Consider the following 40,418-nt stretch of genomic DNA (forward strand, 5'->3'; position numbering starts at 1 on the left):
TAACTTGAAAGATTTAAAGCATAAACTTTATGTATCGATTAAAGATTTTGATGATCGTATATTGTGGAAGGATAAAAGAGATATTATAGTTAAAGCTAATTCTAGTGAGATACATTACCAATTACCATTGTCTGACATTAAGTTTCAAAAAGATGCCATTTATTTTGATGCACGATTTGATGTTTACGACGAGCATTTTTTCTTCGTAAAGCCAAAGGATTTAAAACTTAAGCAAGGAAAGTTTGAAACCCAATTTGTAAAAATGGATAACGGAATAAAAGTTGTTATTTCTTCAGACACGTATCAGAAAGATGTGTGTTTAACTACCAAATACAAAGGCTGGTTTCATAATAATTTTTTCGATTTATATCCTGGACAAAGGCGATGGGTTTATTTCTTGTCTGATGATCCACGACTAAAAGCGCTTCAAACTATTGATGATCTTGAGATAAAAAGCTTTAACACTTTCATAAGATAAGCCCTTTTTTCATATTAGTATCTTTGAAAATTAAATTTCATATATGTTTCGTTTATTAATCTTTATTGTAATTATAGGGCTTTTAGAATACTATACGTTTCAATCTGTAAAAACGGTAATAAAAGGTAATATTTGGTATGTTTTATATTGGGTATTATCAGTAGGTATTTTAGTAAATTTTATAGTTCAGATACTTATTTTAGATCGTAATAATGGTGTTACTTTTAGGTTTTCTTTAGCTCTGATATTATTAATACTCTTTTGTGTGCCGAAACTAGTTGTAGGAATCACACTATTAGGTGAAGATATTTATAGAGGTTTGGTTTATGTTTATGATAACGTTATTAAATCAAGCACCAATAATGGTTCCTCAAGCTTTCAATCACGAAGAAAATTTGTGTCTCAAATCGCATTAGGTTTAGCTGCGATTCCTTTTGCTTCAATTTTATATGGAGTTATTAAAGGAAAATACAATTTTAAAGTTTTAAAATACACGCTTCACTTTGAGGACTTGCCAGATGCTTTTGATGGTTATAGGTTAACGCAGATCAGCGATGTACATTCCGGTAGTTTTGATAATATCAATAAAGTTGAATATGCTATTGATTTAATTAATGAACAACAAAGTGATATAATAGTCTTTACAGGTGATATGGTGAATAATAAGGCAGAAGAAATGAAGCCTTATATGGATGTTTTTAAGAAATTAAAGGCTAAAGATGGATTGTATTCTGTATTAGGAAACCATGATTATGGTGATTATGTAAGTTGGGATTCTAAAGAAGCTAAAAAACAAAATCTTGAAGATTTAAAAACCATACAAAAAGAGATAGGTTTTGATTTGTTACTGAATGAAAATAGATTCATTGAAAAGGAAGGTGAACGAATAGCTATTGTTGGAGTTGAAAATTGGGGAAAAGGTGGTTTTAAAAAGGCTGGTGATTTAAAGAAAGCTTCAAGCCTTATTGATAAAGATGATTTTAAAATATTGCTAAGCCACGATCCAAGTCATTGGGATGAAGAAGTTGTGAATGATAAATATCATTATCATTTAACTTTGAGTGGTCATACCCACGGTATGCAGTTTGGTATAGAAATTCCGGGTTGGTTTAAATGGAGTCCTGTAAAATGGAGGTACAAACAATGGGCTGGAATTTATGAAACTCTAGGACAATATATTAATGTAAATAGAGGGTTTGGGTATTTAGCTTTTCCTGGTAGAGTAGGGATATGGCCAGAAATTACGGTTATAGAACTTAAAAAAGGGTTAAAAGAAGCATAATTGCCAACAATTGTTTATTTTTATATAACTCGTTACGAACTTACTAGATTTTCAGGAGAAGTTTTAAGTAGGTTTAATTCGTTTGACTAAAACAATAGCGTATGTCAAAATTTGGTGAATTAATAGATGTCGATATTCCGGTGCTATTAGACTTCTATACAGAATGGAACCAACAATCTGTAGCTATGCATTCTGTGCTAAGAGATGTTGCTGCCGCTCTAGGCGATAAAGCTAAAGTCATTAAAATTGATGTAGATAAGAATAAAGAATTAGCTGAAGCACTCAGAGTTAAAGGCTTACCAACATTAATTATTTATAAAAATGGCGAAATGAAATGGAGGCATAGTGGAGAGAAAGATGTTAATACCTTAATTGGTGTTATTCAAGAGTATGTTTAGCTTCATTTCAGCGAAAGCAGGAATCTTTTTGATTTTTAATTAAGATCTTTTTTATTGAGAGACTTAAAGATAAACCCTTTTTTGCTATAGTAATCCAATACTTTTGGAAGAGAGTATTTTAGATTCTGAGAAGCTTTAACGCTATCATGAAATACAATGATACTTCCTTCTTTTGCAGCAGAAATAATGTTTTTTAAGCAAGCTTCTTCGTTAGTAGATTTATCCCAATCATAAGAAAGTACATCCCAAAGAACAATGTTATAGCCTAATTTTCGTATTTTTTTACTTTGCTTAGATTTAAACTTACCATAAGGAGGACGGAATAATTTTAAATCCCAATCCTTAAGTTCCAAATCCCAATGTAACAATTCAACAGTTTTGTTGCTTTTCGCTTGATGTTTGGAATGTATAAGCTGTTGGGTTTTTTCTATGTCTTCGATATATTGAGCAGTTTTGGTTTTCCATCCTTTAAGGTGATTATAGGTGTGATTTCCAATACTGTGCCCAGCTTTTATAATACTCTGAAAAATTTCTGGATGAGATTCTATATTCTTCCCAATACAAAAGAAGGTTGCTTTGGCATTGTACTCTTTTAAAGTATTGAGAACCCAATCTGTTATTTCTGGTGTAGGGCCATCATCAAAAGTGAGATATAATACTTTATGAGTAGTGTCTATGTTCCAGGCAAAACTTGGAAATAATGCTTTTACAAATCCTGGTGTTTTGGCAGGAATAATCTTCATTATGCTTTATGATAAAACTATAGATTTTAAATCATAGTGGTTTATTCTTCAGGTGCTATAGAATCTTGAATACTATCATTTAAAATTGAATTAATATCTATGTCTTCTCTTGTCTCTAAATCCTCTTCGGAGGAAGGTCCCATAAATTTGTCTAGTAAACTCAAATAACTATTAAATTTCTTGGTTTCTTCCATGGCAAAGTCTTTATCATTATAAATAACCAATAAGTCAACTAAAGCTCTATAGCGTTGAATGTCTAAGTAAATATCTTCGAATAAACTGATTTGATCGTCTTCATCTAAGCTACCAAAATATACAAGTTTTTCTTGATAGACTTTTGCTACATCTTTATAAAGTGCTCTACCTTTTTCAATATTACCTACTTCATAATAGGCACTTATATAAGGTTCTAAAAGCGAATGATAGCCAAATTTACCTACAGGCATTTTATCCATAGCAATGTCTGCAATTTCCTCTGCTTTATCTAATTTATTTTCATTGATAAGGGCTTCTATTAAACGTGCTAAATTACCTCTGTAAGTAATACCGTTTCTTCTAGTTTCAATATCGTGATAGATGTTTTCACCGCTTCCTCCCCAATTCCATTCCTTAACCATATCGTACATTAAATCTGGATCAACTCTACCCATGTCATAAGGATTAGCTCTATCTATTGGTGTTTTAATAGGTACAAGCTTGTAGCACATGCCGTCTAATTGTAAATAATCCTTAAGCCATACATAATCATCTGCACCAAAGGCACCTCCTGTAAAATATATTGGACGTTCCCAGTTATTGTTAGCAATAATATCTAGCATTAATAGTCTGTTTTTATAGATATAACTACCTTCTATTTCTGCAAAGAGTTCATCTTCTATTTTGTCAGCATCTTTTGGTTTTACAATACCGTTCTTTAGAACAATATCTTTATTGACAGGAATACTTACGTGTCTTGTTGGGAAATAATTTGTGTTAAGAATATGCTTAGGATATTGCCTTGGGTCTTCTCCTTGACGTTCAATGACGTATTTAAATTTAGTACTCTCTTTATCACTAGAGATGAAGTCCATGAATTCTTTTATGTCTAAAGTGTCATTGGCTATTTTTCTTGTAATTTCTCTATATATGATTACATCTCTGTTGCTACCTCTATAATCGTTATGAGTTAGTTGCGAAGGAATAGGGTCGCTTTCATAAGCTTTTCGTTTCATTTGGTCGATATACCAATCGGTTTGGAATAAACTTGTGTTAACCACACGAACATCTGTTCTTACTCCTTCAATTTCTTGTAAGTACCATAAAGGGAAAGAATCATTATCACCAATGGTAAATAAAATAGCATTAGGTGCACAAGATTCTAAATATTTGCGTGCCATAGCATTGGCTGTATATTTACCAGAACGATCATGGTCGTCCCAATTGTTGGCAGCTAAAACTCCAGGTACAATAATGAGGCAAGCTAATGTAATTACAGGAGCTAATATTTTTGATTTTACACTCGATTTTAAAAGATCATATATTGCATATACACCAAAACCAATCCAGATAGCAAACACATAAAATGAGCCTACTACAGAATAATCGCGCTCACGAGGCTCAAAAGGTCTAATGTTAGTGTAAAATTGAATTGCTAATCCTGTCATTAAAAAGAACACCAATAAAACCCAAAAACGTTTTGCATCGGTGTACATTAAAAAGAAAAAGCCTACTAAACCTAATAATAATGGTAAGAAATAGTAGGTGTTTCTTGCTTTGTTTTCTAATACTTCGGTTGGTAAATTATCTTGAGATAAACCTAAATGTATCTCATCAATAAATTGTATTCCAGAAATCCAATTACCATTAAAGTTATCGTATTTTCCTTGTATGTCGTTTTGTCTTCCCGCAAAATTCCACATAAAATAACGCCAATACATATAACCAAACTGGTACTGAATCATATAGGTAAGGTTGTCAGCAAATGAAGGTTGTTCAACAATTAAATACTGCTGTCCGTAGCGTCTTAAAAATTTGTCGTAGTCTTCATAATCTACTTCACCATTTCTTATACGCATTCTAAAATCATTAACAATTTTATCAAAGCGTTTTGCTTCTTGTAGTGCATAAGCACTAGCTTGTTCTGTAGCATACTGGTCAGCTTCAGCTTCGTTTAAACCTTGGCCTAAAGCATTTTCCATAAAGACATTGTATGCTTCATTAAAGGCATTTCTTTGTAGGTTTGGGTTAACTTTAAAGTCTATTAACCCAGTAAACATCATGTAGTTGTCAGCATGTTCGCTACTCCACATTCTTGGTAGCACAGAAGCATGTTCATGATTGTAGTTTTGTTTTGTACCTTCCCATTGGTTTATAATTTCATATTTACCATTACTATCATTACGCTCGTAATTTTTCTTATCATCTACAAATGGTTCGTTTTTATCGGCTCCAGAATATATTTCAGTAAACTGTGGGCCATAAAACAAATGCGTTTCTGGGTACTGTTCTAAGTTGTAGTATGCTAATAATTCTCGTGCATCTGAAGGATCATTTTCATTGATGATGACGTTTGCATTTGCACGAATTGGTAACATCATCCAAGATGAGAAACCAATAAAAATAAACATAAGACAAAGCACTAAAGTATTGATGTGAATCATTCCTTTTTTTCGTGTGTAATTCAAACCAAAATAGAATAATGCAATAACCATTAAGCCGGTAATAATTGTACCAGAGTTAAAAGGTAAACCTACAGAGTTTACAAAGAATACTTCAAGGTTTCCAAATAGTTTTAAGGTAGAAGGTAATAGTAGCTTAAAAATGAACAAAAGTATAGCTGCCGAAACTACATTAGCAATAATGAAGTTTTTTACAGTAATAGTTTTGTAATTTTTAAAATAATAGATAAGACCAATTGCAGGTATGGTTAATAGACCCATAAAGTGTACGCCAAATGATAGTCCAATAACAAAAGCAATTAATATTAGCCAACGGTTACCTCTAGGTTTGTGCATATCTTGCTCCCAACGTAAAGCTAAGTAAAACATAATTGCCATAATTAATGTTGCCATGGCATAAACTTCTGTTTCTACGGCATTAAACCAAAACGAATCTGTAAATGTAAATGCTAAACTTCCTACAAAAGCACTGCCTATAATAGCTATGCCTTTTCCAGAATTAGAATCTTTATTGTATTTAACAAGTTTTACTAAAAGTAAGCTAATAGTCCAGAACATAAACAAAATAGTGAATGCACTTGCTGTGGCACTCATCATATTCATAATCATACCAATTTGTGATGGCTCTAGAGCAAAAATAGAAAAGAATGCACCCATCATTTGAAATAAAGGTGCTCCAGGTGGATGGCCAACTTGTAATTTCGATGAGGTTAAGATATATTCTCCTGCATCCCAGAAGCTTACTGTAGGTTCTATAGTTAATGCATAAGTTACAAATGCTATAGCAAAAGCAAACCATGCTAATATGTTATTCCATTTTTTAAAGTTAAAGTCTATCATGAAAAAAAGCGCTCTAATTGATGCTGGCGAATTTACTAATTATTATAGTAAAGCCTACATTTTTAAGTTAACGTTAAGTAATTTATATTATTTTTCTATTTTTTTTTGCCTAAAAGAAACTTTGTATTAAATTTGCACCCTCAAATCGTAAGATTGGCCTATGGTGTAACTGGCAACACGTCTGGTTTTGGTCCAGAAGAGTCTAGGTTCGAGCCCTAGTAGGCCAACAGAAATTAAAGTCTTAATTACAAAAGTAGTTAAGACTTTTTCTTTTTGTAGGATTTTATGAGGGTGAGAGAAGTTAGTGTCAAAGGAAGTTTTAGAAAAATTAAATAGAGTAATCATAAAAAAATCCTAATCAAACGATTAGGATTTTTTTATGATTAAAAAGTTCTGTTTTATATTTTAAACGTTATCACAGGTCGTTTAGCATGATTCACTAAATCTTCGCTAATACTACTATTAAAGAAATGTGCAATACCTTGTCTACCATGCGTACTTATACCAATAAGATCTGCGTCTATTTCTTGCGAAAAATTTAATATGCCTTGTTCAACACTAGTGTCGTTATGTACATTAATGGTGTAGTTTTCAAATGTTTGTCCAGAGATGAAATCATTAATTCGCACTCTAGAGTCGTAAGTGGTAATAAAATTATTGGCTGTATTTACAAGAAGTAAGTGAATTTTAGCGCCAAATAGTTCAGCAAATCTAACAGCTTGTTTGTAAGTCTCTTTATTATCATTCTTAAAGTCTGATGCAAAAACAAAGTTTTTGATATCAAAACTACTATGCCCGTTTTTAATTACAAGTACAGGGACAATTGAGGTGCGAACCACTTTTTCAGCATTAGAGCCAATAAACATCTCTTTAAGTCCAGAGGCTCCATGAGAACCCATAACAATTAAATCTATATCAAACTCTTTACAAGCATCTTTAATTTCGTTAAAGGTAATGTCTGCTTTTACAGTTTCATGAACAGTTATGCCTTCTAAAAAATCACTTGCTTTAAGGTCTTCAAATTTTTTGTGAGCTAGCTTCATAAAAAACAAAGCTTCAGGAACATCACTATGAGCATTTATAGGATCTATTTGTTGCATAGGTATTTCCATCATATGCAATAAATAAATGTCAGCGCCATGTTTTCTTGCTAACATTGCTGCAACTTTTAATGCATTATCTGCTTGTTCAGAGAAATCTGTAGGGACTAGGATTCTGTTCATCATGTTTTTAATTAAGATTAGTCTTATAAAGCTACAAAATAATTCCATAAACGATAACTTTGAAAAGTTGATATTATATTGTATATTTGCACAGTTGTTTACGGAATGAAAACGAGAGAGGACAAAAAGTCCTCTCTTTTTATATCAAGACATGTTTAAAGATACAGTAAAAGATTTATTAGATAGTGCATTAGATGAACGTAAGGATTTGTTTCTTATAGATTTTGAGATTTTATCTGATAATACAATTAGAATAATAATAGATGGTGATAATGGTGTGCTTGTAGAAGATTGTATTTTTGTAAGCAGAGCTATTGAACACAACCTAGATAGAGAAGAACAAGATTTTTCTTTAGAAGTAGCATCTTGTGGTGCTGCTTCGCCTTTACAGCTTCCTAGACAATATACTAAGCATGTAGGGAGGCATTTAGAAGTAAAGACTGTTGAGGGTGAAACATTAGAAGGTCAATTAGTAGAAGCTAATGAAGAATCTGTGATGTTAAAATGGAAAGCTAGAGAACCAAAACCTGTTGGTAAAGGAAAAGTAACTGTCACAAAAGAGGCAACAATAGCCTATAGTGATATTAAAGAAGCAAAAGTTAAAATAAAATTTTAATTCATATCAATTATGGAAAATGTAGCATTAATTGAATCATTTTCAGAATTTAAGGACGATAAGTTAATAGATAGAGTTACGCTAATGGCAATTCTTGAAGATGTATTGCGTAATGCATTGAAGAAAAAATTTGGAGATGACGATAACTTTGACATTATTATAAATCCAGATAAAGGAGATTTAGAAATATGGAGAAATCGTATTGTTGTTGCAGATGGTGAAGTAGAAGAGCCAAATCAAGAAATTGCATTGTCTGAAGCTCAAAAAATTGAGCCAGATTTTGAAGTAGGTGAAGATGTAGCAGAAGAAGTTAAACTTGTAGATTTAGGAAGACGTTCAATATTAGCATTAAGACAAAACCTTATTTCTAAAATTCACGAGCACGACAACACTAACATATATAAGCAATTTAAAGAACTTGAAGGTGAAATATACACTGCAGAAGTTCACCATATTCGTCACAGAGCTATCATTTTACTAGATGATGATGGTAATGAAATTATACTTCCGAAGGATAGACAAATTCCTTCAGATTTCTTTAGAAAAGGAGAAAATGTAAGAGGTGTTATAGAAAGTGTAGAATTAAAAGGAAGTAAGCCAGCAATAATTATGTCTAGAACATCACCAGTGTTCTTAGAAAAATTATTTGAGCAGGAAATCCCTGAAGTTTTTGATGGATTAATTACTGTTAAAAAAGTTGTACGTATTCCAGGCGAAAAGGCTAAAGTAGCGGTAGATTCTTACGATGATAGAATAGATCCTGTAGGAGCATGTGTTGGTATGAAAGGTTCTCGTATTCATGGTATTGTTCGTGAGTTAGGAAACGAAAATATAGATGTTATCAATTACACTAACAATCTTCAGTTATTTGTAACAAGAGCGTTAAGTCCAGCTCGTGTTACATCCTTAAAGCTAGATGAAGAGAATATGCGTGCTGAAGTATTGTTAAAGCCAGAGGAAGTATCAAAAGCTATTGGTAGAGGAGGGCACAACATACGTTTAGCAGGTCAATTAACAGGTTTTGAAATAGATGTATTTAGAGAAGGTGCAGAAGAAGATGTAGAATTAAAAGAGTTCTCTGATGAGATTGACGGATGGATTATCGACGAGTTTAGTAAAGCTGGTTTAGATACAGCAAAAAGTATTCTAGAACAAGATGTTGATGATTTAGTAAAACGTACTGATTTAGAAGAAGAAACAATATTAGAAGTCATTAGAATTCTTAAAGAAGAATTTGAAGACTAATGCAATTTAACCATAAAAACTATTAAGGTTAGATTGATATAAAACAGATTTAAGTATATTACAGCAATTTATGGCTCAAATTAGAATTAATAAAGTATTAAGAGAACTGAACATCTCGTTAGATCGTGCGGTAGACTTCTTAGAGTCTAAAGGTATTGAGATCGAGAAAAGTCCTAATACAAAAATTTCGCAAGAGGTTTATAACACGTTGTCTAATGAATTTCAGACAGATGCATCAAAACGTGAAAAAGCTCAAGAGGTTAGTGAAGCAAAGCTTAAAGAAAAAGAAGAGCTTCGCGAACAGCGCGAACGCGAAATTGAGGAAAAAGAAAGAAAAGAAGCCGCAAAAGAAACTGTTGTAAAAGCTAAAGCAGAATTAAGTGGTCCTAAACAAATAGGTAAAATAGATTTAGATAAAAAGCCTAAGCCTAAAACAGAGCAAAAGGAGGAAGAAAAACCTAAAGAGGTTAAAGCTGAGCCTGTTGTGGCAAAAGAAAAACCAAAAGTAGAAAAGATCGAAAGGCCTGCTAAGGTTGAAAAAATCAAAGTGGTTGATAAGATTGATTTGGTTGAAAAGCCTAAAAAGGCTAAAAAGGTTGTGGAGGAAAAACCTAAAGCTAAACCTGAACCAGTTCAAAAAGCTAAGCCTAAGAAGACTGAAAAACCTACAGAACCTGTAGCGCCAAGAACAGATGAAAAGTTAAAGACAAAGTATCAAAAACTAACAGGTCCAGTAGCTACTGGTGAAAAAATTGATCTTTCACAATTTAATAAGCCAAAAAAGAAAAAAGAAGATAAGCCTACGGCTGCTTCAAACGATCGTAATAAACGAAAAAGACGTCGAATCAGTAAAGGCGGAAATGATAATGGTAAGTCTAATTTTGATAACAGAAGAGGTCAAAAAGGTAGAGGAACTCGACCAAAAGTGGTTAAGGAAGAGCCAAGTGAAGAAGAAGTACAAAAACAAGTAAGAGAAACCCTTGAAAAGCTTCAAGGTAAATCTAATAAAGGTAGAGGTGCTAAAAACCGTCGTGAAAAGAGAGATCGACATAGAGAGCAGTCTCAAAAAGAACTTCAAGCAGAAGCAGCAGAAAGTAAAATACTTAAGGTAACTGAGTTTGTTACTGTAAGTGAAGTTGCTACAATGATGGATGTTGGTGTAACTCAGATTATTTCGGCATGTATGTCTTTAGGTATGATGGTAACCATGAACCAGAGGTTAGATGCAGAGACCTTATCTATTGTAGCAGATGAATTTGGTTATGAAGTAGAATTTGTAACTGCCGATATTGAAGAATCTATCGAAACTGTAGAAGATGATCCTAAAGATTTAAAATCGCGTGCACCAATTGTTACGGTAATGGGGCACGTAGATCATGGTAAAACATCTCTGTTAGATTACATTAGAGAAGAAAATGTAATAGCGGGAGAATCTGGTGGAATTACACAGCATATAGGTGCATATGGTGTTCAGTTAAAAGACGGTCAAAAAATAGCATTTTTAGATACACCTGGTCACGAAGCCTTTACGGCAATGCGTGCTCGTGGTGCTCAAGTTACAGATATTGCAATAATTGTTGTTGCTGCCGATGATGCTATAATGCCTCAAACCAAAGAGGCAATTTCACATGCGCAAGCAGCAGGTGTTCCTATTGTTTTTGCAATTAATAAAATTGATAAGCCAGATGCTAATCCAGATAAGGTTAAAGAAGGCTTGGCTGCTATGAATTTATTAGTTGAAGATTGGGGAGGAAAAATTCAATCTCACGATATATCTGCTAAGTTTGGAACTGGAGTAAAAGAATTACTAGAAAAAGTATTATTAGAAGCTGAATTACTAGAGCTTAAAGCTAATCCAAATAAAGCGGCTAATGGTACTGTTGTTGAAGCTTATTTAGATAAAGGTAGAGGTTATGTGTCTACTATTTTAGTACAAGCAGGTACTTTAAAAGTAGGAGATTACGTTTTAGCTGGTAAAAATAGTGGTAAGGTTAAAGCGATGCACGATGAGCGTGGTAATGATGTTGCTGAAGCTGGTCCATCAACTCCAGTATCAATTCTTGGGTTAGATGGTGCGCCACAAGCTGGTGATAAGTTCAATGTATTTGAAGATGAACGCGAAGCAAAACAAATTGCAGCTAAACGTACGCAATTACAACGTGAGCAATCTGTAAGAACGCAACGTCATATTACACTAGATGAGATCGGAAGACGTATTGCGCTTGGTGATTTCCAAGAGTTGAATATCATCTTAAAAGGTGACGTAGATGGTTCGGTTGAAGCATTAACAGATTCCTTCCAAAAATTATCTACCGAAGAGATTCAGGTAAATATCATTCATAAAGGTGTTGGTGCAATTACAGAAAGTGATGTGTTGCTGGCTTCTGCATCAGATGCTATCATTGTAGGATTTAATGTACGTCCTGTTGGTAATGCTAGAACAATAGCTGATAAAGAAGAAATAGATATCAGAACATATTCTATTATTTACGATGCTATTAATGATCTTAAAGATGCTATGGAAGGTATGTTATCTCCAGAGGTTAAAGAAGAAGTTAGCGGTACTGCTGAAATTAGAGAAACATTTAAGATTTCTAAAATCGGTACAATTGCTGGTTGTATGGTAACTAACGGTAAAATCTACAGAAGCTCAGGTGTAAGACTTATTAGAGATGGAGTTGTAGTTTATACAGGTGAATTAACATCATTAAAACGCTTTAAGGATGATGTTAAAGAAGTATCTAAAGGTTATGATTGCGGTATGCAAGTAAAAGGCTATAACGATATTAAAGAAGGTGATATTATAGAAGCTTTCCAGGAGGTTGAAGTAAAAAAGAAATTGAAATAAAAATAGATTTCAATAAAAAAATCCGACTCAAACGAGTCGGATTTTTTGTTTTTGATTATACTTTTTAAGTTATTTTTTTTCTAATTTAGGTTGAAATATTATAGCGTACATATATTCTTTCTTGATTTTGGCTAAAGCTCTGTCTGCTTCTAATCGTGTAGTGAAATTACCAACCCATACTTTGTAATTAGGTGTATTCCAAACAATTTCTACTGGCCACTCTTCATAAAGGTTTAAAAAATTAGATTTCTCACGTTCCGCTTTATCTGGGTCAACGCTCTGAAACACTTGTATTTTGTAGACTTTGTTGGTCTTTGTGTCCTTTTTGTATTCTAGTAATTTGTCGATGTCACTATCTTGTTCTACATTAACTTCCGCTTGTTGCGCGTTAAGTGTAAATGATAAGATCATAGTTAAAATTGTTGTGCTGATATGTTTAAGTTTCTTATTCATAATTATTTGTTAAGATGCAAAGGTATGTTATTCAACGTTAAAGCCCGAAAAATCTTATTTAGAATTGGTATAAATTATATATTAACAGTTCTCTAAGATTTCTAAAATCGACTTTATATCTTACTTTTGCCAGAGTTTCAGAAACATGATTTTTGTCATGATTTAACTGAAAAAATCGTACCAAAGTTGAGAAGATAATTCAACTAACAATATGAAATGAGTGATAGAATGAATTTAAAAGCTAATAATAAGCTAGTTAAGTAAATTCATCTAACCTTAAAAACAATAAAAATCAACAGATGAAACAAGTGATTTACCGTAATTTAACCTCTAGGATACTTAGCCTCGGTTTTGTTTTATTACTTACGTTATCAACTTCACTTATTGCTCAAGAGGGCGATCCAGCAAATGGGAAATCTTTATTTAACACCAATTGTGCAGCGTGTCATAAATTAGATAAGGATATGACAGGGCCAAAGCTTCGTAATATAGAAGCAAGGTTAGCTGATGAGCAAGGTTTAGATAGAGAGTGGTTGAGTGCTTGGATACGTAATAGCTCGGCTTTAATAAAGTCTGGTGATGCGTATGCGAATAAGGTTTTTAAAGAGTGGAATAATGTTCCAATGACTCCTTTTGCAACATTAACCGACCAAGATATTTCAGATATTTTAGCTTATACAGCTGTAGATCCATGTGAGTTAAATCCTCAATCGTCTCCTGATTGTCCAGGTTATATTGCTCCGCCAACTGAAGGTGGTGGTAGTGAAGGTGGTATTTCAGATGATTTAATTCTTGGTGCTTTAGCATTGTTGTTTGCGTTATTGGCTATGGCGTTAATATTAGTGAAGCGCACATTAGATCGTTTTGCTGAAGCGAAAGGGATTGAAATTTCTGAAGATGAGCAAAGAAAACCGCTATGGAAAGCCTTTGTTGAAAACCAATTCTTGGTGTTGGTTACTGCGATATTCTTCTTGTTAACAAGTGGTTATTTTGCATACGGTTATTTTATGCAGGTTGGTGTAGATCAAGGTTATGAGCCAGTGCAGCCAATACATTATTCGCATAGAATACATGCTGGAGATAATGGAATAGATTGTAAGTACTGTCACTCTTCTGCAAGAGTTAGTAAAACTTCTGGTATTCCATCATTAAATGTTTGTATGAACTGTCATAAGTCAATTTCTGAGGTAGCGCCATCAACTTTAGCTGAAGGTAAAGAGTTTGGTGTAGATTATAATGCAGAGATTCAAAAGCTGTATGAAGCTGTAGGATGGGATGGAAAAACATTTACAGGAAATGCTAAGCCAGTAAAATGGATACGAGTACATAATTTACCAGACTTTGCTTACTTTAATCACTCGCAACACGTTTCTGTTGCTGGTATTGAGTGTCAAACGTGTCATGGGCCAGTTGAGGAAATGGAGATAATGTATCAACATGCGCCATTAACAATGGGTTGGTGTATTAACTGTCATAGAGAAACAGATGTAAAAGTTAAGGATAATGGCTACTATACCAAAATTCATGAAGAATTATCTAAAAAGTATGGTGTTGAGAAATTAACTGCGGCACAAATGGGTGGATTAGAATGTGGTAAGTGCCACTATTAAAAAAAATTGGAATGACGATTTGCGAATTACGGAAAGTTAGAAATCGTAAGTCGTAAATCAAAAATCATAAATAACAATATGTCATCAAACAAGAAATACTGGAAAAGTGTTGAAGAGCTAAACGAAAATAGTTCTATTGTTGAGACGCTACAGCAAAATGAATTTTTGGAAGAAATTCCAACAGATGAGTTTTTAGGTGATAAAGATTCTTTAGAGTCTTCATCTACTTCGCGTCGTGATTTCTTAAAGTACGTTGGATTTAGTACAGCAGCGGCTTCTTTAGCTGCTTGTGAGGGTCCGGTTATTAAATCTATTCCTTATGTAGTGCAACCAACGGAGATTACTCCTGGTGTTGCTAACTATTATGCAACAACTATTGCAGATGGATATGATTTTGCTAGTATTTTAGTGAAGACAAGAGAGGGTAGACCTATATTTATAGGAAATAATGCAGCTGCGGCTACTCATGGGGCAGCAAACTCAAGAGTTGTGGCTTCTGTTTTAGGGCTTTATGATAGTCTTAGAGTGAAGTTGCCTATGAAAGGTGATTCAGAAATTTCTTGGAATGCTTTTGTTTCTGAAACGACTTCAAAATTAAATGGGTTAGGTGATGATAAGGAGATTGTGTTTTTAACTCAAACTTTACCTAGTCCATCTACTAATAAATTAATAGCCGAGTTTTCTGAGAAATACGGAAATGTACGCCACGTAGTATACGATGCAGTATCAGAGTCTGCTGCATTAGATGCGTATCAATCTAAATATGGCAGAAGAGGAATGGCTAATTATGATTTCTCTAAAGCTAAGACTATTGTGTCTGTTGGTGCCGATTTTATTGGCGATTGGCAAGGTGGTGGATTTGAGTCTGATTATGCAAAGCAGCGTATACCAGAAAATGGAAAAATGTCTCGCCATATTCAGTTTGAATCTAATATGTCACTAACTGGAGCTAATGCAGATAAGCGCGTGCCTGTAAAACCTAGCCAACAAAAGCAAGTGTTAGCAAAACTATATAGTTTAGTTGTTGGTGGTTCAGTAAATGTAGATTTGCCTCAGAATATTATGGATGCTGTTCAAAAAGCAGCTAATGAAATAAAGGAGGCTGGAAGTAATGCTGTTGTGCTTACAGGGATACAAGATGTAAATGCACAAACCGTAGTTTTAGAGATTAATGAGTTTTTAAATAGTAAAGCTTTTGATCCAAAAACAGCAATACTTGTAAGACAAGGAAATGATAAGAAAGTAGCACAGTTAGTGGCTGATATGAAAGCTGGTAAAGTTGGTGCGCTTATTATGAATGGGGTTAATCCAATATATACTTTGCCGAACTCTAGCGATTTTGCTGAAGGTTTAAAGAAGACGGAATTGTCAATTGCGTTTTCTATGAAGAAAGATGAGACATCTGTTCATTGTGATTATATAGCGGCTGCACCTCATTATTTAGAATCTTGGGGAGATGTTGAGATTAAATCTGGATATTTTTCTATGATGCAGCCAACAATTCGCCCTTTATTTGATACAAAACAATTTCAGGATGTGCTTTTAGCATGGAATGGTAATAGTACATCATACAGAGATTATTTAAAATCAGTTTGGACTGCGGATGTTTTAAACGGAGCATCGTTTAATAAAGCAGTACATGACGGGTTTTTTGTTGCAACACCATCTTTTGAAACAGTAGAAGGTGAGTTGTCTAATACTTCTGATGAAGAAGCCATAGAAACACCAAGCGGCAATGCAGCAAGAGCACTTGCGGCATCAGCTAAAGATAGTGCAATGGAGTTGGTGTTATATTCTAAGACAGGTATGGGGGATGGTCAGCAGGCTAATAACCCATGGTTGCAAGAGTTTCCAGATCCAATTACACGTACAACATGGGATAACTATGTTACGGTATCTAGGGTAGATGCTGAAAAGTTGGAGCTTGAAAACTGGAATGTAGCTGATGGCGGTTTAAATGGAAGTAGAGCTAATGTAACAGTTAATGGAGTTACTTTAGAAAATGTACCTGTTATTATTCAGCCAGGACAAGCCGAAGGTTCTATAGGATTGTCATTTGGTTTTGGTAGAACTGCCGAAGGTATAAAAGAAGAAATGAAGACTGGTGTAAATGCTTACCCATTATATCAAAACTTTAATAATGTTCAAGAAGTGACAATTAGCAAAGCTTCAGGTGAGCATGAGTTTGCATGTGTGCAGTTGCATAACACTTTAATGGGGCGTGGAGATATTATTAAAGAAACTACCTTAGAAGTTTTTAATACTAAAAATAAAGAGCATTGGAATGCTGTGCCTGTTGTTTCGTTAGATCACGAACCAGTTAAAGTAACAAACTCTGAAGTAGATTTATGGGATGAATTTGACCGTACGGTTGGGCATCACTTTAACTTATCAATTGATTTAAATGCCTGTACAGGTTGTGGTGCATGTGTTATTGCTTGTCACGCAGAAAATAATGTACCTGTAGTAGGTAAGTCTGAAATGCGTCGTAGTAGAGATATGCACTGGTTGCGTATTGATAGATATTACTCGTCACAAGATTCATTTGAAGGAGATAACAAGAAGAAAGAGAATATTTCTGGTTTAGGCAGCTCATTAAGTGAGTTTGGAGAAATGGAAAACCCTGCAGATAATCCTCAAGTAGCTTTCCAACCAGTAATGTGTCAGCATTGTAATCATGCTCCTTGTGAAACAGTTTGTCCTGTTGCGGCAACATCACACGGTAGACAAGGTCAAAACCATATGGCGTATAACCGTTGTGTTGGTACAAGATATTGTGCAAATAACTGCCCATATAAAGTGCGTCGTTTTAATTGGTTCTTATACAGTCAAAATGATGAGTTTGATTATTATATGAACGATGATTTAGGACGTATGGTGTTAAATCCAGATGTTACAGTAAGATCTCGTGGTGTAATGGAGAAATGTTCAATGTGTATACAAATGACACAAAAAACAATACTTGATGCAAAACGAGAAGGACGTCCGGTTAAAAAAGACGAGTTCCAAACAGCATGTTCTGCTGCTTGTGAAAGTGGAGCTATGATGTTTGGTGATGTTAATGATGAAGGTAGTGTTATTTCAGAATTAGTAAAAGATGATAGAGCGTATCACTTATTAGAGCATGTAGGTGTTAAACCAAATGTGGTATACCAAACGAAAATACGTAACACATCAGAAGCATAAATTTAAATTAAAGAATTAATAATATAATTATGGCGTCTCATTACGAAGCACCTATTAGAAGACCTTTAGTTACCGGAGAAAAATCGTATCACGATGTTACTTTAGATGTAGTAAAACCGGTTGAAGGCAAAGCCAACAAAGCGTGGTGGATTGTTTTTAGTATTTCTTTGGTTACATTCCTTTGGGGATTAGGCTGTATACTTTACACTGTAGGAACAGGAATTGGAGTTTGGGGTCTTAATAAGACGGTAAACTGGGCATGGGATATTACTAACTTCGTTTGGTGGGTAGGAATTGGTCATGCAGGTACACTTATTTCTGCAGTACTTTTACTTTTCCGTCAAAAATGGAGAATGGCAATTAACCGATCTGCAGAGGCGATGACAATTTTTGCCGTAGTTCAAGCAGGTTTATTCCCAATTATACATATGGGTCGTCCATGGTTAGCATATTGGGTATTACCTATACCAAACCAATTTGGTTCGTTATGGGTTAACTTTAACTCACCATTACTTTGGGATGTATTTGCAATTTCTACTTATTTATCTGTGTCGTTAGTATTTTGGTGGACAGGTTTATTACCAGATTTTGCAATGATTAGAGATAGAGCTGTAAAGCCTTTCCAAAAGAAAATTTATTCGTTAGTTAGTTTTGGTTGGTCTGGTAGAGCAAAAGATTGGCAACGTTTTGAAGAAGTATCTTTAGTACTTGCAGGTTTAGCAACACCACTTGTACTTTCTGTACACACTATTGTATCCTTTGACTTCGCAACGTCGGTAATTCCAGGATGGCATACTACGATTTTCCCTCCTTACTTCGTTGCAGGTGCAATTTTCTCAGGATTTGCAATGGTAAACACACTTCTTATTATTATGAGAAAAGTGTGTAACATGGAAGATTATATTACACTACAGCATATTGAGTTAATGAACATAGTCATTATGATTACAGGTTCTATTGTAGGTGTGGCTTATATAACAGAGCTTTTTATAGCATGGTACTCTGGTGTAGAGTATGAGCAATATGCATTCTTAAATAGAGCAACAGGTCCTTATGCTTGGGCATATTGGGCAATGATGACTTGTAACGTATTCTCACCACAATTTATGTGGTTCAAGAGATTAAGAACAAGTATTATGTTCTCTTTCTTTATCTCAATTGTTGTAAATATTGGTATGTGGTTTGAGCGTTTTGTAATTATCGTAACATCGCTTCATAGAGATTACTTACCATCATCTTGGACAATGTTCTCACCAACATTTGTAGATATTGGAATATTCATAGGAACGATTGGATTCTTTTTTGTACTGTTCTTATTATACGCGCGTACATTCCCTGTAATTGCACAAGCCGAAGTGAAGACAATCTTAAAATCATCTGGTGAGCGTTACAAGAAGCTTAGAGAAAGAGGTGAGAGTTTAGTTGGTACAGGTGTAGATTCTAGAACATCTAACGGTGTTTTAACAGGTGTAACTTCTTCTGCTAAAGAAGTTGTTTCAGATAACAATAACTCAGAGAAAGTAAATAATCTTTTAAGTACAATAGGATCTTTTGATGCAGCAACAGATACTGCAGATGATTTAAAAAAGATTAATGGTGTAGGTCCTAAAATGGAAGAAGTACTTAACAGTATAGGAATTTATACATTTTTACAGGTGAGTAAGATGACCAAAACAGAATATGACTTGTTAGATGCAATCACAGGTTCTTTCCCAGGAAGAGCAGAACGAGATGATTGGGCAGGACAAGCAAAAAACTTATTAAATAACTAATATAGTATATGGAAGCTTCAAAAGTAATTCATGCTATTTATACAGATGATGATGTTTTAATGTCAGCCGTTAAAAAGGTAAAGGCAGAAAAGCACCACATAGAAGAGATTTATACACCTTTTCCTGTTCACGGACTAGATAAGGCAATGGGCTTAGCACCAACACGATTAGCAATAACAGCATTTATATATGGATGTATTGGTATAACGGTTGCTACAGTTATGATGAACTATATAATGATAGAAGATTGGCCACAAGACATTGGTGGTAAACCTAGCTTTAGTTATTTAGAAAATCTACCAGCTTTTGTGCCTATTATGTTTGAGCTGACGGTGTTTTTTGCAGCCCACCTTATGGTAATTACATTTTACATGAGAAGTAGAATGTGGCCATTTAAAAAAGCTGAAAACCCAGACCCTAGAACAACAGATGACCATTTCTTAATGGAAATTGCAATTCATGATAATGAAAGTGAATTAACTTCATTATTACAACAAACAGGAGCTGTTGAAATTAATATAGTTGATAAAGACGAAGATGCACATTAATATGAAGACATCATTGAAATATATCGTAGTACTAGTTTTATTGATTGGTTTTGTTTCTTGTCAGAATAATTCAAGACCAAACTACCAATACATGCCAAACATGTACGAATCTGTAGGGTATGAAACCTACCAAGAATCAGATGCTTTTGCAAATGGAGTAGAAGCACAATTACCTGCAGAAGGTACTATTCCTAGAGGAGATTTTATGCCTTATGAAATAGATGACACCACAGAAGGTTATGACTTTGCGAAGGCTAACCTTACAAGTCCTTTAGATTCTACACAAATAGATTATGCTGAAGGTAAAGTGTTATATGATATTTACTGTGGTATTTGTCATGGTACAAAAGGAAATGGAAAAGGAAAATTGGTTGAACGCGAAAAGATATTAGGTGTACCTAGTTATGATGCAAGACCTATTACAACAGGTAGTATATATCATGTTATATATTATGGTATAAACAGTATGGGTTCTTATGCTAACCAATTGAATGAGAACGAACGTTGGCAAGTAGTTGCTTATGTTGAAAAACTTAAAGCGGATTTAGAAAAATAAGATTTAGATAAAGATCATATAATGGAATATAAAATTTCAAATCGATTAAAAATAGGTGCAATAATTATGATGGTTGTAGGAGCATTAGGTGTTTTCTATGGCTTCATGGATTCGCATAATGTTACCGAAGACAATATTTCTGAAATTTTAGCAGCAGAACACCATGGTCATGGAGATGCACATGCTACAGACTCTCACAGCGAAGAAGCACACGAGAATTCTCATGGAGAATCAAATACTCATGGTGGTATGACAGCGCACGAAGAGCATGCATTACACCAAATACATAATAGACCTTATGCTGCGGTATATGTAGGGGCTTTCTTTTTCTTTATGATAGCACTAGGTGTTTTAGCATTTTATGCAATACAATACGCTTCGCAAGCAGGTTGGTCACCAGTATTATTTAGAGTTATGGAGGGTATTACTTCATACGTTTTACCAGGAGGTTTAATTGTATTAGCTATTGCTTTTGTAGCAGATAGCCACATATTTGTATGGTTAAAAGAAGGTGTTACCGAAGTAGGTCATGAAAATTATGATAAACTAGTAGCTGGAAAATCAGGATGGTTAAATAAAACTGGATTTTTTATTAGAGGTTTAATCTTCTTAGGAGGATGGTCTCTATATAGATATTTTTCTAGAAAATTCTCAATTGCTCAAGATAATGCAGAAGACAATAGAAACTTTAAAAAGAACTTTAGAATTTCTGCAGCTTTCCTAGTATTCTATATTTATACAGAATCTATGATGTCTTGGGACTGGATAATGAGTGTAGATCCTCACTGGTTTAGTACATTATTTGGATGGTATGTTTTTGCAAGTATGTTTGTAAGTGGTATTACAGTTATTGCAATGATTACAATATACTTAAAATCTAAAGGTTTATTAGAGTTTGTAAACAATAGCCATATACACGACTTAGCTAAATTTATGTTTGGTATAAGTATATTTTGGACGTATTTATGGTTCTCTCAATTTATGTTAATATGGTATTCAAATATTCCAGAAGAAGTAACATATTTTGTAACTCGTATTGAACATTATAAATTGCCATTCTTTGGTATGTTAGCTATGAATTTTATTTTCCCATTATTACTGCTTATGAATAGTGATTACAAGCGTATTAATTGGTTTGTGATTTTAACAGGAATAGTTATTCTTGGCGGACATTATTTAGATGTATTTAACTGGATTATGCCTGCAACTGTAGTAGACAGATGGTTTATTGGAGCACCAGAAATTGGAGCTGTATTATTATTTGGTGGCCTTTTCTTATTTATAGTTTTTACCGCTTTAGGAAAAGCACCATTGCTAGCAAAACGAAATCCATTTACTGAAGAAAGTAAACACTTCCATTATTAATATTTTAAAAACAGAACAAAAACGATAATGACTGCTTTATTAACGATTATAATTGTACTCTTTGTAGCTGTTGCTATTTGGCAACTGATAAAGATTTTTGATTTAGCTCAAGTTGGCGCAAATAACACGCAAATAGCTGATGATAAAGACAATAAGATTAATGGGTACTTAATGATAGGTTTCCTTATCTTTATTTACCTTATCACAATAATTAGTATTTGGAATTGGGGTGATTTACCTCTTTTGTCTAATTCTGCATCAGAGCATGGGCCACAAATAGATAACTTAATGATAATATCTTTGGTTATCATCTTTATTGTTCAAACAGTTACACAATATTTATTACATTATTTTGCTTTTAAATATAGAGGCGAAAAAGGTAGAAAGGCATTATTTTATGCAGATAATAACACGCTAGAAGCAATATGGACAGGTATACCTGTTATCGTTTTAGCAGGATTAATTATCTATGGCTTGTTTACATGGAATGATATTACAAACGTAGATGATTTAGAAGACCCATTAGTTGTAGAGTTATATGCACAGCAGTTTAACTGGAAAGCTAGATATAGTGGTAAGGATAATGTCTTAGGAAAAGCTAATGTAAGATTAATTGATTTAGATAAAGCTAACATCTTAGGTGTTGCAGAAGATGATCCTAATGCACAAGACGATGTTATTGTAACAGAATTGCACTTGCCTGTAAATAGGCCAGTTTTATTTAAGATGCGTTCACAAGACGTATTACACTCAGCGTATATGCCACACTTTAGAGCACAAATGAACTGTGTGCCTGGTATGGTAACTCAGTTTGGTTTTACACCAACGATTACAACAGAAGATATGCGCCAAAATCCGGATATTATTGATAAAGTAAAAAACATTAATAAGATAAGGACTGAAAAAAGTAAAGAATTAACCGATAAAGGTGAAGAAGCATTAGATCCTTATGAGTTTGATTTTCTAGTAATTTGTAATAAAATATGTGGTAAATCGCACTACAATATGCAGATGAAGATTATTGTAGAAACTGAAGAAGAATATAATGCCTGGATGGCAGAGCAAAAAACGTTTGCTAATTCTTTAAATTAATAATAAAATCATTTTAAGAAAGAGATAAAGAGATTATGTCAGCAGCAGTAGATACACACGGTCACGACGACCACGACGTACATCACCATAAAGAGACATTCATGACAAAGTATATTTTTAGCATGGATCATAAAATGATCGCTAAACAATATCTTATTACAGGTACCATAATGGGTGTTATAGGTATTTTAATGTCTATAATGTTTCGTATACAAATTGCATGGCCAGAAGAACCTAATGTTTTATTTGAAGCTTTATTAGGTAAGTGGGCGCCAGATGGTGTTATGGACGCAGATGTTTATTTAGCATTAGTTACAATCCACGGAACAATAATGGTCTTTTTTGTACTTACAGCTGGTTTAAGTGGTACATTTAGTAACCTTTTAATTCCGTTACAAATAGGTGCAAGAGATATGGCTTCAGGATTCCTTAATATGGTATCTTATTGGTTGTTCTTTTTATCTAGTGTAATTATGATAATTTCATTGTTTGTTGAAGCAGGACCTGCAGCAGCTGGTTGGACAATATATCCACCGCTTTCAGCATTACCAATGGCGCAAGGTGGTTCTGGTATGGGTATGACTTTATGGTTAGTATCTATGGCTATATTTATAGCATCTTCATTATTAGGATCATTAAATTATATTGTTACTGTATTAAACTTAAGAACTAAAGGAATGTCAATGACGAGATTGCCGTTAACAATCTGGGCGTTCTTTGTTACTGCTATAATTGGTGTGGTTTCATTTCCAGTTCTTTTATCAGCAGCATTATTATTAATAATGGATAGAAGTTTTGGTACATCATTCTTCTTATCAGATATTTTTATTCAAGGGGAAGTATTACATTACCAAGGTGGTTCCCCTGTATTGTTTGAGCACTTATTCTGGTTCTTAGGTCACCCAGAAGTATACATCGTTATACTTCCTGCTATGGGTCTAGTTTCTGAAATTATGGCTTCAAACTCACGTAAGCCTATTTTTGGTTACCGTGCAATGATCCTATCTATTTTAGCAATTGCATTTTTATCTACAATAGTTTGGGGACACCATATGTTTGTGTCTGGTATGAATCCATTCCTTGGATCTGTATTTACATTTACAACTTTATTGATTGCGATACCATCTGCGGTAAAAGCCTTTAACTGGATTACTACCATTTGGAAAGGAAACCTTCAGATGAATCCAGCAATGTTGTTCTCAATCGGATTTGTTTCAACATTTATTACAGGTGGTTTAACAGGTATCATTTTAGGAGATAGCGCTTTAGATATTAATGTACATGATACTTATTTTGTTGTAGCTCACTTTCACCTAGTAATGGGTATCTCAGCATTGTATGGTATGTTTGCTGGTATTTATCATTGGTTCCCAAAAATGTTTGGACGCATGTTAAATAAGAACTTAGGATATTTACATTTCTGGGTAACAGCTATATGTGCTTATGGTGTATTTTTCCCTATGCACTTTATTGGTATGGCAGGTCTTCCTAGACGTTATTATACCAATTCAAATTTCCCATTATTTGATGATACCACTAATGTTAATGTTATTATTACCATTTTTGCTATTATTGGTAGTGTTTTCCAGATTGTTTATTTATGGAATTTCTTCTACTCTATTTTCTATGGAAAGAAAGCAGAGCAAAATCCTTGGAAATCTACAACGTTAGAATGGACAACTCCTGTAGAGCATATTCATGGAAACTGGCCTGGAGCTATACCAGAAGTTCACCGCTGGGCATATGACTATAGCAAACCAGGACATGATGTGGATTTTGTGCCTCAAAATGTACCTATGAAGGAAGGTGAGGAAGAATTGCATCATTAAACCCCTTTGAAAAAGGAATCTCAACAAAAAGAGATTTACAATATCTAAGCCTTTCTATTTTTAGAAAGGCTTTTTGGTTATATTTGTTTAAGCTGAATTTTTGTATGCCAATAGGCAAGTATTTCAGTTTCTTTTCTATGTATTGGAATTATTAATAAGATTCCTGCGTTCGCAGGAAGTAAACATGAACGAAAACCTAAACCCATCTAACGAAAATTTTAGTCCAGAGGAACTAGATGTAGAAAAAAAGTTGAGACCTTTAACTTTTCAGGATTTTACTGGGCAAGATCAGGTATTAGAAAATCTCTTGGTTTTTGTTCAGGCAGCAAATCTTAGAGAAGAAGCCTTAGATCACACTTTATTTCATGGGCCACCAGGATTAGGGAAAACAACATTGGCACATATTTTAGCCAATGAATTAGATGTAGGTATAAAGGTAACCTCTGGACCTGTACTAGATAAACCAGGCGATCTTGCAGGCTTGCTGACAAACCTTGACGATAGAGATGTCCTTTTTATAGATGAAATACATCGTTTAAGCCCTATTGTAGAAGAGTATTTGTATTCTGCAATGGAAGATTACAAGATTGATATAATGATAGAGTCTGGCCCTAATGCCAGAACGGTTCAAATTAATTTAAATCCTTTTACTTTAGTTGGTGCTACAACTCGATCTGGTTTGTTAACTGCACCTATGCGAGCAAGATTTGGTATTAGCAGCAGATTGCAATACTATAAGACAGATTTGCTATCTACTATAGTAGAGCGAAGTGCTTCAATATTAAATGTTCCAATATCTATGGAAGCAGCAATAGAAATTGCTGGTCGAAGTCGTGGAACACCTCGTATAGCAAATGCGCTTTTAAGACGTGTTAGAGATTTTGCCCAAATAAAAGGCAATGGAAAAATAGATATTAAAATAGCTAAGTTTGCTCTTGAAGCGCTTAATGTAGATGCATATGGTTTAGATGAAATGGATAATAAAATCCTCACTACGATTATTGATAAGTTTAAAGGCGGACCAGTAGGTATAACTACTTTAGCAACTGCAGTTAGTGAAAGTGCAGAAACTATAGAGGAAGTTTATGAACCCTTTTTAATACAACAAGGTTTTATTATGCGTACGCCAAGAGGAAGAGAAGTAACAGAGAAAGCCTATAAACACCTCGGTAAAATTAAAGGATCAACGCAAGGAGGTTTGTTTTAATTTTCTGAACAAAATGTTTCAGCATCTCATCACCATGCTAAACAACAAATCTAAATACACAGCACTTATAAAAGCCGAAGCCAAACGTCTTGGTTTTATGTCTTGTGGTATAAGTAAAGCAGAATTTTTAGAAGAAGAAGCACCAAGACTAGAGAATTGGTTAAACAAAAACATGTATGGTGAAATGCGTTATATGGAAAACCATTTTGATAAGCGTTTAGACCCAACGCTTCTTGTAGAAGGTTCTAAAAGTGTAGTTTCTTTATTATTGAATTACTATCCAAGCCAAAAGCAAACAGAAAATAGCTATAAACTATCTAAATATGCTTATGGAACCGATTATCACTTTGTAATTAAAGATAAATTAAAATTACTCTTAGCATATATTAAAGAAGAGATAGGGGATGTTACGGGACGTGCATTTGTAGATTCAGCACCTGTATTAGATAAAGCATGGGCAGCAAAATCTGGATTGGGCTGGGTTGGAAAACATTCTAATTTATTAACTCAACAAGTAGGATCTTATTATTTTATAGCAGAGCTTATTATAGATTTAGAATTAGATTATGATACACCAGTTACAAGCCATTGTGGTACTTGTACAGCATGTATAGATGCTTGTCCAACAGAAGCTATAGTAGAGCCTTATGTTGTGGATGGTAGTAAGTGTATTTCGTATTTTACGATTGAGCTTAAAGATAATATCTCAACTGAGTTTAAAGATAAGTTTAATGATTGGATGTTTGGTTGTGATATTTGCCAAGATGTTTGTCCGTGGAATCGATTTAGCAAGTCGCATAATGAACCTTTATTTAATCCACATCCAGAACTTTTATCAATGACTAAAAAAGATTGGGAAGAAATTACTGAAGATACTTTTAGAAAGGTCTTTAAAAAGTCTGCTGTAAAACGAACCAAATATTCAGGATTGAAAAGAAATATTGAGTTCCTAAAAAAATAAAATTTACTTAAAGCTAAATCCCATAGACATTTTAAAAGCAAAGTTATCATCAAACTTTTCTAAATTATGATAACCATATCTATAAAAGCCGCCAACTCCAAAACCTAAATATCCAACATCTAATAAAGGCATTTTTACAAGGTTTTGAAGTTCTAAGCCAGTTTCTAAAAATATTTCTTCTTTTGTAGAAAAGTCAATTAGTTGATGATGCTCAGGATTTGATAAATTTCCAATACCTAAGTTGTTATGTAATAAAATATCTGGTTGTAGATAACCTTTGTTATTAAACAATCTTCCAAAATTATGTGTTGAAAATAAGTGAATGTATTTATCAGATAAAAACTCATAAGGAGCAACCGTTTGAAAATAGTTTTTTATAACAAAAGGAATTCTTTTATCAAAGCTACCTTCACCTGTAAACATAAGACCATAAGGAAGCGAGCTGTCAACATATCCCATATCTAATCTGTATGTAGTTTTGCCTAGTCCTTTAGTTATAAAACTATGATCTAATGTAAACCTGAATTTATTATAACTAAAATCACCATCTAAGCTGCCTTTTAGTCCTCTAGAATATAAAAAATTAAGCACAGGTGCATCGTTTGGAATTCTTGTAGAAACTCCAAAAACATTCATCAATTCTTCATCAACATGATATCCAATACCAATGCTTACTTCGGTATTATTATAATTAGTGATAATTTCAGCATTGTTTAAATATGCATAATCATAAAGTGGTGAAACTTCTGAAGTACTAAGACCTAGTTTCCAATTAACATTTCTAAAAATCTTCATATTAGAGGTAATGCTATAAGATTCTATGGCATCCATTTGATTTGCAATCCATCGACGTTGCGATAAAATGGAATTGAATCTATTGTCTGAAAAACTACCAGTTTCTCTTAAATCGTTAATGTACTTTAAGCTAAAGGTAATGTCTTTCTTTCCTGGAACTTCTACCAAAAGCTCACCTCCATATTTCCAGGTATGATCTTTAAAACCATAACCAGCATAAGCACCTATTGAAATATTTTTAATAATATCATCATTGGTGTAAAGCCCTAAGCCTAGTCTTGTACTTTCATATTTATTGTAATGCGCTATTTTGCTTAGGTCAATATCAACATATTTTAAAGGAAACCTACCTCCTAATAAACTTGGGACTAGATTAAATATCTTATCGAGTTTTATCTTTTCCCCAATACTATCAATAAAAGTATAAGTGCGTTTTTCATTAAAATTAAGAGAATCTTTCCGGTTTAAATTCCAAAAGGAATCCTCTCTTTTCAATCCTGCATTTTTTGGTAATGTTATAGAAACAAAAGGGAAGTCTTTTTTACTTAAAGGTGCATTTGTAATTATTTTTGAAAGATAACTTTTACCTATATACGTAACACTACCAAAACCTTCACCAACATTAATTTCAAAGTTTAATTGCTCAGGAAACCAATGCTGAGTATTAATGTAAGTGTATTTCTGTTGAATGGTAACATCTAATTTGCCAGAGTTATAGGTAGATGCGTCTACACTTTGTACAGCATATTTATTAGAATTTATTTTGAGCAGTCCTTTTAATCCTTCAAAATTCCTATTTGCTTTAGGCTCAAAGGAAATAACAAAGATGGTATCCTTACCTTGTAGATACTCGTCTTTAAGTCTAAACTTATATTTACGAGTACTTCCTTTAGAAATTGGATTTAGATAATTGACTTCAAAAAGCTCAATAAAGTCATTATAAAAAGAAAACGGTTGAAAGCTATTGGCCAGCAAAGCAAATTTTGGGTTTTTAAAACCAGAGGAACGTGTTGCAATTACACTATCTTCAGAAAATCTAGGTTTTAGATATTTATGTTTGGCAACGGTTTCGGTTATAAAAAAATACGAGCCCTTCATTATGCTATCTAATTTAGCATTAACACTATCTAATCTTGTGCTAATGCTATCATTATTTTTCTTGTCTCTTTTGCCAGATGTTATAATAATCTTGTCATAAGATTGATAGGTAAATGAATGTAAACTCTCCGGATTATTAAGCGCTTTATTTGCTACTGCTTTTTTAATAATTCTATGCGCAGGATTTTCGCCATTAATAACCACTTCGTTTAATTTACTTACTTGAGGTTTTAATCTTATGATATTCGATTTAAGATTATTTAATAACAACACTTTAGTTTCATAGCCAACATAACTTATGGTTATGCTTTCAATAGAATTGGGTACATAAAATACTCCATCAATATCTGTAGAAGTACCTTTGTTTTTTTTTGTACTAAACAATACATTGGAAAACGGAATAACATTTTCAGTAGTATCGTCAATAAGAATTAGTTTTTTTGAAGACTGTGCATTTATATTAAAACAAGAAAAGATGAGTACTATAAAAAAGTAGTTTTTCATATATGGATGGTTATAGCAATGACTAATTAACGTAGAACTTTTGAATAAAATTGTTAAGAGAATTAGAATTGAATATTAATATACTACAAAGCTTATTCATTTCTATTGAAAAAGGAGATGTTTAGATTTTGTTGTAAGCAAATTAAGTCAATAATAATACAAAAATTAGTGTGTACTAAAAGGTCCTAAAAAACTATGTGTTCTTAGCAAATAACTTGCTCTATAAATGAAAATAATTTTAGTACATTTGGTCTTTTAACCTTTAGTAATAAATGATTACACACTTAGAGGGAAAACTAGTAGAAAAAAATCCTACAGATGTTGTAATAGATTGCAATGGTGTAGGGTATTTTATAAATATATCGCTTCATACGTTTTCTCAAATTCCAGATAAAGAAAATCTAAGATTGTACACCTATCTTCAAGTTAGAGAAGATTCTCATAGCCTTTATGGGTTTTCTTCAAAGACAGAGCGCGAAATATTTAAACTCTTGATTTCGGTTAGTGGCATAGGAGCTAATACAGCACGTACCATGTTGTCTTCATTAACACCTGAGCAAGTAAAAGAAGGTATAGCGAGTGGAGATGTAGCATTAATACAGAGTGTTAAAGGTATTGGAGCTAAAACTGCACAACGTGTTATCATAGATTTAAAGGATAAAGTGTTAAAAGTTTACGGTATAGACGAACTTTCTATACTACCAAACAATACGAATAAAGATGAAGCGTTATCTGCTTTAGATGTTTTAGGATTTAATAAAAAACAATCAGAAAAAGTAGTTGACAAAATATTACAAACTCAACCAGATGCCCTTGTAGAGCAAATTATTAAAGAAGCTCTTAAAAACTTATAATACAATTGAATACAGCTAACTATACTCAATTAAAATCGATCAGTTTTTATACGTCATTAGTGTTAATGATGTTATTGAGTGTGTCTGTTTTTGCTCAAGAAACTGAAACAGAACAAGACTCTACTAAAACGACTTATGCATTAGGAAAACTAAAAATGCCCAATCCTAATAGCATTGTTTCTAAATATACTTACGATCCTATTTTAGACCGATACATCTACACAGAAAAAATAGGCAATTTTAATATTAATTATCCTTTAATACTAACACCAGAAGAATTTCAGAAGTTAGTGCTCGAAGAAAAATTAAAAGCCTATTACAAGCAAATGGCAGATGCTGTATCTGGTCAAAAAGATGGTACAGAAGAAGATCGGAAAAATTTATTGCCAGAATTCTATGTTAATTCTGGGCTTTTTGAAACCATTTTTGGAGGTAATACCATAAATGTTATTCCAAGTGGTTATGCAGAAGTAGATTTGGGTGTGCTATTTTCAAAACAAGATAATCCTTCCTTTTCACCAAGAAACAGAACCAATTTTACGTTCGATTTTGATCAAAGAATAGGTTTAAGTTTACTTGGTAAAGTCGGTACAAGATTACAAGTAACAGCAAATTATGATACTGAGGCAACTTTCGATTTTCAACAACTTGTAAAATTAGAATATACACCTACCGAAGATGATATTATTAGAAAGATTGAAGTCGGTAATGTTAACATGCCTTTAAATAGCTCTTTAATTACAGGAGCACAAAGTCTATTTGGTGTAAAAACAGAACTGCAATTTGGTAAAACTAGAGTTACTGCTGTGTTTTCTGAGCAACAATCGCAATCTAAGTCTGTTGTTGCCCAAGGTGGCGGAACTGTAGAAGAATTTGAATTTTTTGCAAGAGATTATGATGAGAATAGACATTATTTCTTGTCACACTATTTTAGAGATAATTACGATAATGCTTTACAGCAATATCCTTTTATAAACAATCAAGGGCTACAAATTACCAGAGTAGAAGTTTGGGTAACGAATAGAAACAATCAAACAGATAATGTTAGAAATATTGTTGCATTTCAAGATTTAGGTGAGTCTGAAGCAGATAATATTGGATTAAACCCTTTAGGAGCTTTTGTTCTTAATCCAGGAGCACTTCCAGATAATGGGAATAATGCATTTGATCCTACTAACATTGATGGCCCTGGATCATTTTTAACAGAAGCTGTACGAGATATTACCAATGTAGAATCTGGTGTTACAGTAGGTGTGAATGAAGGGTTTGATTATGGAAAACTAGAATCCGCAAGAAAACTTATTGAAGGTCAGGATTATGTGTTACATACAGAGTTAGGATATATTTCTTTAAACCAAAGGTTGTTAAATGATGAAGTATTAGCAGTTGCTTTTCAATATACCAGAGGAGGTGAAGTTTATCAAGTCGGTGAATTTGCAAATGATGGAGTTAATGCCACAGAAGTAAGTGACGGTACAAGTGGAAATCAAGTGATTAACAACCAGAGCTTGGTTTTAAAAATGTTAAAGAGTGCTGTAACTTCAGTAGAACAACCTATTTGGGATTTAATGATGAAAAACGTTTATGATACAGGCGCTTTTCAGCTAAGCCAAGAAGATTTTAAATTAAACATTTTCTACACTGAAGCTTCAGCATTAAATTATATCACACCTGTAGAAGGCACAAACTTTCCTTTATACGATAATAACACGCCTAACTACCCTAATGATGATACAGAAATACAAGAAACACCATTAATTAGGTTATTTCATTTAGATAGATTGAATAGTAATAATGATCCACAAGAAGGTGGTGATGGGTTTTTTGATTATGTTCCAAATCCTCAAATAACGGTAATTCCACAAAACGGTAAAATTATTTTTACCAAAGTAGAGCCTTTTGGGCGTTATTTATTTGATGTGCTAGATGATGATGGAAACCCAAGTAACAATAATATAGACTACGAGCAAGATATATATACTAACGAAAACCAAGAGAAATACGTTTATGACTTGCTTTATAAGTCTACAAAGACAGAAGCCTTAGATGAAGCTAATAAAAATAAATTCCAAATTAAAGGACGATTTAAAAGTAGTAGTGGTGGTGGAGGTATTCCTTTAGGAGCGTTTAATGTACCTAGAGGTTCGGTAAGAGTTACAGCTGGTGGACGTGTGCTTGTAGAAGGTATAGATTATACAGTAAATTATTCTACAAGTCGAGTGGAAATTTTAGATGAAGCTCTAAAAGCATCAAATACACCAATTAATGTTTCTGTAGAAAATAATGCAGTTTTTGGTCAGCAAACAAGACGATTTACAGGTGTTAATGTAGAACATCAATTCAACGAAAACTTTGTTTTAGGAGCGACACTATTAAATTTAAATGAACGACCAATAACTCAAAAAGCTAATTTTAATTCAGAGCCAATAAATAATACCATCTTTGGTTTTAATGGTAATTATTCTACTGAAGTGCCATTCTTAACCAGAATGGTAAATAAATTACCTAATGTAGATACAGATGTACCATCTAACCTTTCGGTAAGAGGTGAATTCGCATATTTATTGCCAGGATCACCAAAAGGTACCAATTTTAATGGTGAAGCCACAGCTTATATAGATGATTTTGAAGGAACTCAAGGTTCTGTAGATTTATTAAGTCCATTATCGTGGTTTTTATCTAGTAGACCAGAAGAATTACCTGGTACTATTCGAGGAAGTGATGTAAATGGTGAGGAAAATGGTTATGGTAGAGCGATGTTAAACTGGTACACCGTTGACCCAATATTTTATAGTAATCAGCGACCAAGCGGAATAGATGATGACGATATTTCAGATTTATATACGAGACGTGTATTTATTGAAGAAATCTTCCCAGAAGTTGATATTGCCCAAGGGCAAACTTCTGTAATTAATACTTTAGATTTAGCATACTACCCTTCTGAACGAGGACCTTATAATTTTGACCCAACAGCTACGGGTCCTACTAGTGACATAATAATCCCAAACCAGAGTTGGGCAGGTATTACAAGACAAATTACTTCTACCGATTTTGAGCAAGCCAATGTAGAGTATATTGAATTTTGGGTACAAGACCCGTTCTTAGATAATCCATCAAGCCAAGGAGGAAAACTTTTCATTAACCTTGGTAACATTTCAGAAGATGTTCTAAGAGATGGTAAGAAACAGTATGAAAATGGATTGCCAGAAGATGGTGATATTTCAATTTTAGAGCCAACAGACTACAATAGTGTAGTGCCACAAAATCAATCATTAATTTACACGTTTGCAACAACCGGTCAAGAACGAGCAAATCAAGATGTAGGATTAGATGGTTATGATGATGTTGAAGAATTTGATAGATATCCAGGGAATTTTGGTGAAGATCCTTCAAAAGATAATTATACCTATTATCTTAATACAGATGGTGATATTTATGAACGTTATAAGCAGTATAACGGAACACAAGGTAATACGCCAGATGTATTTACAAATACCAATAGAGGTTCTACAACACAACCAGATGTAGAAGATATTAACCGAGATAATACCATGAATACGATTAATAGTTATTATGAGTATGAGGTTGATATTAATCCTAACAATCTAAATATAGATAACACTCAGATTAATGATGTTAAGACAAGATTGGTTACTTTACCAAATGGTGAAGAACGCCAAGTAATATGGTACCAATTTAGATTACCAATTAATCAACCAACAAACGAAATTGGAGGTATATCAGATATTAGATCTATTCGTTTTGCACGTATGTATTTAACAGATTTTACTGAAGATGTAGTTTTACGTTTTGCTACTCTAGATTTAGTAAGAAGTGATTGGAGACGTTACACGTTAGATTTGAATGATGGCACCCAACTCCCAGAAAACGATGATACAGAATTTAATGTAGGAATTATTGGTGAACAAGAAAATAATGATAGTTATGTTGTTCCGCCAGGTGTAAGGCGAGAAGAGTTAAATAACAATAATAACATTATAAGACAAAATGAACAATCTTTAGTGTTACAAGCTTGTAATTTAGAACCAGAAGATTCTAGAGGTGTGTTTAAAAACATTAATATAGATATGCGTCAGTACAAAAACTTACGTATGTTTTTACACGCAGAAGAGCAAGAAGGATCATTGCTTCAAGATGGAGAAATGGTAGCTTTTATTAGGATGGGTAATGATTTTACAGAAAACTTCTATCAAATAGAAATTCCTTTAATAAATTCAGGACAAGTTACAAATACTACAGCTAGAGATGTCGCTTGGCCAGAAGAAAATGAGATTAACTTACCATTATCTTTCTTACAAAAGATAAAAGCTTTAGGAATTGCAAATGGTCAATACTATTTAGACGGATCTGTTGAGGCGCTTAAATATTACGATGTAATTGATGGAGATTTGCAAGAAAACTTCGTATCGGAATTTTCGCCGTTCCCAGTAGGTCAACAGCGTATAGCTATAAAAGGAAATCCAAATTTTGGGGATATTAGAGTGTTAATGGTTGGTGTTAAAAACTCTGGAATAACAGGAGCAGATGCTTGTGGAGAAGTTTGGTTTAATGAGTTGCGTATGTCTGATATGGAAAATCAAGGAGGTTGGGCCACTGTTGTAAGTATGGATACAAATATTGCAGATTTTGCTAATATTAGTGCAACAGGAAGACGTAGTACCATTGGTTTTGGTGGTATAGACCAAGGGCCAAACGAAAGAAGCCTTGAAGATGTGAAGCAGTACGATGTTGTTGCTAATGTACAATTAGGGCAATTGTTACCAAAAAAATGGGGCCTTCAGATACCGTTCAACTACTCACAAAGTGAAGAGTTAATCACACCTAAATTTGACCAGTTTTATAATGATTTAACATTAGAATCTAGAATTAATGCTGCTGAGACTAGTGAAGAAGAAGATATTATTAGAACCCAATCTGAAGATTATACTAAAAGAAGGAGTATAAACTTTATTGGTGTAAGAAAACAAAAAACCGGAGATTCCAAAAAGCGCTTTTACGATGTTGAGAACTTAACATTAAATTATTCTTACAATAAAGTAAAACATCGCGATTTTGAAATAGAGAATTCTATAGATCAAAATGTTAGAGCAGGTGTTAATTACAACTATGCTTTTAATCCTGCAAAAATAGAGCCTTTTAAAAAGAACGATTCTCTGTTTACTGGTAAATATTGGAAAATTTTAAAAGATTTTAATCTTAATTTATTGCCTACCAGTATTTCTGTTAATGCAGATATAAACAGGCAATTTAGCAAGCAAAAGTTTAGAGAAGTAGATTTAACTGGAGATAATATTGGTATTGAAGAGTTATTTAGAAGAAATTATACCTTCGATTTTCAGTATGCTATTAATTATAACCTAACAGATGCGTTAAGTCTTAATTTTACTGCTGCAAATACTAATATTGTACGAAACTATTTTATAGATGGTAATATTAATGGTCGTCAAGACCCAGAATTAGATGTTTGGGATGGTTTCTTCGATTTTGGTGACCCTAATTACCAAACACAGCAACTTCAGGTTAATTATGAGTTGCCAATATATAAGATACCTGCCTTAAGCTTTTTAAGAGCAACCTACTCTTATAATGGTGCGTTTCAATGGCAAAAAGGTTCAGATCTTAATGAAGGGTTACAACTTGAAGATCCTAATAATCCAGGAACATTTGATACTTTTAATTTAGGACATTCTATTCAGAATTCTAATACTCATAATATAAATTCTACACTAAACATGGAGACGTTTTATAAATCCATTGGTTTAGTAAGAAAAGGGAAAAGAAGAGGTAGAGGAAGATCTAGAAACACCAAAGGAAAATCAAGATCAGAGACTAATAAATCGTTGACTAATAATGATAAATCAAAAGATCCAAATAAACTAAGTACTGGGAAGAAAGCCTACAATACCTTAGTAGATATTGTAACGATGGTAAAGCGTGTGCAATTTGGGTACAGTGAAAATAATGGGACATTTTTACCAGGTTATTTGCCAACTCCTGGTTTTATAGGAACCTTAAGACCAACTTGGGATTATACTTTTGGTAGCCAACGAGATATAAGGCAAGTAGTAGCTAGAAATGGTTGGTTGACTACCTTTGATGAATTTAATCAGCAATATACAGAGGTAACTAATAAAACTTTAGATTATTCTATAAATGTTGAACCAATGCGCGACTTAAAAATTGACTTAATTGGTAATAGAACATATGCTGAGAATATATCAGAAAACTTTAGAGGCTTAGATAATGATAACGATGGGCTAAGTGATGAATATGAGAGTTTAATAACTAATTCATTTGGAAACTTTAATATTTCAACAGCACTTATAAAAACAGCATTTAGTAAGAGTGATGAAAATCAATCTGCCGCTTTTGATGATTTTAGAGCAAATAGATTGATTATTGCAAATCGTTTGGCGAGAAAGTTTTATGGCAATACATCTTTTGGTACAGATGCTGAAGGTTATCCGATAGGTTTTGGTAAAAATAGTCAACGTGTTTTAATACCAGCATTCTTATCAGCTTATCAAGGGGTAGATCCAGATAAAATAACTACTAGAGCCTTTAGAGATGTGCCAATACCAAATTGGACGCTTAAATATACAGGATTAATGAAGATTCCTTGGTTTAAGAAAACCTTCAGGCGTTTTTCTGTTCAGCATGGTTACAGATCGCGCTATACTATTAATCAATTTAGAACTAATTTAGATTATGATGATTCTGTTGAAAACTTAGTAGTAGATCCAAACACAGGCATTGGCTCAATAGCTCCTGAAAATCAAGATTCAAATGGGAATTTAAAAAACAGAACATTATTTAGTAATATTAACTTAGAAGAACAATTTAGTCCGTTGTTTCGTATAGAGTTTGAAATGAAAAACTCAATTAAAGTGCTTGCAGAAATGCAAAAAGATAGACTATTGTCTCTTAGTTTCGATAATAATCTGTTAACCGAAGTCCAAGGAAAAGAATATACCTTAGGTCTAGGATATCGTATAAAAGATTTAAGAATTAGGTCTGCACTTGCTGGCCCAAGACAAATTGTAAAAAGTGATCTTAATATGCGAGCAGACATCTCAGTAAGAGATAACAAAACCATAATAAGATATTTAGACTTAGATAATAATCAGGTTACAGCTGGCCAGACGATTTGGAGTGGTAAGTTTACAGCAGACTATGCGTTTAGTAAAAACCTAACAGCAATTTTCTATTTTGATTATACATTCTCAGATTTTGCGATTTCTACGTCCTTTCCTCAAACTTCTTTAAGATCTGGGATTACGTTAAGATATAACTTCGGAAATTAATTTATGCCTTAGTCTTGAAAACAAACAATTAAAAAATTACTTTTGTTTTATTAATAATTTATACAACTAAAGATGAATATACCATCAGAATTAAAGTACACTAAAGATCACGAATGGATTAAAATTGAAGGTGATGTAGCAACCGTTGGCATTACAGATTTTGCTCAAGGTGAATTAGGTGATATCGTATACGTAGAAGTAGATACATTAGATGAAACTCTAGACATAGAAGAGGTTTTTGGTACAGTAGAAGCAGTAAAAACAGTTTCAGACTTATATTTACCTCTGTCTGGTGAAATAATAGAGTTTAATGAAAACCTTGAAGATGAACCAGAAAAGGTAAATTCAGATCCTTATGGTGACGGCTGGATGATTAAATTAAAGTTTTCTGATGCATCTCAAATAGATGATTTATTATCTGCAGAAGATTATAAAGCACTTATAAGTGGTTAAAAAATTGCTATTATCAGTTGCTATTGCTTATACTATAGCACTGATTGTTGCAACTTTAATTACCCTAAATGGTGTGCCAAGCCTTGGTTCGTCTTTCGATGATAAAATATATCATTTTTTAGCATACGTTGGTTTAGCTATATTATGGATAACTTATTTTAAACCTAATAAGAGAAAGTATACATTAAGCTTTGTTTTTATCGTTGTTATTTTACTTGGTGTTTTGTTAGAACTCATTCAGCATCAGCTAAATCCTAACAGAACCTATGATACTTACGACTTAATGGCAAATTGCTTAGGCGTTATTATTGGCACATTAATTGCAGCTAGATTACATATATTAAAGTTAAAATAAATTGAAGTTTTGCTTTTTTTACTATTATTTAGTTAAATTAGCGACTCTATAAAAGAAAAATACTATGGAACCTAAAAAGAATCCGAAATCTGATGTAAGTAGAAATAGCTCGCTCTATTTTGCTGTAGGTCTAGCTTTAATGCTAGGTATTACTTACATGGCAATTAATTATAAGACGTACGAAAAGGCTGATATTGTTGCAGATACGCTTAATTTAGATGAAGAATTAGAAGAAGAAGTGCCAATCACAGAACAGATTGCAACTCCACCACCTCCACCACCTCCACCACCAGCAGCTCCAGAAGTTATTGAAGTGGTAGAAGATGAAGAAGAAGTAGAAGAAACAGTAATTGAGTCTACTGAAACCGAAATGGATACTGAAATTGTAGAGGTAGAAGAAGTAGAGGTAGAAGAGGTAGAAGAAGAAGTAGAGGTGCCTTTCCACGTTATTGAAAATGTTGCTGTTTTTCCAGGTTGTGAAAAGAAAAAAGGAAATCAGGCTAAGAAAGATTGTATGAATGAAAAAGTGAATAAATTCATTCAGAGAAAATTTAATACAGAGTTAGCAAATGATTTAGGGTTAGCGCCTGGTAAGAAAAGAATTTTCTGTAGGTTTAAAGTAGATAAGAATGGAAATATTACAAGCATTCAAACTCGTGGGCCTCATCCAGCTTTAGAAAAAGAAGCCCAAAAAGTATTGGCTAAATTACCAAAAATGCAACCAGGTAAGCAAAGAGGAAAAGCTGTAGTAATGCCTTTCTCTATTCCTATTGTATTCCAAGTGCAAGACTAGTAGACGATATATTTCTTTAAATATTAAAAATCCCGTTCAAAATTAATTGGACGGGATTTTCTTTTTGGTATGCTTATTGTGACTTTATCATAATATTAACATTTTAAATAATACGTATTATGAAAAATTCTAAAAAAAACCTCAATAGTGCTGGTCAGAGCACTACTGAAGTGAAAAGATCACAAAAGCATGATGCAAATTTACAAAAAAACTCAACCTTGTATTTTCAAATAGGGTTGATTCTTTGTTTATTGGGCACTTATTCACTTTTCGAAATGCAGTTTCAGGACAAGAAGATTATGCCTGATAGTGTAACTATTGATGAAGTAGCTACAATTGATGTGGCTCCAGATTATCGAGTAGAAGTAGTACAAAAAAGGCAAGAACCAATTAAGCGTAGTGCAACTTTAATTGACAAGTACAAGGAAGTTATAGATGATACGCCAGATTTAGAGCAAGAAATTTTTACACCAGACGCCCCAAAACCAACAACAGAGCCTGTGAAAGTTGATGACATACAGACTGTTGATGTGCCAGTAGATCCTCCTCTAGTAGATTTTATAAAAGTTGAAAAAGTACCTGTTTATCCTGGTTGCGAAAGAAAGAAAACTAATGATGATAAAAGAAAATGCATGTCTCAAAAGATTTCAAAATTAGTTAGCAAAAAGTTTAATACAGATGTTGCAAGCGAACATGGTATAACGGGTTTACAGAAAATTACAACTCAGTTTACAGTAGATAAAAACGGAAACATTACCAATATAAAGATTAGAGGGCCACACCCAGCTCTAGAGAGAGAAGCCAATCGTGTTATCAATAAAATACCAAGTATGAAACCTGGTTATCAGCAAGACAAGCCAGTTGGTGTTATTTACAATCTGCCAATTAAGTTTATGGTTAGAGACTAGACTATTATAACTTATAAATATAGAGCCGTTATCATTTAGGTAACGGTTTTTTATTTTGTATTATTCAAAAGATGTCAAACTTTTATTTTAGAGATGTCTAATAAGCTTAAACTGCAATGGTTTAGTAAAAAAATAAGTATATTTCCAGCACTAAAATTTAGTCCTTTCTATGAAGCATATTTGGCTTATTACCTTTTTATTAGTTTCTATTCTTTCTAAGGCACAAACGCTTTCAACCTACGAAAAGCCACCAGTTTTTACTGAATGCGATTCTTTAGCAGTAGATCAATTAAAATCATGTTTTAATTATACATTAAGCAGTTTTGTTTTTAAAAACTTTCAGATGCCTCAAATTGTAGCTGATAAAGCGTATAAAGGAGATGTTCAGGTGTTGTTTGAAGTAGATAAAGAAGGGAGTTTTAAA

At 33.3% G+C, this 40,418-nt stretch carries 27 protein-coding genes, 1 tRNA gene and 1 pseudogene (1 of these 29 only partly in view); 24 read left to right on the forward strand and 5 right to left on the reverse strand.

Going from position 1 to position 40,418, the window contains the following annotated elements; translation table 11 throughout:
- The 3 genes from N4A42_RS03775 to N4A42_RS03785 all read left to right on the forward strand — a co-directional run.
- Positions 1–478, forward strand: the final stretch of a protein-coding gene (locus tag N4A42_RS03775; protein WP_294070068.1) for a glycoside hydrolase family 2 protein. The gene continues 2,027 nt to the left of window position 1, outside the view; only the last 478 of its 2,505 coding nucleotides appear in the window; its start codon lies beyond the left edge, outside the window; the stop codon is at positions 476–478.
- Positions 479–521: 43 nt separating this feature from the next.
- A complete protein-coding gene (locus N4A42_RS03780) occupies positions 522–1,760 on the forward strand; it encodes a metallophosphoesterase (RefSeq protein WP_294070071.1) in 1,239 nt (412 codons plus the stop codon).
- Positions 1,761–1,861: 101 nt separating this feature from the next.
- Positions 1,862–2,158 carry a co-chaperone YbbN gene (locus N4A42_RS03785; RefSeq protein ID WP_294070074.1) on the forward strand — a complete coding sequence of 99 codons (297 nt, stop codon included), beginning with the start codon at positions 1,862–1,864 and terminating at the stop codon, positions 2,156–2,158.
- 35 nt (positions 2,159–2,193) lie between these two features.
- On the opposite strand, the gene N4A42_RS03790 is transcribed toward N4A42_RS03785, so the two are convergent.
- Together N4A42_RS03790 and N4A42_RS03795 are read right to left on the reverse strand one after the other, a co-directional pair.
- Entirely contained in the window at positions 2,194–2,901 is a 708-nt protein-coding gene (locus N4A42_RS03790; protein ID WP_294070076.1) for a polysaccharide deacetylase family protein, read from the reverse strand.
- Positions 2,902–2,942: 41 nt separating this feature from the next.
- Positions 2,943–6,398 carry a DUF2723 domain-containing protein gene (locus N4A42_RS03795; protein WP_294070079.1) on the reverse strand — a complete coding sequence of 1,152 codons (3,456 nt, stop codon included), beginning with the start codon at positions 6,396–6,398 and terminating at the stop codon, positions 2,943–2,945.
- Positions 6,399–6,552: 154 nt separating this feature from the next.
- Here N4A42_RS03795 and N4A42_RS03800 point away from each other — a divergent pair.
- Positions 6,553–6,625 (forward strand) — tRNA-Gln (locus N4A42_RS03800).
- A gap of 171 nt (positions 6,626–6,796) precedes the next feature.
- On the opposite strand, the gene N4A42_RS03805 is transcribed toward N4A42_RS03800, so the two are convergent.
- Positions 6,797–7,621, reverse strand: a complete 825-nt coding sequence (locus N4A42_RS03805; protein ID WP_294070142.1) for a universal stress protein — start codon at positions 7,619–7,621, stop codon at positions 6,797–6,799.
- Between the two features lie 151 nt (positions 7,622–7,772).
- On the opposite strand from N4A42_RS03805, the gene rimP reads away from it, so the two are divergent.
- The 3 genes from rimP to infB all read left to right on the forward strand — a co-directional run bounded on the left by rimP (position 7,773) and on the right by infB (position 12,330).
- Complete coding sequence (rimP, locus tag N4A42_RS03810; RefSeq protein WP_294070082.1) at positions 7,773–8,237, forward strand: ribosome assembly cofactor RimP; 465 nt, start codon at positions 7,773–7,775, stop codon at positions 8,235–8,237.
- A gap of 12 nt (positions 8,238–8,249) precedes the next feature.
- Positions 8,250–9,482: a transcription termination factor NusA gene (gene nusA, locus N4A42_RS03815; protein ID WP_294070084.1), complete on the forward strand. Its 1,233-nt coding sequence runs from the start codon at positions 8,250–8,252 to the stop codon at positions 9,480–9,482.
- 70 nt (positions 9,483–9,552) lie between these two features.
- Complete coding sequence (gene infB / locus N4A42_RS03820; RefSeq protein WP_294070087.1) at positions 9,553–12,330, forward strand: translation initiation factor IF-2; 2,778 nt, start codon at positions 9,553–9,555, stop codon at positions 12,328–12,330.
- 69 nt (positions 12,331–12,399) lie between these two features.
- Here infB and N4A42_RS03825 read toward each other — a convergent pair whose 3' ends face one another.
- Positions 12,400–12,783, reverse strand: a complete 384-nt coding sequence (locus N4A42_RS03825) for an SPOR domain-containing protein (protein ID WP_294070089.1) — start codon at positions 12,781–12,783, stop codon at positions 12,400–12,402.
- A gap of 299 nt (positions 12,784–13,082) precedes the next feature.
- On the opposite strand from N4A42_RS03825, the gene N4A42_RS03830 reads away from it, so the two are divergent.
- The 10 genes from N4A42_RS03830 to queG all read left to right on the forward strand — a co-directional run bounded on the left by N4A42_RS03830 (position 13,083) and on the right by queG (position 26,909).
- Positions 13,083–14,393 carry a c-type cytochrome gene (locus tag N4A42_RS03830; RefSeq protein WP_294070091.1) on the forward strand — a complete coding sequence of 437 codons (1,311 nt, stop codon included), beginning with the start codon at positions 13,083–13,085 and terminating at the stop codon, positions 14,391–14,393.
- A gap of 78 nt (positions 14,394–14,471) precedes the next feature.
- On the forward strand, positions 14,472–17,579 hold the full coding sequence (locus N4A42_RS03835; RefSeq protein WP_294070093.1) for a TAT-variant-translocated molybdopterin oxidoreductase: 3,108 nt from the start codon (positions 14,472–14,474) through the stop codon (positions 17,577–17,579).
- 29 nt (positions 17,580–17,608) lie between these two features.
- The gene (gene nrfD, locus N4A42_RS03840; protein ID WP_294070095.1) at positions 17,609–19,351 is read left to right on the forward strand and encodes an NrfD/PsrC family molybdoenzyme membrane anchor subunit; all 1,743 of its coding nucleotides are present in this window, start codon (positions 17,609–17,611) and stop codon (positions 19,349–19,351) included.
- A gap of 8 nt (positions 19,352–19,359) precedes the next feature.
- Positions 19,360–19,899 carry a DUF3341 domain-containing protein gene (locus N4A42_RS03845; protein WP_294070098.1) on the forward strand — a complete coding sequence of 180 codons (540 nt, stop codon included), beginning with the start codon at positions 19,360–19,362 and terminating at the stop codon, positions 19,897–19,899.
- A 1-nt stretch (position 19,900) separates the two neighbouring features.
- The gene (locus N4A42_RS03850) at positions 19,901–20,455 is read left to right on the forward strand and encodes a cytochrome c (RefSeq protein ID WP_294070101.1); all 555 of its coding nucleotides are present in this window, start codon (positions 19,901–19,903) and stop codon (positions 20,453–20,455) included.
- A 21-nt stretch (positions 20,456–20,476) separates the two neighbouring features.
- Positions 20,477–21,820 carry a quinol:cytochrome C oxidoreductase gene (locus N4A42_RS03855; protein ID WP_294070104.1) on the forward strand — a complete coding sequence of 448 codons (1,344 nt, stop codon included), beginning with the start codon at positions 20,477–20,479 and terminating at the stop codon, positions 21,818–21,820.
- A 27-nt stretch (positions 21,821–21,847) separates the two neighbouring features.
- Positions 21,848–22,912 (forward strand): cytochrome c oxidase subunit II, encoded by a 1,065-nt coding sequence (locus N4A42_RS03860; protein ID WP_294070106.1) that lies wholly within the window; start codon positions 21,848–21,850, stop codon positions 22,910–22,912.
- 35 nt (positions 22,913–22,947) lie between these two features.
- A complete protein-coding gene (locus N4A42_RS03865) occupies positions 22,948–24,741 on the forward strand; it encodes a cbb3-type cytochrome c oxidase subunit I (RefSeq protein ID WP_294070111.1) in 1,794 nt (597 codons plus the stop codon).
- 184 nt (positions 24,742–24,925) lie between these two features.
- On the forward strand, positions 24,926–25,948 hold the full coding sequence (ruvB, locus tag N4A42_RS03870; RefSeq protein ID WP_294070117.1) for a Holliday junction branch migration DNA helicase RuvB: 1,023 nt from the start codon (positions 24,926–24,928) through the stop codon (positions 25,946–25,948).
- Positions 25,949–25,982: 34 nt separating this feature from the next.
- Positions 25,983–26,909 (forward strand): tRNA epoxyqueuosine(34) reductase QueG, encoded by a 927-nt coding sequence (gene queG, locus N4A42_RS03875; RefSeq protein WP_294070145.1) that lies wholly within the window; start codon positions 25,983–25,985, stop codon positions 26,907–26,909.
- A 3-nt stretch (positions 26,910–26,912) separates the two neighbouring features.
- On the opposite strand, the gene N4A42_RS03880 is transcribed toward queG, so the two are convergent.
- Entirely contained in the window at positions 26,913–29,306 is a 2,394-nt protein-coding gene (locus tag N4A42_RS03880) for a DUF5686 family protein (protein ID WP_294070122.1), read from the reverse strand.
- 272 nt (positions 29,307–29,578) lie between these two features.
- Here N4A42_RS03880 and ruvA point away from each other — a divergent pair, with 272 nt between their 5' ends.
- From ruvA to N4A42_RS03915, 7 genes and pseudogenes are all read left to right on the forward strand, one after another.
- Positions 29,579–30,160, forward strand: coding sequence for a Holliday junction branch migration protein RuvA (ruvA, locus tag N4A42_RS03885; protein WP_294070126.1), 582 nt, complete (start codon positions 29,579–29,581; stop codon positions 30,158–30,160).
- Between the two features lie 65 nt (positions 30,161–30,225).
- The gene (gene sprA, locus N4A42_RS03890; RefSeq protein ID WP_294070148.1) at positions 30,226–37,485 is read left to right on the forward strand and encodes a cell surface protein SprA; all 7,260 of its coding nucleotides are present in this window, start codon (positions 30,226–30,228) and stop codon (positions 37,483–37,485) included.
- A gap of 72 nt (positions 37,486–37,557) precedes the next feature.
- Positions 37,558–37,938, forward strand: a complete 381-nt coding sequence (gene gcvH, locus N4A42_RS03895) for a glycine cleavage system protein GcvH (RefSeq protein WP_294070129.1) — start codon at positions 37,558–37,560, stop codon at positions 37,936–37,938.
- A 4-nt stretch (positions 37,939–37,942) separates the two neighbouring features.
- Positions 37,943–38,293 carry a VanZ family protein gene (locus N4A42_RS03900; protein WP_294070131.1) on the forward strand — a complete coding sequence of 117 codons (351 nt, stop codon included), beginning with the start codon at positions 37,943–37,945 and terminating at the stop codon, positions 38,291–38,293.
- A 64-nt stretch (positions 38,294–38,357) separates the two neighbouring features.
- The gene (locus tag N4A42_RS03905; RefSeq protein ID WP_294070134.1) at positions 38,358–39,086 is read left to right on the forward strand and encodes an energy transducer TonB; all 729 of its coding nucleotides are present in this window, start codon (positions 38,358–38,360) and stop codon (positions 39,084–39,086) included.
- Between the two features lie 119 nt (positions 39,087–39,205).
- Positions 39,206–39,994 (forward strand): energy transducer TonB, encoded by a 789-nt coding sequence (locus N4A42_RS03910; RefSeq protein ID WP_294070136.1) that lies wholly within the window; start codon positions 39,206–39,208, stop codon positions 39,992–39,994.
- 169 nt (positions 39,995–40,163) lie between these two features.
- Positions 40,164–40,418, forward strand: a pseudogene (locus N4A42_RS03915) (gliding motility protein RemB); the annotation flags it as partial.

The sequence above is a fragment of the Winogradskyella sp. genome, from assembly GCF_025210595.1.
GTDB lineage: Bacteria > Bacteroidota > Bacteroidia > Flavobacteriales > Flavobacteriaceae > Winogradskyella.

Bases quoted from the DNA above. Each gene is read 5' to 3' on its own strand.
- N4A42_RS03780 (WP_294070071.1), top strand. From the start codon at position 522: ATGTTTCGTTTATTAATCTTTATTGTAATTATAGGGCTTTTAGAATAC.
- N4A42_RS03785 (WP_294070074.1), top strand. From the start codon at position 1,862: ATGTCAAAATTTGGTGAATTAATAGATGTCGATATTCCGGTGCTATTA.
- N4A42_RS03790 (WP_294070076.1), bottom strand. From the start codon at position 2,901: ATGAAGATTATTCCTGCCAAAACACCAGGATTTGTAAAAGCATTATTT.
- N4A42_RS03795 (WP_294070079.1), bottom strand. From the start codon at position 6,398: ATGATAGACTTTAACTTTAAAAAATGGAATAACATATTAGCATGGTTT.
- N4A42_RS03805 (WP_294070142.1), bottom strand. From the start codon at position 7,621: ATGAACAGAATCCTAGTCCCTACAGATTTCTCTGAACAAGCAGATAAT.
- rimP (WP_294070082.1), top strand. From the start codon at position 7,773: ATGTTTAAAGATACAGTAAAAGATTTATTAGATAGTGCATTAGATGAA.
- nusA (WP_294070084.1), top strand. From the start codon at position 8,250: ATGGAAAATGTAGCATTAATTGAATCATTTTCAGAATTTAAGGACGAT.
- infB (WP_294070087.1), top strand. From the start codon at position 9,553: ATGGCTCAAATTAGAATTAATAAAGTATTAAGAGAACTGAACATCTCG.
- N4A42_RS03825 (WP_294070089.1), bottom strand. From the start codon at position 12,783: ATGAATAAGAAACTTAAACATATCAGCACAACAATTTTAACTATGATC.
- N4A42_RS03830 (WP_294070091.1), top strand. From the start codon at position 13,083: ATGAAACAAGTGATTTACCGTAATTTAACCTCTAGGATACTTAGCCTC.
- N4A42_RS03835 (WP_294070093.1), top strand. From the start codon at position 14,472: ATGTCATCAAACAAGAAATACTGGAAAAGTGTTGAAGAGCTAAACGAA.
- nrfD (WP_294070095.1), top strand. From the start codon at position 17,609: ATGGCGTCTCATTACGAAGCACCTATTAGAAGACCTTTAGTTACCGGA.
- N4A42_RS03845 (WP_294070098.1), top strand. From the start codon at position 19,360: ATGGAAGCTTCAAAAGTAATTCATGCTATTTATACAGATGATGATGTT.
- N4A42_RS03850 (WP_294070101.1), top strand. From the start codon at position 19,901: ATGAAGACATCATTGAAATATATCGTAGTACTAGTTTTATTGATTGGT.
- N4A42_RS03855 (WP_294070104.1), top strand. From the start codon at position 20,477: ATGGAATATAAAATTTCAAATCGATTAAAAATAGGTGCAATAATTATG.
- N4A42_RS03860 (WP_294070106.1), top strand. From the start codon at position 21,848: ATGACTGCTTTATTAACGATTATAATTGTACTCTTTGTAGCTGTTGCT.
- N4A42_RS03865 (WP_294070111.1), top strand. From the start codon at position 22,948: ATGTCAGCAGCAGTAGATACACACGGTCACGACGACCACGACGTACAT.
- ruvB (WP_294070117.1), top strand. From the start codon at position 24,926: ATGAACGAAAACCTAAACCCATCTAACGAAAATTTTAGTCCAGAGGAA.
- queG (WP_294070145.1), top strand. From the start codon at position 25,983: ATGCTAAACAACAAATCTAAATACACAGCACTTATAAAAGCCGAAGCC.
- N4A42_RS03880 (WP_294070122.1), bottom strand. From the start codon at position 29,306: ATGAAAAACTACTTTTTTATAGTACTCATCTTTTCTTGTTTTAATATA.
- ruvA (WP_294070126.1), top strand. From the start codon at position 29,579: ATGATTACACACTTAGAGGGAAAACTAGTAGAAAAAAATCCTACAGAT.
- sprA (WP_294070148.1), top strand. From the start codon at position 30,226: ATGATGTTATTGAGTGTGTCTGTTTTTGCTCAAGAAACTGAAACAGAA.
- gcvH (WP_294070129.1), top strand. From the start codon at position 37,558: ATGAATATACCATCAGAATTAAAGTACACTAAAGATCACGAATGGATT.
- N4A42_RS03905 (WP_294070134.1), top strand. From the start codon at position 38,358: ATGGAACCTAAAAAGAATCCGAAATCTGATGTAAGTAGAAATAGCTCG.
- N4A42_RS03910 (WP_294070136.1), top strand. From the start codon at position 39,206: ATGAAAAATTCTAAAAAAAACCTCAATAGTGCTGGTCAGAGCACTACT.